This is a genomic window from Demequina ureilytica, assembly GCF_048553575.1.
Classification (GTDB): Bacteria; Actinomycetota; Actinomycetes; order Actinomycetales; family Demequinaceae; genus Demequina.
The window spans coordinates 699,356-754,236 of record NZ_JBLZIE010000001.1 but is presented as its reverse complement, the minus strand read 5'-3'; the positions used below and the strand labels follow the sequence as shown (position 1 = coordinate 754,236).

Below are 54,881 nucleotides of genomic sequence, written 5' to 3'. Positions count from 1 at the left end.
CTGATCTCCGAGTTCGGCGCCGGTGCGCTGGCTGACCGCACTGGGCTGGTGCCGGTCGCCTCCTTCACGTCGACCAAGCTGCGCTGGCTGCGCGATACCGAGCCCGAGAACGCGGAACGCGTCGCCGCCGTCGCCTTGCCTCACGACTGGCTGACCTGGCGCCTGCGCGGCTACGGGCCGGCGGACGAGAGTCCCCATGGTCCGGATCTGGACGAACTCACGACCGACCGCTCCGACGCCTCGGGCACGGGCTACTGGAGCCCCACCACCGGTGAGTACGACCGCGAGCTGCTGGTCGCCGCTCTCGGGCACGACGCAATCCTTCCGCGCGTGCTCGGACCCGGCGACTCCGCCGGCACCGGCGTCGCCGGATACTCCACGACGGCCGATGCGGTCGTCGGCCCGGGTGCGGGAGACAACGCCGGTTCGGCGCTCGGCCTGGGGGCAGGTGAGGGCGACGCCGTCGTGTCGATCGGCACCTCCGGCACCGTGTTCGCCGTCACGCCGGTGCCCGCTCGCGACGAGTCGGGCTCGGTGGCCGGTTTCGCCGACGCCTCGGGAGAGTTCCTGCCACTGGTCGCCACCCTCAATGCCGCCCGGGTCCTGGACGCGATCGCGCGCGTGCTCGGCGTCGACCACGACGAACTCGGCGACCTCGCCCTCGCGGCGGAGCCCGGCGCCGGCGGCGCCGTCCTCGTGCCGTACTTCGAGGGCGAGCGCACACCCAACCTGCCCGATGCGACCGCGACCCTGAGCGGCCTCACGCTCGCCGCCACGACGCGCGAGAACCTTGCCCGCGCATCGGTCGAGGGCATGCTGTGCGCGCTGGCGGACGGCCTCGATGCCGTGCGCGCCCAGGGCCTCGATCCCAAGCGACTGCTGCTCGTCGGCGGTGCGGCTCAGAACCCCGCGGTCCAGGCAATAGCCGCTCAGGTCTTCGACGTGCCGGTCGAGATTCCCGAGCCCGCGGAGTACGTCGCGCTGGGCGCGGCCGTGCAGGCGGCATGGGCGCTGACCGGCACCCGTCCCGCGTGGGAGGTGCGGACGGTCGCGACGCCCGCACCCGATCATCGGCCGGTGATCCGCGAGCAGTACCGGGCCGCCACCGCCGCCTACTGAACCCGCAATCCCCAATCCCCGCCTTAGCGTCCTGGTGGGCGCTCAGTGTCGGATGACGCTCTTGACCCGCAAGCTACCCGCACTGCTACTGTCGAGCGCACGCAACGGAGAAGCAATGACGCAGCGGGATAGACCTTGGTCGCCCAGTTCCGGCTGTTGAGCGAGTGGGCGAAACCGGCTCCGATGACTCGATCATCAAAGGAGCACCACATGAAGAAGTCCGCACTTGCCGGCATTCTCGCCAGCGCGAGCATTCTCGTCGCCATCACCGGATCGCCAGTGTCCGCCGCACCGATCGGCGCCACCTCCGTCGACTCCGACCAGTTCGCGGGCACGGTCTCCGAGATCGTCGATCCCGCAGCAGAGACCGGCATTCCCCGTCGCTGGATGCGTCAGGTGGGCAACCCCGCTCCGAGCGGGTACAGCCACGGTTACCAGTGGGGCGCCACGTCCATCACCACCCCCGCCGATGCGGGCGTCGTCACCTTCGATGGAACGCTCGACCTGGTCGACGCCGCTGAAGACGACTTCGGGCTCATCGGCCTGTTCGACACCGCGACGCTTGCAGCGGACGAGCGGGGTCACAACGAGGGCTCGTACATCTACCTCAACATGGCGACCGCAGACCAGGCCACGGTGGGGTTGAGCGACGGTCGCGACACTGGCGGCGAGTACGTGCAGACCTTCCACACCATCGACCTCACCGGCACTGACCGCGTGCTCGACGTCACCTTCCGCATCGACTCTGAGGCGGATCCCGCCACGTGCGCCACAGACCCAACTGATGTCGCAACGTCGGAGGGCTGCCTGACCCTTCAGATCGATGACCTGCCGCTCCTGACCGACAGCTACGGATCGATCACCAACGATGCCGTCAACGGCGGCCACGAGTTCATCGCGGGAGGGACCGCCGGCTGGGACGGGCTCGCCTCGGCGACGCAGGCCACGGGCATCGACTACGACCTCACGGTGTCTCCGGTCGTCGTTCTCGAGCCGCAGAGCAAGGCGGACTGCAAGAAGGGTGGATGGGAGGACTTCGGCTTCAAGAACCAGGGCCAGTGCGTCTCCTCGGTGGCCAAGAACAAGTAGCAGCCACGCTGTCCGGCACTGGTTGTCGCTTCTAGCGGCTCACGGCTCCCTGTCCGGCACAGGCCCGTCCACCAGTGCCGGACAGGGGGCCGATGCGCCCCACAGGCGACAATGAGTGCCGGACAGGGTGGGGGTCGGGACCGCAGCACTACGGGGACAGCGAAGCCCCTCCCGAAGGAGGGGCTTCGCTGTGTTTGGTCGGGGTGACAGGATTTGAACCTGCGACCTCGTCGTCCCGAACGACGCGCGCTACCAAGCTGCGCCACACCCCGATTTAGAGCCGTGTCAGGATACCTGATGGACTGGCCCGCGACCTAACTGGCCCTATGCCTCGCGCGGCATCAGCGTGAGCATCGTGACCTCGGGCCGGCACGCCAGGCGCACCGGTGCGTACGGAGACGTGCCGACGCCCGCCGATACATGCAGCCACACGCTCTCGGAGCCACCGGGCGCATCGGGCCGCGGGCCCGGCCAGCCGTGCAGCCCGCTCGCGCGCGAGGTGTCGAGATCGCAGTTGGTGACCAGCGCGCCGTAACCTGGCACGCACACCTGGCCGCCGTGAGTGTGTCCCGCGAGGATGACGGCGGCGCCGTCACTGCGCAGCGCATCAAGAGTGCGGGTGTAGGGAGCATGCGTGACGCCGATGCGCAAGGAGTCCGCATCGCCGGTCGTGCCCGGCAGCGCGTCGAGGCCCAGGTGCGGGTCGTCGAGGCCCACGAACGTCACTCGCTGGCCGCCGATCTCCAGCGAGGCGCGCGCGTTGTTGAGGTCGAGCCACCCGGCGCTGGTGAACCCGGCGGTGAGCGAGTCCGTGTCGAGCCTCGTCGGGCTGTCGTGCAACTCGGTGGGCCGCTTGAGGTACGTCAGCGGATTCTTGGGCCGGGGCGCGTAGTAGTCATTCGAACCATGGACGAACACGCCGGGAAGCTCAAGCAGCGGCCCGAGAGCGTGCAGGGCCGTCGGCACCGCGTCGACGTGCGCCAGATTGTCGCCCGTGTCGACCACCAGGTCGGGGCGGTACCGGGCCAGCGAACGCACCCACTCCACCTTGTGCGTCTGACTGGGGGTCAGGTGTAGATCGGACAGATGGAGGATACGAATGGGCCGCGCACCCGGCTCCAGCACCTGAGCGGTGAGTTGCCTCACCGCGTATGAACGCGCCTCGACGAGACTCCACGCCAGGACGCCCGCGCCAGCAGACGCAACCGCTCCCGCGGCCTTGACCCAAGAATTCACGAGATCACTCAGTCGTCATCATCGTCGTTGCCGCGACCGTTGCCGTTGCCGTTGCCGTTGTTGTCGTCGTTCTCATCGATCCGGTCCCCGTCCTCGTCGAAGCCGGGGCACGGCTCGTTCGCGTCCTCATTGAAGGCATCGTCACCGGTGCACTGACGCTCCCAGCCACTCGGTGGGTTCGATTCGAACTCCGCAGGTGGCCACGTCGACCCCCAATAGTCGTCCGGGGCCTGGCTGCGATCCCAGCCGTCGGGCCAGTCGTACCACCAGCTCGGGTAGGAGTCGGTCGCGATGTACACGGTCACGGTGCCGCCCGGCGTCATCGTGCTCCCGGCCCGCGGCGACTGCGCCGCAATGCTCCCTGCTGCGACGTTCGTGGAGAACACCGGCTGCTCGGAGACCCGGAAAATGAATCCCGCCTGGTTCGACACAAAGCGTGCGTTGCTCTCGGAACGACCACGGAGATCCGGCACCGGCACGGGAACGCCGTCCAGCATGTCTCGCGAGACCTCGGGGAAGTCGAGCACGTCCGCGTTCTCGAGGGAGCGCTCCATGAACCGCTCCCACGTGGGGGCGGCAAGAGTCGAACCGTAGAAGTACGCCTCGTACCGTCCGCCGATCGTCATGTCCTGCTGCGGCACGTCACGGTCGGGGTGGCCGAGCCAGAACACAGACGCGAGCTGCGGAGTGAAGCCGGCGAACCACGTGTGCGCGTTCTCCTGCGACGTTCCGGTCTTGCCTGCGGATGGCCGACCGTCGAGCTGCGTCCACTGTCCGGAGCCGTTCGTCATGACCTCCTGCATCGCATAGGTCACGCCGTTCGCGACCTCCGCGTCGATGACCTGGTTGCAGTCCTCCTGGGGGACCGGGACCTCTGTGCCATCAGGCTGCGTGATCGACAGGATCGCGACGGGCTCACAATGGATTCCCTCGTTCGCGAACGTCTGTATCACCTCGGCCATCGCCAGCGGTGAGGCGTTCTGGGACCCGAGCACCGACGACGGCACCGGCTCGTAGGGCTGGCCGTCGGCACGCTCGTAGCCGAGGCGCTCGGCCATCGTGCCGATGTCGCATAGGTCGAGCTGGCTCGCCATCGCCACGTACGCAGTGTTGACCGAGTTCGCCGTCGCCTGCAGCACGGACATCTGTCCGGCTCCCTCGCCGCCGACGTTGCCCGGCTCCCAGGTGCCCGAGTACAGCGGGCCGTCGCCGAGACAGGAGGCGGTCCAGTCGTCGCCCTCCCATTCGCGCTTGGCGCCCGACACGAACTGGCGGAGCGAGTGCCCGGTGTTGAGCCATTCCGCGAGGATGACCGGCTTGAACGTCGATCCCGGCGAGAAGCCGCGCGAGCCGCCCATCTGGCGGTCCACCGCGTAGTTGATGGATGTGGAGTTGTCCGCCTCAGCCGCAGGATCGAACTCGCGATTCTGCGCCATCGCCAGCACCTGTCCGTTGTCCGGATCCAACGCGACCATCGCCATCGCGAAACCGGAAGGGTCGTCGATCGGGAGAGTCTCGCGCAGCTCTTGGTTCGCGATCCGCTGCTTCTTCACGTCGAGGGTGGTGACGATCTTCAGCCCGCCGGTGAGCAGCAGGTCGAAACCTGACTCGCCGTCCGAGTTGAACGTCTCATCGAACCTGATGACCTTGGTGACGTAGTCGCAGAAGAACGGCGCGTCCTCGGCCGCGGCACACGACACCTTGGGCTGCGAGACGTTCAGGGTGTCCTCGATGGGCGTGCCCGTGTACTCCCGGAACTCCGCCTCGCTGATCATCTCCTGCTCCCACATGACGCCGAGCACGTTGTCGCGACGCTCTTCGGCGTTGTCGTAGTTGTCGACCGGGCCGTCCTCACCCTGGAAGACCCGAGTGGGGTCGTGCCTGGTCGGGTTCTGCGTGATGCCGGCGATCGTCGCGGCTTCGATGGCAGTCAGTTCCTTGGCAGTCTTGGAGAAGTAGTACTGAGCAGCCGTCTCGACCCCGTAGATGTTGCTGCCGAACTGCGCGATGTTGAGGTACTGCTGGAGCACCTCCTCCTTGCCGCAGTCCACCGCGGGGTCGTCAGTGCATTCGGTACCGAGCGATGCGTTGAGGTTCTCCTCGAACGCAAGCGCCAGTCGCCACTCCCGGATCTTGCGGGCCATCGACACCTCGGTCGCCTCGGCCATCGCGATCTCGCGCGCCTCTTCGTCGTCTTCATTGAGAGCCGCCTGCAGGAGGGTGTTCTTCACCAACTGCTGGGTGAGGGTCGAGGCTCCGGGATTCTCAGGCGTGGTGAGGTTGCGGTAGGCGGCGGCCGCCAGGCCTTCGCCATCGACCCCGTTGTGCTCCCAGAATCTCTTGTCCTCGATCGCGACGACGGCCTTCTGCATCCACGGAGAGATCTCCTCAAGCGGTACCACCACGCGGTTCTGCGAGTAGAAGGTCGCGAGCAACGTCTCGCCATCGCGCGCGTAGATGTTGGACTGCTGCGGCAGGCGCGGGTTCGCGAGATCGTCCGGCAGCTCCTCGAAGAGCTCCGCCGATCCGCTCGCAGCCGAGCCCGCGACAGTCGCCACGGGAAGGGCGATGCCGGCGATCAGGAAACCGCCGATCACAGAGAACGCCACAAACATGAGGAGCGCCGCCATCAACTGGACCATCGTGACTTGGCCGTCACGGCGCGCTCGACTCGAGGAGAGGATACCCATACACCAACCTTACGTCCCGCGTGCGAGGCACACGCATCCTGTGCTCAACGCGCGGGCTGCATGGAGCGTTGCGAGGCAGGCGCGTTAGTCTTCGTTCCATGACGACATGGGAATATGCGACCGTACCGCTCATCGACCACGTGACCAAGCAGATCCTCGATCAGTGGGGCGAGGACGGCTGGGAACTCGTCCAGGTCGTCACCGGGCCCACGGGTGGCCTGGTGGCCTACCTCAAGCGCCCCAAGTCATGACCGCATCGGCGCGATTGGCGGAACTGGGGCTCACGCTTCCCGAGGTCGCCACTCCCGTCGGCACCTACATGCCGGCGCGCCGTTTCGGGGACCTCGTGTACACCTCCGGTCAGCTCCCCCTTGTGGACGGCGAACTTGTCGCCACCGGCGTGGTGGGGCAGCGAGCTGGGGACGTCGGACCCGAGCGGGCGATCGAATGCGCGCGGGCGGCGCTCCTGAACGCGCTCGCGGCCATCGTGTCCGTGACGGGCAGCATCGATGACGTGCTCGGCGTCGTGAAGATGACGGGGTTCGTCGCTTCAGCGCCGGGCTTCACCGGTCAGCCGGCGGTCCTCAACGGCGCCAGCGGGATTCTCGCTGATGTGTTCGGGGAGCCGGGCAGACATGCCCGCGCAGCGGTGGGGGTCGCGGCGCTGCCGCTCGGAGCTCCCGTGGAGATCGAGCTCATCGCGGAGCTGCGGCCGCTCTAACCCGCTGGAGCGGTGTCAGCGCGAGCGGGCGCGGAGCCGTTCGGGCTCGAATACCTCGACCGATCCGATGTGGACGTCGATCCAGCCGCGCGAAGCGAAATCTGCGAGAGCCTTGTTGACCGTCTCTCGCGACGCGCCGACGAGCTGAGCCAGCTCCTCCTGCGTGAGTCCGTGGCGCACAGTGACGTGGCCGCGCTCCATGCGTCCGAACCGGTGACCCAGGTCCAGGATCGCCTTAGCGACACGGCCGGGCACGTCGGAGAACACCAGGTCCGCCATGGTGTTGGAGATGCGGCGGATGCGCTGCGCGAGGGCGCGCATGAGGTGGCGGGACATCTCGAGATGATCATCGAGCCAGACGTCGAGCACCTCCTTGGGCAGTTCGTAGACGACCGACTCCTCGACGGCGTGCGCGCGCGACAGCCGCGGCCCCGGATCGAACACCGACAGCTCGCCCAGCATGTCGCCCACGCCCAGCAGGCCCAACAGGTTCTCGCGCCCGTCACGCGCAGTGCGGGCCATCTTGACCTTGCCCTTGACGATCACGTACAGCGCGTGGCCATCGTCGCCCTCGTTGAAGAGGACGTCTCCCTTGACGAGCTCGAGGCGGTTCATCATCGTGATGAGAGAGCGTGCGGACGCGCCGTCCATGCCGCCGAACAGCGGCGAGCTGCGTAGCAACTGCTCCTCGCGCGGTGACTCAACCATGAGCGCCCCCGCGACTGTGCGCATGGGCGCCGTGGACGTAGCCCAATGCTCTGACCATCTGCGCCGTCACCGTCTCCAAGTTCTCGCTGACACGTTCTTCGTATGACTGTAGCCGGGCATCGAGGGCAGCCAGCGACTCGACGCTCCTAGGGGTCGCATTCGAGGGCTCGGGCCAGATCGACTCAGACAGCTCGGTGGGCGTCGGGGCATCCGCAGCCAGGGCCTCCCATGCGTCATCGAGTCCGAGCGTCTCGAGCTCCGCGACATCCGCGAGCTTCGCGACGGACAGGTCCGTGCGCGCCCGCACCAGCCGTCGCCACCAGCGCACGCGCGCGAGCTCGCGCCGCATCTCGCGCCGCCTCTGCCTGAGCTGGGCGACGTGAGCGTCGGCATCGCCGTTGGTCACACGCACCTCCCGAATCGCCTCAGCGCGGGCGCTGGTGCGCTCCGACAGCATCATTATCGGCGCGCGCAACCGACCGCTTGAGGGTCGCCTAGTGTGAATCCATGGCCTCCCGCACCCCCGTCACCGTGGCCGCCGCAGATGCAGCGGCGCCGCCTGTGGCGCTCACCAGGCGCGCACGGACGATCAACCGCGCGCTGGCGGAGGTCTACCCCGATGCCCACTGCGAACTCGACTACCGGACTCCGTTCGAGTTGCTGGTCGCGACGGTACTGAGCGCGCAGTGCACCGACGTGCGGGTCAACCAGGTGACCCCAGCGCTGTTCGCGCGCTTCGGCGACCCGGCCGCTCTCGCATTGGCCGACCGCGCGGAGCTCGAGGCACTGATCCGTCCCACCGGTTTCTACCGCGCGAAGGCCGAGTCGCTGCTGGGGCTGAGCCGCGACATCGTCGACAGGTACGACGGCGAGGTGCCTGGACGTCTGAACGACCTCACCACGCTGCGGGGGGTCGGGCGCAAGACCGCGAACGTGGTGCTAGGCAATGCGTTCGGAGTTCCTGGCATCACGGTCGACACCCACATGGGACGGCTCGCGCGGCGCCTCGGACTGACGGTGAACGAGGACCCCGTCGCCGTCGAACGCGACCTGATGGCCCTCATCGAACGGCGCGAATGGACGCTGTGGTCGCACCGCATCATCTTTCACGGCCGGCGGCGGTGCAAGGCACGCAAGCCGGAGTGCGGCGCATGCGAGATCGCCGCGCTGTGTCCGTCGGCCCCTGGCACACCTGTGCGCGGACCGGCGGCGAACGTCGCATCCGACTAGCGGGCGCCTTCCTTCTTGTCGTCTGGCTCGGCCGCGGCCACCTTCGGCTGCGGCGGATCGAACCGGTAGCCCACGTTGCGGACCGTGCCGATGAGGTGCTCATGCTCGGGGCCGAGCTTGGCGCGCAGCCGCCTCACGTGGACGTCGACCGTGCGCGTGCCGCCGTAGTAGTCGAAGCCCCACACCTCCTGCAGCAACTGGTCGCGGGTGTACACGCGCCCAGGATGCTGCATCAGGTACTTGAGCAGCTCGAACTCCTTGTAGGTGAGGTCCAGGGGAACGCCCTTGAGGCGTGCGGTGTAGCCGCCGACGTCCACATTGAGATCGCCGGAGCTGAACTCGGCGGCCTTGTCGAGAGGGTCCTCACGATTGGCGCGGCTCACCATCAGCCGGATCCGCGCCTCCACCTCGGGTGGGGACGCGTCCGTCAGCACCACGTCATCGGCGCCCCAATCGGCGTTCACGATGGACATGCCGCCGTCCCGCAGGACGAGCAGCAGCGGCACCGAGATGCCGGTGACCTGCACCAACCGGCAGTTGTTGCGGGCCTCGGCGAGGTCGTGGCGGCCGTCGACGATGATCACGTCGGCATCCATCGCGTCAAGCATCGCGGAAGGCTCGGGCGGGAGCACGCGGATGCGGTGCGAGAGCAGTCCGAGCGCGGGCAGGACATCAGCCGACCCGTCCTCAGACGGGGTCAGGACGAGCAGGTCTGCCATCGCCACCTCCGGAGGCCTTTACTGTAGCGGCGCGAACAGTGAGACACTAACGCCCATGAATCCGACCACCAGGGCGACGATCACAGCCGTCGCCGCCTCGGTGGTCGCCGCCACCGGGTACCTCGGTGCGAGCTACCTCGCGATTGGTGCCCTGAGCGTGATGTTCGCGCTCGCCATCGGTTGGCCCGTGTTGACCCGCGTGTCGCGGCATTGGGTGAGCACGGCGATCATCGCGCTGGGGGGAACGACGTCACTCATCGCCGTGCTCCTGGGTCGCAACGAGCCCTACCTGCGTTTCATGGTCGTGGCCGTCGCCGCCATCGTGATCGCCGCGCTGCTGTCCGAGGTGGCTTTCCCGTCCGCACCCGGCCGCGCCGTCACGTCGGTCGCCGCTACCGCCTCGGGAGGCACCGTCGCGGCTTCCGGCGCCGCATGGATCGCCTCGAGTCGCACGCCCGGGGCGGAGGACCTGGTCGTCACCGGAGCCGTGACGCTCGCAGTCGCCGCTCTCGCCTCCGTCCTCACTCACCACCCGACCGTCAACACCGTCTTGGCCCTCGTGCTGGGCGCGGTCGCCGGGTTCGGCATGGGACACCTGTTCGAGTCCATTCCCTGGTACGGCGGGATCCTGGTGGGGGTCGCCTCGGGCGCCTCCGTGGTGCTGCTGGCCGAGCTGTACCGACGCGAGCCACGGCCGCGCAACCCGTGGGCAGGAATAGCATCGGGCGTCACGCCCGTTCTGGTGGCCGGGGTGCTGGTGTACCTCGGCGGGCGCCTGCTCGTCGGTTAGCCCCAGGAAGAAGGCCACAGACGTGCTCGAGCGGATCCTCGTCATCGCCGCGCTGCTCGCGATCGCGAGCGCCGGATACTGGTGGTGGCAGCGCAGGCAGGGCCGGGTGCGCGAGGTGCATCGAGAGGGCGCGCTGTCCTCCGCGACGCTCGGCGCGAAGCGCGGCTACGGCGCCACGTTCGTGCAGTTCTCCACCCCCATGTGCGCCAAGTGCCCCGGCACCGCGCGACTGCTGCGAGAGGTCGCCGACAGCCACCGTCACGTCGCTCACATCGAGGTCGACGCCTCCGAGCGGCTCGACCTCGCGCGCGAGCTGTCCATCATGCGCACGCCGACGACTCTGGTGCTCGACGGCGACGGGGTCGTGGTGGCCCGGATGGACGGCCCGCCCACTCGGGAGCAGGCAGAGGCCGCCCTCGCGGCGGTGCCCAGCACCGGCACCGACTACTCGATTTGAGCCCCGCCTACACTTTCCCCCAGGAGGAACCATGACCCAGGACATCCGCATCGACCCGCGCGGTTACAGGTTCGGCGCAGCGATCACGCTCGCCGTGGCCCTGATCGCGCTCATCCTCGGTGCCGGCACGCCCGGCCTCATCGCCATGGGCGTGCTGACGCTGATGTTCGTGCCCGGTGCCACGGCGGGTCCCCAGGCGACCGTCCAGTCCTGGCTGTTCAAGCGATTGGTCCGCCCGCGCATCGGCCCTCCCGCGGAGACCGAGTCGTTCCGCCCGCCGCGCTTCGCTCAGCAGATGGGCCTCGCGATGTCGGCGGCCGCGCTGGTGCTTGGCCTGCTGGGCATCGCAGCCGGCTTCTACGTGTTCGCCGCGCTCGTCACGGTCGCCTCCTTCCTGAACGCAGTGTTCGGCTTCTGCCTCGGATGCGAGATCTACTTAGGGTTCAAGCGCGCCACCACGCGCGCCGCCTGACCCGTCGGCGGCAGCCGGCGGTCGTCCCGCACGTGGCCCGCAGACCGAGCCCGCGGGTAGACTCCAGGACTATGACTGGTCTCGAAATCGCGTTCACCGTCCTCGCGGTGCTCGGCTTCGGCGCCACCGCGTGGATCGCTGGAATCATCGCGTGGCGCCTGCTGCGGAGTCCCAAGAGGTGAGCTTCGCCATTCCTGACGACCTCGCCCCGGAGGCCTATCCCCTCGCATGGCTCGTGGGCCGCTGGTCCGGGCACGGCGAGGTCGCCTATCCGGGCATCCCGAAGGCCGAGATCGTCCAGGACGTGGTCTTCGATCACGACGGCGGTCCCTACCTCACCTACTCGTCGACCGTGCGCCTGCGCGGGGCCGATGCGGGGGCCGGCCAGGTCTGGGCGGTCGAGTCCGGCTTCTGGAGGGTCGCTCCGCAGGCGCCGGACGGTGTGGAGCTCCAGGACTTCCAGCACCCGCTCGAGGTAGTGCTGTCGGACGCCTCCGGCCTGCTGACCTGCTACCTGGGTGCCGTGGGAAACGGCCGCGTCGATCTTGCCTCGCGGTTCGCTGCCGCGACCGAGTCCGGACCGGATGTGCGCGGCGCGACGCGCATGTACGGCAACGTCGGCGGCGAGTTGATGTGGGCGTGGGACCTCGCGGCCTTCGGTCAGGACCTGCAGTCGTATATGTCCGCGCGCCTGTCCCGCACCGACCAGCCCGCAGGCGAGACCCAGGCCGCCGGAGACGACTCATGAGCGGCGCACGGAATCACTCGTGGTGCCCGGACGTTCCCCCGGCATGACTGCCTCCCCTCTGCTCTCCCGCCACGGTGCGGTCAACGACTCCGGCGCCGATGCAGGCGTCGCTCTGCACTACGGCGATCCCGTTGCCGAGCAGCGTGCCCTCGCGGCAGGTCGAGCGGTCTCCGACCAGTCACATCTCGGCATCGTCACCGTCACCGGACCCGATCGACTCACGTGGCTCGACTCGCTCTCGACTCAGGCCATCGGCACGCTCGCGCCGGGGTTCTCGAGCGAGACCATGATCTTGTCGCCGCAGGGCAGGATCGAGCATGTCGCCGGAGTCGTCGACGACGGCGAGACCACCTGGCTCATCACCGAGACGGCCCCCGCACTCGCGACCTTCCTCGACCGCATGAAGTTCATGCGGCGCGTCGAGGTCGCCGATGCGACGGCTGACTTCGCGGCTATCGGTGAGGCCGTGAGTGCGCCCGCCGCCGCCGGAGAACCACCCACGTGGGTCGACCCGTGGCCGGGAGTGGCCGCCGGCGGCACCACGTATGCTGCCGACCCTGATGCACCCCACCCCGGCGCCGACCGTGCGTGGCGCCTGGTGCTGGTTCCGCGCACCACGCTCGAGGCCGAGATCGACTCGCGACTCGACGCAGGCTGGTCGCTCGTGGGCACGTGGGCCACCGAGGCCGCGCGCATCGCCGCCCACCGTCCCCGTGCGAGCCACGAGGTCGACGACACCACGCTGCCTCACGAGCTCGACTGGCTCCGCACCGCCGTCCACCTCCACAAGGGCTGCTACCGCGGCCAGGAGACGGTCGCGAAGGTGCACAACGTGGGACGGCCGCCGCGCCGGTTCACGATGCTTCACCTCGACGGCTCGGCTCACACCCTGCCCGCCCTTGGCGCGCCCGTGATGAACGGTGAGAAGACGGTGGGCCGCATCACCTCGGTCGCACGCCACCACGAGGAAGGCCCGATCGCCCTCGCGATGCTCAAGCGGTCGGTCGACCCGACGCTCGAGTTGATGGTGCCGTCCGACGGCGGCCCGCTCTCCGCGAGCCAGGAGCTCATCGTGAACGCGGACGGGTTCTCGTCCGACCGTCCCGATAAGCCCGGACCTACCATGCGCGGGCTGATGATGGGCAAGGGGTGCGCCGCCGACGGCGGCGACATGACCTGACCCACCGTCCAGGTGACGGCGCAGGCGCGCCACTGCGCCGCGACCGCCTCGCGGGGGTAGCGTGAACGGCGTGGAGATCTCGGCAACTGACCTCGGCCCGGGACTGAAGGCCGCCCTCGACGCCGCGAAGGAAGGCGAGACCGTCGTCATCATTGAGGACGGGATCCCGGTCGCGCGACTCACCGGAGTCGAGTCCGCCCCGCTGCTGACCCGCCTTGAAGCGGAAGGCCTCATTGCTCTCCCCGCTGCATCGCGCGCCGTCCCGCGCCTGCCGCAGGCGGAGGCCGCCAAGGACGCGCTGTCGAGCCTGCTCGGCCGCATGCGGAGGTAGGGCGTGTCGCTCGTCTACATGGACACGTCCGCGCTCGTGAAGCTGTGCGTGCACGAGACCGGCACCCCGCTCGCGGTGGGCCTGTGGAAGCACGCAGACGCGCTTGTCACCTCCCGGATCGCAGATGCCGAGGTGAGGAGCGTGCTCGCCGCCGCCGAGCGCATCGGCCGGATGGATGCCGCGCCGGCAGCGCAGGCGCGCGACCGCTGGAAGGAGCTCTGGCCCTCGCTTGCCGCGGTCGAGGTCACGGCGTCACTTGCGACGCACGCGGGCGATCTCGCCGACCGCAGACCCCTGCGTGCAGGAGACGCCATTCACCTGGCGAGCGCGCTGCTGTGCGCCGAAGCCTCGCCGGTCTTCGTGGCGTGGGACGGGCGCCTTGCGGCGGCCGCAAGGGCGGAGGGACTGACCGTGCTGCCGCCTACACTGGCCTGAGCAGCCGACCACGACCACGCCGGAGGACCGATGTTCGACACCCTGCAGCAATTGATCATCCTGGTGATCTCGGTGGCCGCCCTGGTCGCCGCCGCATGGGCCTTCATCGACGCCTTCAAGTACCCGAACACCGCGTACGTGAACGCCGGCAAGAAGTCCAAGACGCTGTGGCTCGTGATCCTGGGCGTCGCGGCGCTGATCGCATTCATCTCCCTGCCGCGGCCGCTGGGCGCGGGCGGCGGAATCATCGGCTTGCTGGGGATCGCGGCCGTAATCGCGACCATCTACTACTTCGTGGACGTGCGGCCCAAGGTGTCCGGCGCGAGCCCCAGCTCCGGCGGGTCGCGCGGCTCCTCCGGCGGCTGGTAGGGCACGCGGCCGATGCGCGCAGTGCTTCAGCGGGCTTCTCGCGCCTCGGTGACGGTCGACGGCGAGGTCACAGCCTCATTCGACACTCAAGGGATCGTCGCTCTGGTCGGGGCGACCCATGACGACGGTCCCGAGCAGGTGGCGACGATCGCACGCAAGATCGCCGAGCTCCGCATTCTGAATGACGAGCGCTCCGCGTCCGATGTGGACGCACCGATCATCGTGGTGTCTCAGTTCACGCTGTACGCCGATGTACGCAAGGGGCGCCGTCCCTCGTGGAACGGCGCCGCTCCCGGCCCGATTGCCTCGCCACTGATTGATCAAGTGGTCGAGGCGCTGCGCGCACGCGGCCTCACGGTGGGCACGGGGGTGTTCGGCGCGATGATGGACGTCGAGCTTGTCAACGACGGGCCCATCACGATCATCGTCGAGGCCTGAGCCCGCTCGCCACGGACGTGGCGAAGAGTGCCGGTCATCAGGTGCGGCTCCGCACCAGCAACTCCCCGACCTCGCACTCGAGCACGTCGCAGATCGCGGTCAGCGTCGTGTAGCGGATTGCGCGGGCGCGGTCGTTCTTGAGCACCGACAAGTTGACGACCGACACCCCGACTCTGTCGGCGAGTTCTGTAAGGGTCATCCCGCGCTGCTCAAGGAGTTCGTCGAGTCGACAATGAATGCCGGTGCCCTCGCCGTCCGGCTCGGCGGGGCTCATACCAGGCCCTCGGTCTCGCGCTGGAGCTTCTCCCCTATCTGGAATGCGGCGGCGAAAGCGCCAATGAGGACGAAGACGAAGAACGGCAGCAGGCTCGTTTCGAAGATGACGGAGTCCTCATACGTGTAGTTGCTGAGCGCGGAGATGGCCCCATTCGTCGTCATGTTCGTCAGTATTCGGCCGACGAACCAGCCCGCGAGCAAGATTCCCGCAGCGGTGTACACGAGCCGTGAGGTACCCCGCTGGAAGGCTTGGCCCCGTGCGAGACGCAGAAACAGCACCATTGCGAAGGCGGCACCCGTCAGCACCATGAGCGCGGTCCAGACGGGCTCGGCGTACAACGCGAACAGCGTGGCAGGCGCGGGGTCGGGGACGATCACAGTCGCCGTGTCGACCGTCGCGTTCACCGCAGCGCCGTCGGGACCAAGCGGCAGCTCCGCTATCTCTCCGGTCAGCGGCACCGTCACAGGCACATCGGTGCCGTCACCCACCTCGATCAGCCGTTCGACAGCCGGCACCACCGCGAGGACAGCGCCCACGGCCACCAGCGCGATCGACAAGTACATGCCGATCCGGTCAGAACGGTCGAGTCCAGTGGCGCTGTCCATAGTGTTCTCCATATCGTTATTCGTTGTTATCGAGAAACGATACGCAACGACAATCGATATGGCAACCTCAAGCCTCGCCCCTGCCCTCACACTTTCCAATGGTCAGTGTGATGAGTGAGGCTCATGCGCCGCATATTCGGGTACGGCCGGTCCCAGGCGTCACTCCCGTACCAGGGTCCATTGGGAGTGCGGAGAGCGCGGCGGACGCGCGTGCCAAGCCGGCCCGCGCATCGGCCGTGTGTCACGGGCAGGTCACAGCCATCACGCCGGTGGCGAACATGGGCATGAGCACGCTCGCCTGCTCGTTAGCCTGGACGCAACGCCATAGGAGACTGCGGCGAACCCGGCCCTGCCGGACGATACGAGGAGGATGAAATGTTCGAACGGTTCACCGATCGAGCCCGACGCGTGGTGGTGCTCGCCCAAGAAGAGGCGCGCATGCTCAACCACAACTACATCGGGACGGAGCACATCCTGCTCGGCCTTGTCCGCGAGGGCGAGGGAGTCGCCGCCAAGGCCCTCGAGGCCATGGACATCTCCCTCAACGGCGTGCGCGAGCAGGTCCAGGAGATCATCGGCGAGGGCTCGCACGCCCCCTCCGGTCACATCCCGTTCACGCCCCGCGCCAAGAAGGTTCTCGAGCTGTCTCTGCGCGAGGCGCTGCAACTGGGCCACAACTACATCGGCACCGAGCACATCCTGCTGGGCCTCATCCGCGAGGGTGAAGGCGTGGCGGCGCAGGTGCTCGGCAAGCTCGGAGCGGACCTCGGCGGAGTGCGCCAGCAGGTCATCCAGTTGCTGAGCGGCTACGAGGGCAAGGAGCCCGCGACCGCCGGTGCAGGTGGGCCCCAGGAGGGCACGCCTTCTGGTTCGACCGTGCTCGACCAGTTCGGCCGCAACTACACGCAGGCCGCGCGCGAGGGCAAGCTCGACCCCGTCGTGGGACGCGAGATGATCCAGGAGCGCGTGATGCAGGTACTGTCGCGCCGCACCAAGAACAACCCCGTCCTCATCGGCGAGCCCGGCGTCGGCAAGACGGCCGTCGTCGAGGGCCTGGCCCAGGCCATCGTGCGCGGCGACGTGCCCGAGACCCTCAAGGACAAGCACCTCTACACGCTGGACCTCGGCTCGCTCGTGGCCGGCTCGCGCTACCGCGGTGACTTCGAGGAGCGCCTCAAGAAGGTGCTCAAGGAGATCCGCACCCGCGGCGACATCATCCTGTTCATCGACGAGATTCACACCCTCGTGGGTGCGGGTGCCGCCGAGGGCGCGATCGACGCGGCTTCGATTCTGAAGCCGATGCTGGCCCGCGGAGAACTGCAGACCATCGGCGCGACCACTCTCGACGAGTACCGCAAGCACGTCGAGAAGGACCCCGCGCTTGAGCGTCGCTTCCAGCCCATCCAGGTGCCGGAGCCGGAGCTCGCCCACGCCATCGAGATCCTCAAGGGTCTGCGCGACCGCTACGAGGCGTTCCACCGTGTCACCATCACGGACGAGGCGATTGTCGCCGCGGCCACGATGGCCGACCGCTACATCTCCGACCGGTTCCTGCCGGACAAGGCGATCGACCTCATCGATGAGGCGGGAGCGCGACTGCGCATCCGTCGCATGACGAGCCCGCCCGAGCTGCGCGAGTTGGACGACAAGATCGCCAACGTGCGTCGCGACAAGGAATCGGCGATCGACGAGCAGGACTTCGAGAAGGCCGCGAACCTGCGCGATGTCGAGCGCCGCATGTCCGAGGAGCGCTCGGAGAAGGAGCAGGCGTGGAAGTCCGGCGACCTGGACGTCGCCGCAGTGGTGGACGAGGACCTGATCGCCGAGGTGCTCGCGATGTCGACCGGCGTGCCGGTCACCCGCGTCTCCTCCGACGAGTCCTCGCGACTGCTCCACATGGAGTCCGAGCTGCACAAGCGGATCATCGGCCAGGAGCAGGCCATCAAGGTCCTGTCCCAGTCGATCCGCCGCACCCGTGCGGGCCTCAAGGACCCCAAGCGTCCCGGTGGCTCGTTCATCTTCGCCGGCCCCACGGGAGTCGGAAAGACCGAGCTCGCCAAGGCGCTGTCCGAGTTCCTCTTCGGTGACGAGGACGCCCTGATCTCGCTCGACATGTCCGAGTACGGCGAGAAGCACACCGTTGCTCGCCTGTTCGGAGCGCCCCCCGGCTACGTCGGCTTCGAAGAGGGCGGCCAGCTCACCGAGAAGGTGCGCCGCAAGCCGTTCTCCGTGGTGCTGTTCGACGAGGTCGAGAAGGCCCACCCGGACATCTTCAACTCGCTTCTTCAGATTCTTGAGGACGGCAAACTGACGGATGCTCAGGGTCGCGAGGTCAACTTCAAGAACACCATCATCATCATGACCACGAACCTCGGTGCCGACACGATCTCGCGTCGTCAGGCGACGGGCTTCTCGGTGCAGTCCGAGACCGGCCACTCCTACGACGAGATGGTCAAGCTGGTCAACGGCAAGCTCAAGGAGCACTTCAAGCCTGAGTTCCTGAACCGCGTCGACAACGTGGTGGTCTTCCCGCAGCTCACGCAGGACGAGATCGTCCAGATCGTGGACCTCATGGTCGCCCGTCTCGACGAGCGCATGAAGGACAAGGACATGGGGATCGAACTCACCACGGCTGCCAAGGAGCTCTTGGCAGAGAAGGGCTACGACCCGGTCCTGGGCGCCCGGCCGCTGCGCCGTGCCCTTCAGCGCGAGATCGAGGACCCGTTGAGCGAGAAGATCCTGTTCGGCGAGGTCACCAGCGGCCAGATCATCCGCGTGGACGCGCAGGGAGAAGGCATCCTCGGCGAGTTCACGTTCGAGGGCGTTGACCGCGATGACGTCGTGGGCGAGCCGATCGGTTCCGACCCCGAGGTCAAGGTCGGCGGCGGCTCGGACGAAGACTCGGACGACGACGGCGACGAGAACCCGACCAAGCACGTTCCGGGCGAGTAACAGCTCCGCTCAGCCAGCCACGAGGGCCCGGTCACCGTTCGCGGTGGCCGGGCCTTCGTGCGTTCCGGGCGCGCCGGTGAGCGCGCTGGAGGGACATAGGTGCAGGATCCGGGCGATTCCCGGCGCTCATGTCCCTCGAGCGCGCGGCGGGGCGAGGCGGCCGGCGTGTCGCACAGACCAAGCCGGCCCCCGCATCGGCCATAGGCTGTCAGGCATGAGCCACGACCCGTACCTCGCCGACGCCACCCGCTACGACTCCATGCAGTACCGCCGCTCCGGCCGCTCGGGCCTGCGGCTGCCAGGCGTGAGCCTGGGGCTGTGGCACAACTTCGGCGGCGCCAACAACGCGGACACCATGCGCGAGACGATGCGCACCGCTTTCGACCTGGGCGTCACGCACTACGACCTCGCGAACAACTACGGACCGCCTCCGGGCAGCGCCGAGGAGAACTTCGGGCGCATCTTCGCGCAGGACCTGGCACCGTATCGGGACGAGATCATCGTCTCCACCAAGGCCGGCTATGACATGTGGCCCGGCCCGTACGGCGACTTCGGCTCGCGCAAGTACCTGCTCGCATCTCTCGACCAGTCACTGAAGCGCATGGGTCTCGACTACGTCGACGTCTTCTACCACCACCGCCCCGACCCGGACACGCCCATCGAAGAGTCGATGATGGCGCTCGACTATGCGGTGCGCTCGGGCAAGGCGCTCTACGCCGGCATCTCCAACTACGGTCCGGACGCGACGCGCGCCGCGATCGACATCTTGCGCGAGCTCGGCACGCCGCTGCTCATCCACCAGTTCTCGTACTCGATGTACGAGCGCGGGCCGGAAGAGGAGCTCATCGGCACGCTGGAGTCAGAAGGGGTGGGATCGATCGTGTTCTCGCCGCTCGCTCAGGGGCTGCTCACCGACCGTTACTTGAAGGGTGTTCCCGAGGGCTCCCGAGTGACGCACTCGCAGTTCCTCAACGAGAACCAACTCTCCGAGACGTACCTCGAGCGCACGCGCAGCCTCAACGAGATCGCAGGCGGGCGCGGGCAGACCCTCGCCCAGCTCGCGATCCAGTGGGTGCTCCGCGGCGACCACATCACCTCGGCGCTCGTGGGCGCCTCGAGCGCTCAGCAGCTCCGGAACACCGTGGCATCGCTCGACTTCCCGGCTCTCACCGCGGAGGAGATCGCGGCTATCGAGCCGCACGCCGTGCACGGCACTCACCGCGGCGCATAGGGCCGGCCGGGCGCCTGACGCCTGACGCCTGACGCCACAGCCCGGCAGTCAGCCAGCCGCGCCGTCGAAGTCCGCGCACCGGTGCTCGACTGCTAAGTCGAGCTCCCGGTACGGACGCTCGCGCTCATGCGGCTGGTCGGAGCGCGAGTCGTAGCGCGCGATGGCGAGCCGGTCGGCGATCATGGCCAGCCCGTAGTCCTCGCCGACGACCTCCACGTAGCGAAGCAGTCGGCCATACGTGTCGCGGTCGGTTTCCGCCCCTGACACCAGCGTGACCTCCGCGCCAAGCAGCCTCGTCTGCGCCGCCTCGCGGGCCACATCGGCCCCACACTCACCGCGCTCGGGCGTGTCGATCCCGATCACCCGCACGTCCTCGACGACGCCGTCGCGTTGAACCTCCATCGAGTCCCCGTCGTAGACGTGGGTGACCGTCCAGTGCCGGTTGGATGCCGACTTCCCGTCCTGTCCCTCGGTCTCCGAGGGCACCGGCGACCCCGCCTCACACGCGCCAAGGCCGAGCGCGACGGCTATCACGATCACCGCGCGGCGGACTGTGGGCGACGACGTCATCCGATCAGTCTGTCAGCGCACCCCGCGCGAGGAGGTCGTGACTTGCCTCCAGGACCGCAGCCCTAGCGATTTCGAGTACCTGACTTGCCTACTTTGAGGAGAGGGCGCGGGCGAGGGTGGGGGCAGAAGCCAGGCGGCCGATGCGCGGGCCGGGTCACAGCGCGTAGGCACCACGGTCTGCGGAGACCAGGGTCACGAGGCCGTCCGCCACCAGCGACTCGAGACATCGGTCGAGTTGACCGGGCTCCACATCACCCAGTGACGCGTGGCCCCCGACCGCGACGGGGACATCCGCGTCACGCAGAAGCGCCATCACCCGGCCCCGTACCTGGCGATCGGTGCCCTGCCATGCCTGCGTGCGGCGGGGCGCCTGGTCCAGTCCCGGCGCGCCGGCGGCCACCCACGCGCACGACGGTGCCAGCACGCACGCGCCACAGCGTGGTGCGCGGGCCGTGCAGACGAGGGCGCCCAGCTCCATGGCGCCCGCGTTCCACAGCGCCGATGCGCGGGAGCCCACCGGCACCAGGCTCGCGGCGTGTTCGCGCTCGGGGCGGGTGAGGTGGGCGGGCGGCAGCGGGCGCGAGTGCCATGCGCGCCCGATCACGCGCCGCACATTCGTGTCGAGCACGACGTCACGCTCCCCGAAGGCGAAGACCCGCACGGCTGCCGCGGTGTACTCGCCGATTCCGGGCAGGGCGCGGAGCTGATCGGTCTCGCGAGGCACGTCCCCGCCATGCTCGGCCACAAGCGCGATCGCGCACTCCCGCAGACGCATCGCCCGTCGCGGGTACCCGAGCCTGCCCCACGCGCGGACCACGTCCGCTTGCGAGGCGGCGGCCATGTCCGCCGGAGTGGGCCACCTCTCCATCCATTCCTTCCACACGGGTGCCACGCGCACCACGGGAGTCTGCTGGAGCATCACCTCGGACACGAGCACTCCCCAGGGCGAGCGGTTGTCCGCCCGCCACGGCAGCTCGCGCGCCTCGCGAGCGAACCAGGTCGCCACCGCCTCGACCATGGCGGTGTCGGACGGGCTCGGCATGGCTCCATTGTTCCAGCGCAAGGCAGGGCTACCGTGACGATAAGGAAGGAGCCTCCCATGGACGGACTGCGCAGACCCGTCGGTGATCAACCGCCCACGGTCTATTGGCGCCGGCGGCTCGTCGCCGTCGCGGTGCTTGTGGCGCTCGCACTGCTGCTGTGGTTCCTGATTTCGGCCACGTTGGCCGGCGAGGACGAGCCGGGGGCATCCCCGACCGCCAGCACCTCTCCTCAGGCCCAGGCCGTGGACTCCAACGATCCTGGCCGGGAGTGCACGGCGGATGACGTGACGCTCGCTGTCGAGGTCTCGCCCGAAACCCCCTCCGTCGGCAGCGTTCCCGCGTTCGACGTCGCCGTGGAGCACACGGGCGACGCTGCATGCATGCTCTCGACGGCGACCGAGGGCACCGACCTCAGTGTTCGCTCGGGAGAGTGGATCTACTACTCCACCACCTACTGCCCCGATTCCTCCGCCTTCCCTGACGCGGAGTGGATCCTGCAGCCGGGCGACAACGAGGCATTGCAGGCGACCTGGTCGGGGGAGCGGGTGGACGAGGACTGCTCAGTCCTCGAGCCTGAGTCAGGCGCCGGGACCTATGTGGCGTCCGTCGCCATCGGCGGCGTTCCTGCACCCGAGGCGAGCTTCCAGCTCGTCTCCGGGTGACCCGAGCTCAGCCCTGGGGGATCGCGAGTCCCACCGCATCCCGCAGGCTCGCGACGGCGTGCACCTTCACGCCGGCTGGGGCCTCGACCGCCTGAGCAGTCGCGGGAACGATCACCTCGGTGAATCCCAGCCGTGCGGCCTCCGCGACGCGCTGGCCAATACCGTGCACCGGCCGCACCGCGCCTGACAGCGCAACCTCTCCGATGGCGACCAGCCCCGAACGGACCGGCACGTCCGCGCGGGCCGATGCGAGCGCCAGCGCCAGCGCGACGTCCGCCGCGGGCTCCGTCACGCGCGCGCCGCCGATGGTCGACACGTACACATCGTCGGCGGCCACCGCCACACCTACACGGCGCTGCAGCACCGCGAGGATCATCGCCACTCGCGACGAGTCGATGCCCGAGGTGGCGCGTCGCGGGTTGCTGAGCGCGCTGGGCGCGACGAGGGCCTGGATCTCCGCCGGCAGCGGCCGCTTGCCGTCGATCGTGATCGTGGCACAGGTGCCTGCCACGTGTGCGCCCTCGCGGGACAGGAACAGGCCCGACGGGTCGGACACCCCTTCGATCCCCGTGTCGATGAGTTGGAAGCAGCCCACCTCATCGACGGATCCGTACCGATTCTTGATGGACCTCAGCAGCCGCAGCTGCGAGTGCTGCTCGCCCTCGAACTGACACACCACGTCCACGAGGTGCTCGACCAGTCGCGGCCCCGCAACGGTGCCCTCGCGGGTGACGTGGCCGACGAGGACCATCGGGAAGCCGCGCGACTTGGCGACTTGGATCAGCGACGACGACACCTCACGCACCTGACTCACTCCCCCGGGCGTGCCGTCCACTGCGGCCGAGGCGAGGGTCTGGATCGAGTCGACCATGAGCAGGCCCGGCTGCACCTCGTCGATGTGCGCGAGCACGGCGCCCAGGTCCGTCTCGGCCGCGAGCAGCATGCCGGTGTCCAGGGCGCCGATGCGCTCGGCGCGCAGGCGCACCTGGCCCGCGGACTCCTCTCCGGTCACGTACAGGACCCGAGATCCCGCTCGCGCCGCCCGGGCGGCGACATCGAGCAGCAGCGTGGACTTGCCAACTCCGGGCTCGCCCGCCAACAGCACCACAGCCCCGGGCACCAGGCCCCCTCCGAGCACGCGGTCAAACTCGTCGACCCCGGTGGCCCGGCGTTCGGAAGCGGACGCCTCGATGTCGCCGATGGGCCGCGCGGGCGAGCGCGTCGCCGTCGCCTTGGTCGCGGGCCCGGCGGGAGCGCTGCCCGCCTCCACGAGAGATCCCCACGCCTGGCACTCGCCGCACTGGCCCACCCACTTGTTGGCAGTCCATCCGCATTCGGTGCAGCGGTAGCCGGGGCGTGCTGTGCGGGTGCTGGAGGCCATGCGGACACGCTATCCCGGGGCTCAGACACGCGACGCACCGCTCGTCTCCCCTGATCGCCGTTCCCTCGGCCGTAGGCTGTGCCCATGGCGACGCGGAACCCTGATGAAGGCCGGAACCCCTGGGCTCCCGTGAACGACGGTGGCGTGCCCCGCGAGGCCGTCGCGCCGTCGAAGCCACACGTGCCTTCCTCACCTCGATCAGCACCGCGTCCCGAGCCGATAGAGGTCGAGGACCACGGTGACGCTGACGTCGTCGCCCCCGTCAGCCCTCCCTCCCAAGAGGAGATCCTTCCCACCGTGGCGGGGCGCACCGCTCCGTCTGCGGGAGGTGCGGTCACCGAGGGGGACGGCGCCAGCCGCGACCCGTACAGCGCGCTCAGCGACGCGGCGGTACGCAATGCGTCGCTGTCCGCCTCCGGAGCGCCCACTCCCCTGGGCGGGGTCCGCCGGGTGGAGCCCGCTGAGGTGAGCGACCACGAGCCTTCGCGCTGGTTCACCCCGCAGGGCGCCACCACCGGCACTGGCTGGGTCGCCGGCGACCCGCGCGCGGACGCGCCGCCCAGCGCGCACGAGTGGGCACGTGCCAGGGCCGCCCCACCTGAATCGGCCGAGTCCTCGGCGCCCGCCAATGGCGATGCGCCATCCACGCCGAGCGGTGACGACGAGTCCACCAACGCCCCCGACGATGAGACCTCTATGTACACCCCGCGGGTGGCCGCGGGGGCCGACCCCGGTGCCGCGGCTGAGCCCGACGGCGGCGACGGCGAGGACGGTGGAGCGGACGATTCCCCGGCATCGGCGCGCGCGCCATGGTGGCGGTCGGTGCCGGTCCTGGTGATCGCGGGTCTGGTGGTGATGGGCGGCATCGGTTACGCGGTGTACTCGGCGCTTGCCGCGGAGGAGCCCGTCGAGCTCACCGCGCCCGTCATCGTGGTCTCGCCTGCCCCTGCGGCTCTCGATCCCATCGCGATCGAGGATCCCACCGAGTTTCAGGCCGCGATGCCGGGCATCGTCGGGGCCTACGCGCTGACCGAGTTCGACGCCCCGGCGCCCGCATCCCTGGACCTGCCCGCGCGCGCCGCTGAGGTGGGTGTCTTCACCTACAGCGACGGCGAGACGAGTGTCACTCTCAGGGCGATCCAGCACTTCGACGTCGAGGCAGCAGTCGCGCAGTTCGAGGCTCTCGCGGCCGACGGCGCCGACCGCGCGCCGCTCGAGGCGGGGGGCGTCTCAGTCGGCGAGAGGGTCACCGTCCCGGCCGACGACGGCGGCCAGGCGATCGTGTGGCGCAACCAGACGGCCGTGTTCGAGGTCACCGGACCGACCGAGGCGGTCGCGACGTTCTTTGCCCTGTTCCCCCTGTGACCGGTGCGCACCCGTCGTGGCATGACCGCGCGGCGTTCGCGGCATCGGTTAGCCTGACGGTATGAGCGACGAAGCCGCACCGCAGACCACGTCCGAGAGCCCCCGAGTCGCCGTGATCGGCGGCGGGGTCATGGGTGGCACCATCATCACCGCCATCCGTGTCGCCGGCTGGCCCGCGGGCGGAATCACCGTGGCGGAGAAGGACTCAGCCCGTGCGAGCGCTCTTCAGGAGACTCACGAGATCCGCGCGACGGGCTCGATCACGGAGGCAGTCGAGGGTGCAGAGGTGATCGTCATTGCGGTCAAGCCTCAGGACGCGGACGCCGCCCTCGCGGAGGTCGCGAGCGCGTACAAGCCCGGTGCGTTGGTGATCACGGTGGCGGCGGGGCTGCCTGCGGCCTTCTACGAGAGCCGGCTGCCCGATGGTGCACCGGTCGTGCGCTGCATGCCCAACACCCCCACAATCGTGGCGCGCGGCGCGACCGCGATCGCTGCGGGCGCGTACGCCTCGAGCCAGCACCTGGGCATCGCGGAGGCGATGCTGCGCGCCACCGGCCTCGTCGTCACGGTCGCGGAGGAGGACCTCGACGCGGTGACGGCAGTCTCGGGTTCGGGTCCCGCCTACTTCTACGCCGTGGTCGAGGCGCTCACGGAGGCGGGCGTCGCCCACGGCCTCGACCGCACCCTCGCGACCCAGCTCGCCGCCCAGACGTTCGTGGGCGCAGCGCAGCTGCTGATGGAGTCGGGGGACACGCCGCAGACCTTGCGGCGGCGCGTGAGCTCGCCGGGAGGGACCACGATCGCGGCCCTTGACGCGATGGAGCACGCGGGCCTGCAGGGCGTGGTGTCCGCAGGCGCGAACGCCGCCGCCGCGCGGTCCAAGGAGCTCGCCGAGGAGCTGGGCCGCTGACCCGGTCGCTCGTCGCGCTTGCACTACCTCAGAGTCCCCGCTCCCGGGCAAGCAGCGCGCGCTTGATGCTCACTCCCCACGCGAAGCCCGTGATCGCGCCGTCGGCGCCGCTGACACGGTGGCAAGGAACGAACAGCGCGATGGGGTTCGCGCCGCATGCGCCCCCGACGGCACGGCTCGCGCCTGGCGAGCCGAGCGCCGCCGCGATCGCACCGTAGGTACGCGTCTGACCCTGTGGAATCTCGCGCAGTGCGTCCCATACGCGCCGGCGGAATGCCGTGCCGCGCGGGTCCAGCGCGACCCCAGCAAGCGCATCGGCCCGTCCCTGGTAGTAGCCGAGCACGGCGGCGGCCGATGCGCACTCGCCCGGCGCCGAGCCCGACAGTCCCGCTCGGGCCGCGACAGCATCGGCATTCGGGCTCCAGGCCGCAGCGACGACGGTGCCCCGGTCCTCGACCACGGTGAACGGGCCGTCGGGGGTGTCGATGGTGGTGTGGACGAGCATCATGACTCCTTGGAGGTTGCGGCGGGAGCGGCGGCCCGCCAGAGATGGATCATCAGGTAGCTGCGCCAAGGTGAGTGCCGCTGCGCACGCTCCGCGAGCTCGCGGGGGCGCGATGGGATGCCCAGTGCCGTGGCCCCCGCACGCACGGCACTGTCGCCGGTGAGCAGGATGTCCGGGTGAGAGAGCACGCGCAGCGCGACGTAGTGAGAGGTCCACGGGCCGATGCCGGGGATGGCCTCGAGCGACGTGGTGGTCTGGGCGAGGGTACGGCCTGGGTCGAGCACCAGCTCGCCGGTCGCCACTGCGGTCATCGCGGCCGTCAACGCACGCGTTCTGCTCGCGGGCCCGCGCACGACCTCGTGCGCGTGAGCGGCGATCGTCGCGGCAGACGGGAACGCCTTCACTACCTCTGGCGTCGCCAGAGAGGGGGGCAAAGGCGCGCCGAGCGCGTCCACGAGTCGCTGCACTGCGGTGCGCGCCGATCCCACGGACACCTGCTGGCCGAGGATCGCGCGCGCCAGCATCTCCGTCGAGTCCACGGTTCCCGGGATCCGAACTCCCGGAGCGGCGGCGACGGCTGCACGCAGCGCCGGGTCCGATCTCAACGCCGTGTCAATCGCGACGGGGTCCGCATCCAGGTCGAACAGCCGCCGGACCACCGCGAGCAGCTCGGGCAGGTCCGCGAGATGCTCGAGTGTCGCTGTCACCCGCACGTGATTCCGGCCAGGCACCGCCGCGAACCTCGCCGTACCGTTGAAGAGCCGGACGGTGCGGACGTACGCACCCTGCCCCACCTGCTCGAGACCATCGACGGCGCGCACGCGCATCCACTGGATCACATCAAGCCCGCGGAACGGCTCCCGCGCCTGCAGGCTCAGCGAAATCGTGCCGGGCACCGTCGGCTCGCTCAGGCCCGAGCGCTCGGAGCGTCGCGCACGGTCGCGCAGCTGCGACGGTGGCATGGCGAACACCTCTGCCATCGTCTCGTTGAACTGGCGGACGGACGCGAACCCCGCGGCGAATGCCACGTCCGCGATCGGCATGGCCGTCGAGACCAGCAGCTGCCGGGCGCTCTGGGCGCGCTGCGCGCGGGCGAGGGCCAGCGGTCCCGCGCCCAACTCATCGGTGAGGATGCGGCCCAACTGCCGGGGAGAGTAGCCCAGGCGAGCCGCGAGGCCCGCCACCCCCTCCCGATCCACGACTCCCGCGCCGATCTGTCGCATCGCGCGAGCGGCGACGTCCTCCCGGATGTTCCACTCGGGACTACCGGGCACGGCCTCTGGCAGGCATCGCCGGCACGCCCGGTATCCCTCGCGATGCGCGGCCGCGGAGGTCGCGAAGAACGTGCAGTTCGCGGCCTTGGGGGTCCGGGCCGGGCAAGAGGGGCGGCAGTAGATGCGGGTGGAACGCACCGCGACCACGAACTGTCCGTCGAACCTCGGGTCGCGTGCAGACAGCGCCGAGTAGCAGCGGTCGAAGTCCAGGGAGGTCGCGGTCACTCCCCCAGGGTGCCCCGTGACGGTCCGCGACGCTAGCGGATTTCGGTCACCGCCGTCACCCGTCATCGGCCGGATCGACCGGCGGCGACCGGTCAGTCCAGCGAGCTCAGGAAGTCGCCGACGTGCTCGTGCATGCGGTGGGCGGCCTCCCCGTCATGCTCACGCCAGTCCTCGAAGGCGAACAGGTGGCCGTCGGCCCCGTACACGAATGTCTCGCACGAAGCTCCGGCGAGAGCGAGGAAGGCCGCGTTCTCCTCGGGCTCGCCGCGCGGGTCCTCGACGGCATAGTGGAGTTGCGCGCGCAGCCCCGCAGGCCACGAGTCCACCCCGAACCATGCCGGCGAGACGGCGCCGTGCATCAGCACCAGCCCCCCGGCATCGGGACGAGTCAGCGCCAGCAGCTCCGCGACCGCAGCGCCGAGGGAGAAGCCCGCGTATACCCGCGGACCCTCGAGACCGGCGGCTTGCGCCAGCACGGCGTCCACCAACGCGGGCGGTCCGCCCTCGGACTCGGCGAAGGCGGTGCCCTCGTCGAGATCGTGGAAGGTCCTCCCCCCGAACATGTCCGGGGTCACCACCAGATGCCCATCGGCGCGCAGCGACTCCGCCCAATCGACGACGGGCTGCGTGAGACCGAGGGCGGAGTGCAGGAGGATGACGCTCGCCATGCTCTGACGCTACCCGCCCTGGCGCCTCAACGGGAGCCGGGCTGAAGCGGAGCCTGCATGCTGGTCAGCTGGATGAGGTCCGTGACGTGCTCGCCGAACGTGCACGACATCAGGTCCATTGCCGCGGGGTCACCCGCCGCTTCCGGCATCCGCATGGCCAGCAGCACAGTAGTGAGCATGCCCTGCGCGAAGAAGTCCGACGCCTCCTGCGACGTCAGTCCGGCCTCGTCCCGCGTCGCGCGGTAGACGTTCAGGAAGCACGCGCGGCCCAGCGGGCCGAAGGTCGCGTCGTGGCCGAGCGAGAACAGGTGCAGGAGCGTGAGGAGCGTGCCGCGATCCGACACGAGATTCGTATAGGCGACCGCCAACGCCATGCGCTTGTCATGGGCGGTCTCGTCGCCCGTGAAGCCCGCGATGGTGTCCCGGAAGACCTCGAGCACCAGGCGCGATGCGCGCTCCGCCGCCTCCTTGAAGAGGTTCTCCTTGCCGCCGAACATACGGACCACATAGGCCTGCGACACGCCCGCCTCGCGCGCGATCGCATCGGTCGTGCCACCGGCGTAGCCGCGCTCCCCGAACACCCTTGAGGCAGCGGCGAGGATCTGCTCGCGCCGATCCCCCGCGCTCATTCGGCGAGCTTCGTCGTCGGACATGTTGACATGTTATCAACCGATTACTATCCTGCGGAACTGTAGTAATCAGTCGATTACAACCCGAAGGAAGGTTCCCATGTCTCCGACCACCCGACGCGCGCCGCTCGCCCTCGTGATCCTCGCGGCGTCCTTGCCCATGTTCATGGCGATGCTCGACAACCTTGTCGTCACCAACGCTCTTCCCGTCCTTGCCGTCGAGCTGGATGCGTCCCTCGAGCAGTTGCAGTGGTTCATCAACGCCTACTCGCTCGCGTTCGCGTCCTTCATCCTCATGGCGGTGGCCCTCGGTGATCGGTGGGGCCGCCGCAGGGTCTTCATGTGGGGCGTGACGCTCTTCACCGTCGCCTCGATCCTCTGCGCACTCGCCACCACACCCGAGCTGTTGATCGGAGCGCGCGTCGTCCAGGGCATCGGCGCGGCAGCCCTGCTGCCGCTGTCCCTCGCCGTCCTGTCGACGAATGTCGAACCGCGTCAGCGTCCGCTCGCGATCGGCGTGTGGGGCGGTGTCGCCGGCCTGGGCGTCGCCCTCGGGCCCGTGATCGGCGGTGCAGTGGTCGAGGGCCTGAACTGGTCCGCGATCTTCTGGCTCAACGTGCCCGTCGGCTTGCTGGCGCTACCGCTGATCCGAATCGCGCTCGGCGAGACCTTCGGAGATCGGGTCCGCGCCGACCTCGGCGGTCTCGTGCTTGGCATGACGAGCGTGTTCGGAGTCGTCTTTGGAATCGTCCGCGGCAACGAGGCGGGCTGGACGAGTCCCCAGGTGCTCGCCGGCCTGATCGGCGGCGGCGTACTGCTCGCCGCCTTCGTGGTGTGGGAGCGCCGCACAGCCGCACCGCTCCTGCCGCTCGCACTGTTCCGCGACAGGTCCTTCACCGTCGCGAACGCCGTCGGCCTCACGTTCAGCTTGGGGATGTTCGGCGCGATCTTCATCCTCATCCAGTTCCTGCAGGTCGTCCAGGGACACTCCCCGCTGCGCGCCGGCGTGCTGACGATGCCGTGGACGCTGGCGCCGCTACTCATCGCCCCCATCACCGGCCTGCTCACCCCCCGCATCGGCACTCGCGCGCTGATCGTCACCGGGCTGGCGCTCCAATCCATCGGACTGGCATGGATCGCAGTCGTGATGGACCCGGCCACGACGTACCCCCAGTTCGTCCCTGCATTCATCCTGGCCGGCGTGGGCATGGCGCTCGTGTTCGCGCCCTCGGCCACCGCGGTGCTCGCGAACATGAGGGACGCGGACCACGCGAAGGCTTCAGGGACCAACTCGACCGTGAGGGAGATCGGCGTCGCACTCGGCATCGCGGTGCTCACGGCGGTCTTCACGGGGGCGGGCGGCACCTTCACGCCCGACGGCTACACCGACGCGGCGGTGCGCGCGGTGTGGGTGGGCGCCGGGGTGCTCGCCATCGCCACCGCGATCGGCACGCTGCTCCCGTCTCATGCCCGGGCCCAGGCAACGGCCGATGCGCGGGCGGAGGGCGGCGCTTCCCGCGAGCCAGCGCCGGCGATCGCTGCGCGCTAAGCAGACGCCGCGGGGCTTCGGCCCCGCGGCGTGCCTATTCGGGCCAGGCGATGCTCGGCAGCGCCTCGAGCTGAGGCTTGGCGAACAGGTAGCCCTGCATGTAGCGCACGCCCTGCGACCTGAACCACTGGTATTCCTCGTAGGTCTCGATTCCCTCCGCGACCAGCTCGATCTGGAGGTTGCGGCAGAGGTCGATGACTGCGCTCGCCAGGACCTGGCGCACCGGGTCCTTGTCGATGCCGCGCAACAAGCCCATGTCGAGTTTGATGACGGCTGGCTGGAACTCGGCGAGCAGGGACAGCCCCGCGTAGCCTGCGCCAAAGTCATCGATCGCGGTGAGGAAACCTCGGTCACGGTAGTCCGCGAGGATCCTCGTCAAGTGACCTTTCTCCACCATGTCCTCGGACTCCGTCACCTCGAACACAATGCGCTCGATCGGAAAGTCGAAACGCTCGGCCGCGGCCAGCGTCGCGCGAATGCATGCCGCCGGCTCATACACGGCATTGGGGAGGAAGTTGATGCTCAGCCGGCACTCAATTCCCAACCGTGCAGCCAATTCGATGGCCTTGGTGCGACACGCCTGGTCGAACCGGTAACGGTTGTCCTCCGTGACGCGACTAAGGATGCTCCACGCGCCGGCGCCGTCCGTGCCGCGCACGAGCGCCTCGTACGCCACCACGTGACGCTCTTGGATATCGACGATGGGCTGGAACGCCATGGTGAACTCGAACGGCAGTGCCTCGCCATTCTTACACTGGTCGCATTTCACCAGGTGTGTGCGCTCGAGAGTATGCATTCGCACACGATAGCCCGGCGCTTCCTAGAGCATGCTTTCCGCACGAGACGTGTGAGCAACCTCTCCCCGCTCGGTGGTGTCGCAGCGGGTCGGTGAGGAGTCGATCGTCAGCACCGCGACGAAGGGCGACGCCATGGCGCGCAGCAGCGCGGCATAGTCGACACCGAACCTCAGCTCGGTGCCGGCCGCCAGGACGGCAGCAGTCTCCAGCACCAGGTGGTCGCTCGTGGCCCCGAGCACAGTGACGCCCGCGGGCGCCGTCAGACCCTCGGGAACAATGTCCTGCCTGCCCAGCGCAACCAAGGTCTGGATGCGCCGCGCCCGGCCCCGGCGGACCGACGGCCGAGCGTCACCCATCTGCGCCGCGGTCGACGACACGCGACCCCAGGGCTCGGTGGGCTTCTCTCGCGACTCGATCACGGCACCCACGACGGCGAACGCGTCGCCTCGCAGGCCCTCGATCGGCGACAGCGTGAGCGGATCGACGCCGAGCAGGATCGCCTCGCCCACCCGCAGGTCGTTGACCGCCCCGGTCGATCCGCGACCGAACGCCCATGCCAGGTTCGAGGAGTTGCCGCCGCTCACCCGCAGGTCGGGAATGCCGAGCCGTGCGGAGACGAGCGCCGCCAACGTGGAGAGCTCCGCCATCTGCTCGGCACCGGGGATCACCCCGTTGAGGCATGCCAGGTTCGCGCCCAGTCCGTCCAGGGTCACGCCGCTGAGCGCCGCCACTTGACGCGCGCTGGTGAGGACCTCGTCGGGCATGATGCCTTCTCGCAGGTCGCCCAGTTCGACCATGAGCACAATGCCGTGGCTGCGACCCGCGGCGACCGCCGCACCCGCGAGGGCACGCACCACCGCCATGTCGCTCACGAGCGACGCATCGGCGGCAAGCACTGCTCTCGCAGCTTCGGCCGGAGCAGGAGAGCGCAGCAGTGTGAGGTGCGCGGTCACTCGCGCCCGACGCAGCCTCTCGAGGTTCTCGATGCGCGAGTCCGCGAGGCGAGCGACACCGCCGCGCAGCATCGCCCGCGCGACCTCGGGTGAGCCGAGCGCGGCCTTGGTCACGCCCGTCACCGAGATTCCGACCGGTCCCAGGCGCGTGACCAGGGATCGCGCATTGTGCTCGATGGCCGCGAGGTCGACCTCGATGCGCGGCGCGTTCACGACCGAACCGGCTCGCCCTCCGGCACCAGGGCCGGGTACGCCTGCAGCACCATGTTCGCCAGGTGCGCGGGGCCGTCCCAGAGCGGGTCAGCCGCGGGTACGCCCAGCTCGAACTCGTAGAGGGCGGCCGCCGCGGCCACTTCGGAGTGCTCCATGTTCTCGTGGTTGATCGCGAGCCCGATCACGCGGGTACGGCCAAAGAGCTCGATGAGCGCCAACTCGTCCCCCGCCTGCGGCATCGCCACATCGGGGTAGTCGCTCAGCATGGTGCGCCCAGGGGCATGCTGCAGGATCACCGCTTGCGGACGGCTGGCGCGCAGCACCACCGTCGAGCTCAGGTAGGCAGGGTGGCTGAGCGCGCCCTGGCCCTCGACGACAATGACCTGGGGACGTTCCGCCTCCCACGCGGCCACCACGGCGCCCTCAAGCTCGCCCACTCCGAACTGAGCGGGAATCGCGTCGAGCGCGACACCGTACTTGGCACCCTGCATCAGGCCCGTCTGGCCGGTCCCGACCATGACGGCGTGGACGCCGGCGTCGTTGAGGGCGGCGGTCAGCAGGGTGGCGGTGGTGCGCTTGCCGATCGCGCCGTCGGTGCCGAGAATCGCGATGCGCAGGCAGTCGACGCCGTCGATCGCACCGTCGAACATACGCAGGTCACGCGTGGGACGGGGGCGGCGAATGTCGTGGAGCCTCACTCCGGCACCGGACGCGCGTGCGGTCATCTCCGGGTCGTCCTCGAGGAACTCGTGCAGGCCAGACACGATGTCCATGCCAGCATCGATAGCCTCGAGCACGGCCGCGCGGTCTGCGGCGCTCATGAGCCCGGACAGCGGTGCGAGCCCGAAGATGAACACGTCAGCGGTCCGGGGCGTCGGCGAGCCATTCGCGAGCGCCGCCGTGAGCGAGCCCACGACCGGAATGCCAGCTGCGACATCGTCCAAAGCCACACCCGCATCGGCCCCATCCAACGTGCTGTCGATGACGGCCACGATCCGGTAGCGCTCGCTCGAGCGCACCAGGCCGTTGGCGGTCTTGCCATCGATCCGTGCGAAGTTGCCCTCGCAGTAGACGACGGCGGTGGGCCGCTCGTCCGCTGAGGCGGGGGCAGGCAGGGCAGAGACGGGGGGCGGGACGGGACGCATGACGAACCTCGAGTCGATGCTCGGAAGGAGGCGCCAGGGACGTTGCGGCCAGGCGGCCGGTGTCAACGAGAGGTCCCCACCAAGAAGGGGTGAGGGGCTATCTTACGCCCGATTCGTGCGTCCCGCTTCTGCCCCGTAGGAACGCCACAAGCTCTACGAACGCAGCCAACAGGAGCCGTAGCGCCCCAGCGAGACGGTGAGGGTCCCGTCCTCGGCGACCTCGATCGGCTCGGCCACGCCCGCGCCCGACACCAGCTCGTCGCGCAACTGGGTGCCCGGCTCAAGACCGGGCATCAACGTGACCTCGACGGGCCCGTCGCCCAGGTGGTGCACGGCTATCACCGAGTCGCCATCGAGGACTGCCTTGTGAGCGAGCACGCTCGGCTGAGCACTGGTCAGCCACTCGACGTCCCCAAAGCCAAAGTGGGGGTTGTCGCGACGCTTCGAGATCAGCATCGTCATGTAGGTCAGCAGCGAGTCGGGGTCGCCGCGCTGATCGGCCACGCTGATCTCGTCGGGCGAGTAGGGGTGGGCGGGCATCTGCCTGCGCAACTTGTCCGCATCCGCCGTCGTGAAGCCGCCTCCCGCACCCGGCTCCCACTGCATCGGCGTGCGCACCGATGAGCGGCCCGGAACGTCGAGGTTCTCCCCCATACCAATCTCCTCGCCGTAGAACAGCACGGGCGTACCGGGCAGCGAGAACAGCAGCGAGTAGACCATGCGAATGCGGTCCTGATCTCCGTCGAACATGCCGGGCAGGCGGCGACGCAGGCCACGGCCGAACACCTGCATGTCGGGCTCGGGCCCGAACGCCGCGAAGACCTCGTCGCGCTGATCATCGGTCAGCTGGTCGAGCGTCAGCTCGTCGTGGTTGCGCACGAACGTCGCCCAGCGCGTGTCGCGCGGAGGTAGCGGTCGTGACCTGAGCGCGTCGTCCAACGGGCCCGCGTCCTGCCGCGCGAGGGCCAGGTACATCGCCTGCATCCCAGGAAAGTCGAAGGACAGATCGAGCTCGTCCCCACCGTCTCCGAAGAATCGCATCAGGTCGTCGTAGGGGACGTTCACCTCGCCGAGCATGATCGCGTCTCCCGAACGCCGGGCCATGAAGGATCGGAGCGCCCTCATGTACGAGTGCGGGTCTGTCTCCCGCTCGGCGGCAAGCGTGTCGGCGGTGGACAACAGGTACGGCACGGCGTCGACGCGGAAGCCCGACAGCCCGAGCTCCATCCAGAAGCCCATCACCCGCGCGATCTCGTCGCGCACCTCGGGGTTCGAGATGTTCAGGTCGGGCTGGTGGCGATAGAAGTGGTGCAGGTAGTACTGACCGGTCGCCTCGTCCTGGCGCCACAGGCTGTCCTCCTGGTCCGGGAAGATCACGGCCCGCGGTGCGTCCTGCGGCGGCGACTCGCGCCACACGTACCAGTCGCGCTTGGGGCTGGTCAGCGAGGATCGCGACTCCTGGAACCAGGGGTGCTGGTCAGAGGTGTGGTTGACCACGAGATCCGCGATGACGCGAATGCCGTGGTGGCGCGCGGTACGCATCATCTCGACGAAGTCGCCGAGCGTGCCCAAGCGCGGGTCGACGGAGTAGTAGTCCGCGACGTCATAGCCGTCGTCGCGGTTGGGCGACGCGTAGAACGGCATGAGCCACAAACACGTGATCCCCAGGCTTGCGAGGTGCTCGATGCGCGAGGTGAGGCCGCGGAAGTCACCGATGCCGTCGCCGTTCGAGTCCTGGTAGGTCTCGACGTCCAGGCAGTACACCGTGGCGTTGCGCCACCACATGTCCGCCACGTCTGCCGGCCTCATGCGCTCTCCTCCATAGGCCGTACTTCCTCAAGGGTCGTGTGGTCATGGTGTGAGGTCATGTGAGGGCAACGGGACAACCCGCCTCGTTATGCCGCACCACCCCAGCGCCTCCCCCTGTCTGTAGGAAAGTTCTGTACACAGTTCGCGCTCGCAGGACGCCCTGTCGGAACACCACGTGCGCCGCGCAGATCAGACCGCTCAGCAGGCCGATGCGCCAGTTACCAGGGCATCGGGACATCCGTGATGCGCTCCGCATCATCAGGGAGGTGCGGCAGCACGCCACCATCTCCGCGAATGCAGAACCACGTGAGGGGCCCGTCGGACTCAGGGATGCAGCGCCAGGTGCGGCGCACCCCCTGGCCCACCCGGATCGCGGACCCGGGTCCGACGTCCACAACGTCGTCATCCAGCCCCATCTGCCCGGTGCCCGTCAGGAAGATGTACAGCTCCTCGTCCGAGGTATGCGTATGCCAATAGCCCGCCTCTTCCCCGGGTACCAGGGAATTGGCAGTGACGCCGATGAACTGCATCGGCAGCTCGTGGTCAAGGACGCGGCGCCCGTCGCGAGAACGGTCGGGCACGAAGCCGCCGAAGTGGTTGCGCCAGGACTCGAACGGGCCGAGGTCGATCCGCTGGTAATCGCTCATGGTGGCGAGTCTGGTCCCGACCGTGGTGGCCGGGCAAGCTCGGAGCCCGAGCTGCCGTGGACGAGTTCTTCCTACAGCACGCCCTGCGACGGCATTCCGTGTACAGAACCTTCCTACAGGGGGGTGTCGAGGAAGTCATCCTCGAGTCGCCACTCGCGGGTCGGGTCGAGCGCCTGCACGAATTGCGCGTCGTGACTCACGATGATGAGGGCACCCCTGAAGTCGCCAAGCGCCTCGAGCAGGTGGCGTCTCGAGGCGAAGTCGAGGTTGTTGGTGGGTTCGTCGAGCAGCAGCAGTTGCGGCGCCGGCCTCGCGAGCAGGGTGCACGCGAGCACCGCACGCAGCCGCTCGCCGCCGGACAGGGTGTCCGCGACGGCGTCCCCGGCTGCTCCGCGAAACAGAAACCGAGCCAGCGCTTCCCGCACCTCGTGTGGAGTCGCGCCCCGCGCCCGGGTGCGCACGTTGTCCACCACCGACGCCTGCGGATCGAGCACGTCCAGCCGCTGCGGCAGGTAGCCCACGGGCACCAGCGCCGATGCGGTCCCGGCTGACGGCGCCACCTCACCCAGGAGCGTGCGCAGCAGGGTGGTCTTGCCGCTCCCGTTGCGCCCGGCGAGCACGATGCGCTCGGGGCCTTGCACAGATGCGTCCACTCTGGTCCCGGTCGGGAGCACGCACGAGTCGAAGCGCGCGACGTCGCGCCGAGCCGGCACGTCGGTCTCCGCCAACTCGACACGAATCTCCTTGTCCTGGGCGGCGGCATCGGCTGCCTTGTCCAGGCGCGTCCGGGCGGCCCCCAGCCTCTCCTCGTGCACCTTGGTCGCGCGCGCCTGTGACTCCTGCGATGACCGCTTCTGGGCTCCCGCGACAATGGCCGGCAGCCCCGCCTGCTTGGCCTTGCGCGCTCCCTCGCGCTGTCGCCTGCCCGCGCCCTCGACCTGAGTGCGCAGCTCGCGGTGCTGGCGCGCCATCTGCGCGCGTGCACTGCGGAGATCGGCCTCGGCCCCAAAGCGCTCGGCTTCGAGCGCGGCCTCGTACGCATCGACGTTGCCCCCGAACCACCGGAGGCTTCCGCGGCGCAGCTCCCCGATCGCGTCGACACGGGCCAGCAGCGCCCGATCGTGGCTGACGATGAGGGTCGCCCCGCGGCGACTCGCGAGTGCGTCGATCACCCTCTCGGTCGCCTCGGCGTCGAGGTTGTTGGTCGGCTCGTCCAGTACCAGCACGTCCGGTCGCGAGTGCACGGCCGATGCGAGGGCCAGGAGAGTGACTTCGCCCCCCGAGAGCTCGCCGACGGTGCGGTCAAGGGTATCGGCCGGCAGCCCCAGCACTGCCAGGGTAGCTGCCGCGCTCTCTTCGACATCCCAATGGTCGCCGACTGTGTCGTAGTGAACCGGGTCGGTCGAGCCATGCTCGATGGAGCGAAGGGCCGCACGCACTGAGGTGAGCCCCATGACCGCGTCCGCCCGCGCATCGGCCTCGAGGGCGACGTCCTGGGGGACGTAGGCACGCGTTCCGGAGATGGAGACGACGCCCGAGCCCGGCGACAGCTCGCCCGCCAGCAGGCGTAACAGGGTGGACTTGCCGGATCCGTTGGCGCCGACGATGGCGGTGAGGCCGCTGCTCACCGAGCCGCTCGCGCCGGCAAGCACCGGCGCGCCGTCGGGCCATTGAAAGGTGAGGTGGGAGAAGGACAGGAAAGACATAGGTTCTCGCAATGCGTCTGGGTTGCGTGCGTGCGCGTAGCCAGACTTAAGCGTCTGGCGAACCTAGATCTTCATGTCGTGTGCGTCTCCCGGGCTGGATTCGATGGCCATCACCACCATAACCGCAGACCTATACTTTCGCCGTGCCCACCCGTGTAATCCTCGGCCCCGCCGCCGCGCTCATCGCAGGCGTAGTGATGTCCTTCGGCCAGACCTTCTCACCCGAGGTGCTCGCCCCTCTTTTCAACTCTGCGGCGCCAGTCGTCGCCCTCGCAGCGGCAGTTTCCCTGGCCGCGAGGTCAGCGTGGGCCCACGCGCTGCTCGGCGCTCTGGCGGGTCCGCTCGCGATGGTCGGTTACTTCGCCACCTCCGACCTGAGGGGATTCGGCGTGAGCATGGCGTGGGTCATCCTCTGGTGCACGGCTGGAGTCATCGCGGGCGCAGCGATGGGCTTTGCGGTGTGGACGCTACGCAACTCGAGTTCTTGGCAGATGCGTGCGGTCGCCGCGGCGGTGTTCCCGGGAGTGGCGATCGGGGAAGCAGCACACGGCTTGATCCGCGTCTCCGACACCACCCCCGTTGCGTACTGGTGGGCGGCGGTCGCCGTCGGCGTCAGCGTGCTGGCGTGGCTCTCGATCACGAAACTGCGCGACTGGAAGGCCGTGGTCGCGGCGTGCGTTGCGACGGGCGCCTTCGCCTACGCGCTGTTCTTCGTCTACGGCGCGCTCTAGGCGAGCTTCGGCTTCGCGTAGGCCACGACGGCACTCGCGTGGCCTTGCCCTGCTCTCACGCCGCGCTGCACTTGCGGCGCCACCACCCGGTGGGGGCCCGCCTCGCTCACACCAGCACCTCTTCTTCGAGCCGGGCGTAACTGGTCTCCATCCCGTCCGTCATGCCGGTCGCGAGCACCATGTCGCGCACCTGCGTGTTCGGGTAGGTGATGACCAGCGTCAGCAGCGTGTTGCCTTCGACGGGCGTGAGCGTCAGTTCGTTCACGCTGGGCTCCCCTTCGACGCCGATCATCGACTCTGTGGTCACCTCGCGAAACGGGGGGTCGGTTGCCAGCAACTCGCCCGTGAAGCCGAACCGGCCCTCGCCGTGTCCGTCCTCCCACTCGTAGCGATAGGTCTCGCCCACCGACGTGGCGACCTCGCATACCGGCATGGTCCAGCCATCCGGACCCAGCAGCCACCTCTTCATGAGTTCTGGCTCGTGGTGAGCGCTCCACACCTGCTCGACGCTGCCGCGGATCACGCGGGACACGCGCACCTGGGTGTCGGAGAGGATCTGAGCCTCGGCCGCCCGGCCGACCGCGAAAGACTCGAGGTCCGCCAGGACATCGTCGATCTGGCTCATGGCGGAGGTCATGCCCTCCTCCATGCCCATGCCGATCAGTTCTTCGAGAGCGTCGAGGGAGGGGAAGAACGTGGTGGTGATGAGCCGGGAGCCTTCGCCGGTCTCCTCGAACTGGAACGTCATCCGCATCGACGGCATGTCGGTGTTCTCGTTGCCGGAATCGTCGGCGAAGCCGTCCCGCACCTCGAAGGAGTATCCGGGATCGACGGCGAGGAACTCCCAGAAGCCGCCGGACCTCTCGCCGTCGGGCCCGGTCATGACGTAGTGCGACCACCCGCCCGGAAAGACATCGTGGCGGGTGAACGTCGCCGGCCAGTCGACCGGACCCCAGAATTTCTCGATCTGGCGGGGGTCGGTATAGGCCTCCCATAGGCGCTCGCGGGTGGCGGCGAAGTCGGCGATCACGGTCATCGTGAGCGCGTCGAGATCCTTGTTGACGGAGGTGATTGGCATGGCGGATCCTTCCTGCTGAGTGCTATTCGGGAGTGTCTGCGAGCAAGGCGTCGAGCCGCCCGATGCGCGCGCGCCAGATCTGCTCGTAAGCGTCCAGCAGCGCCTGCGCACGCCGGATCGCCTGAGGATTGCCGCGAACCTTGCGCTCGCGGCCGTGAGGATGCTTGGTCACCAGACCGGCTCCCTCCAGGATCGCGACGTGCTTCTGGACCGCCGCGAAGGACATCTCATACGCGTGTGCGAGCTCAGTCACCGAGGCCTCGCCTGCGAGGCTGCGGCGCACGATGTCGCGGCGCGTGGAATCGGCGAGGGCCCGGAAGATCCGGTCCACCTCGTCATCGGTGGGCTCAACTTCTACAACCATTTGGTTGTAGATTACGACCGGTCGATGCGCGTGTCAACAGATAGCGGCGAGTCAGGTCCGCGTGCGTCAGTTCGCGGACAGGCCCGTGGCGACGCGGTCGATGGCCTCGGCGTACTGCGCCGTCTCGACGCAACCGGGGATCGCGAGCCGTCCCCCCACCACCGTGAAGGGAACGCCGGTCGCGCCCAGCTCGCGCGCCTGAGCCTGGTCCGCGCGCACCCCCTCGGCGTAGGCCTCGCCCGCCAGCACCTGTGCCGCCCGGTCGCGATCCATGCCTGCCGATGCAGCGGCGTCGACGAGCGCGCCCGGCTCGGAAATGTCCACGGAGCCAGCGAAGTGTCCGCGCTGAATTGCCTCCCGCACCTCAAGGCCGATGCCGTCCGCCGCGGCGGCGGCGATCAGGCGGTGGGCGTCGAAGGTGTTCGCCGTCACGCGTTCCGACGAGTACGGCAGTCCCTCCGCGCGAGCGAGGTCCGCGACCCGGCGGTCCATCGCGGCGGCGTCCTGGGGCGACGCGCCAAACTTCCTTGCGAGCATGTCAAGTACGCGCTCAGGGTGCGAGTGAGAGGGGTCGAGCTCGAATGCGTGCACCGCCAGCTCCACCGGCACGGCGCCAGCGGCAGTGGCCGCGCGCAGGCGGGCCTCCCCCACGTAGCACCAGGGGCAGACGATGTCCGCCCATGTATCGATGCGTAGCGCGGTGGGTGCGGCAGCGTCCGTAGGTGCGGTGGTGTCGGTCATGCTCGGACCAACGCGCCAGGGCGGCGGCCGATTCCGGTGTGACGGTCACTCGGCGTAGGCATCGTCCGATTCCCCGACTCCGACGGCGGCGTCCATGATGCGGTACGCGTTGGCGATGACAGTGAGCACCGGGTTCACGCCGCCGTTGGTCACGTGCGCTGAAGCGTCGACCACCCTCACATTGGTGTGGCCCCAGACGCGGCCCCACGGGTCGAGCACGGAGGTCGCGGGGTCCGTCCCCATGCGGCACGTGCCTGCCTGGTGCTGGCCCACACTCGGTCCGTCGCCGGGGGCACGCATCGCCATCGGCACCACGGTGGTGGCCCCTGCGGACCGCAACCACTCCTCGGCACGCTCGGTGAGGAACCGCTGGGCCCGCAAGTCCTCGGCGTGCACCTCGCCCGCGAGCCGAGCGACGGGCATCCCCGCGTGATCGGTCACACGCGAGTCCAACGTGACCCGCGCTTCGGCCGTTGTCACCTCCTGGACGGGGCCCACCACCCGCTGCATGCGCGGCGCCAGTTCGCGCAGGCCGGCGATCATGCCGTCCCCCGCGTGCGGCAGCAGGCCCGCGTCCTGCAGGTACCCGAGCGCCGAGCCGGGGGTGGGCACGAACTCGTTCGCCAGCATCCCGCCTCCCACCAAGTCCGGGTTGCCGTGCCGGAAGTCGTTGGTGGCGATCTCTGGGCCCGGGCCGGTGCCGTCCTCGACCTGATCCGCGAAGATGCCGAGCGCACCCGCGTACACATGGGCCTGCAGATGTCGCCCCACCTGGTCGAAGTTGTTTCCCACCCCAGCGGGCTCGCCAGGGTGCCTGCTCGCCAGCAACAGCCGCGCCGTCTCGACCGCGCCGGCCGCCAGCACGATCTGTTCGGCGTCGACAGCCTCCTCCCAGCGGTCGGAGCCGTCTGCGCCGCGCAGAACCACGCCGGTCACCCGCCCCGTCCGGTCCGCCGTCAGGTGGACCGCCTGGGCAGCGCACACGATGGTGAGGCGTCCGGTCCGCGCGGCACGCCTGAGCGTCGTGTTCTGAGCCCCCGCCTTGGCCCCCACGGGGCACGCGAATCCTACGCACTGCGAACATCGCACGCACGCAGCGCGGCCGCGGTAGGGCTCGGAGTTGACGAGCAGCGGCACGGGCAGCGTCTCCCAGCCCAGGGCATCGGCGCCTTCCTTCAGCCGATGCGCGCCATGCGTGCGCGGCATCGGCGGCAGCGGGAACGGACTCGAGCGGGCACCCTCCGTCGCCGGGTCTCCCGGCGCTCCGGACACCCCCCACTCGAACTCCGCGTGCGCGTAGTACCGCTCCATGTCCTGGTACGTCACAGGCCAGTCCGCGAGCGCACTCCCGTCCGGCACGCCGTAGGTCGAGGCCATCAGGAAGTCCTCAGGGGCGAACCGCCAGGCCTGGCCTCCGTACACCCGCGTGCCGCCGCCGAGGGTCATGGCGTTGCTGCCCCACCGCGGATCCGCTGCGGAGACCACCGTGCCGTCGGCGAGCACCCGCGGGTTGCCCGGCGACGGCGGTCCAGTCAGAGCGTCGAGGCCGGCCTCCGCTCGCGGGTTGCGCAGGTGATCGCGGGCGAGCTCGTGCGTGGGCGGCACCCCGCCTCGCTCGACGACCAGAACATTGAGGCCCGCCTCCGCATACTCCTGAGCCGCGACCGAACCACCTGCCCCTGAGCCAATCACGATCGCGTCGTACTGCGGTCGCAGCCGGTCGCGGCCGACGACTGCCGCCAGCACCTCATCCGCGATGTCGGAGCTCTCCGGAACCGACATCGGGGCTGGACGCCAGTTCACGTCCCGCCACACGCGCGAATCGGCGAGGTGCACTCGGGCTGCCAAGCGCGCCAGCCACCGCACCTCCGGGTCCTTCTGGTGGGCGAGGGCGTCCGATGGCGCGATCCGCGCCGCGAGAGCGGCGAACCTTGCGGCCCCGTCGGGGTGGTCCACTTCGAGAATGGCAACGAGGGCGCGAACCGACGACGGCCCCGTGGACGCCGCGCTCACCTCGGGCGCGACGGCCGCTATCCAAGCAGCCAGCGTGTCCTCGTCGACCCTGGTCATACGGCCAGCCTACGGCGGCCACATGACGCCACTGTTTCGCGGAGACTGCCACCACCCATGCGCGATCCGCGCGAAGATGTCAAGAACTCTTGACACGGTGTCAGGCGGGGCTTACATTCATCATGTCAAACATTCTTAACACCGGAGATGGCCATGACCTTCGAACAGAAGACCCAATGGGCGTACGGCTTCGCGGCGTTGATCACCACGGCCGCCTACGTCGTGTGGCTGGCGGTGCAACTCGACAGCACCCCCGCCGCAGACGTCGACTACGTTCCGGCTCTGCTGTGGACACTCGGCGCATCGTTCCTGATCCACTCGGTGGGTCGGGGCATGGCATCCGGGGCCCGGCCCAAGAACCAGGTGACTGACGAGCGCGATCGCGAGGTCACGAGACGCGGCGACGCGCTCACGTTCGTCGTATTCTCCGCTCTCGCCGCCATCCCTCTGGTGCTCGGCATGCTCGAGGTTGACCCGTTCTGGATCACCAACGCCCTGTTCATCGCGTTCGCGATTGCAGCGGTGTTCGGAGTGGTCGTCAAGTCCGTGCTGTACGCGAAGGGGGCGTAACCGCCATGACCTTCGAGGAACGCAACACCATCGTGGGGCTCACGCTGAGCCTCGTCGTCGTCACCGCGTACTGGGCGATCGTGATCGTCCGCGCCGCGACGGACGAGCTCCCGTTCACCGAGGTCGCGTGGCGGGGCCCGCTGCTGTGGACCATGATCGTCGGCGGCGGCCTCTACGCCGTCATCTACGGCGCCACCCGGTGGCGAGTGCGCGGCCAACGCGTCACGGACGAGCGGGACGCCGAGGTTCTCAGGCACGGCGAGTCCGCGGGCGCGGGACTGACGGGCGTCGCGGTGCTGGCGGCGATCATCATGCTCACCCAGGGGGCGAGCGACTTCTGGGTCGCCCACGTGCTGTTCATCGGATCCTTCCTCGGCTCCCTCGTCGCTGCAGGCGTCACGATCGCCGGCTACCGCGAGGGAGTGCGCGCATGAACACGCACGAGCAACGCCTGCCCGAGGACGACGAACGCGCACCCATGACCATGGAGGAGCGTGCGGTCTGGGTCTACCTCGTCGTGTTCGTCGCCACCTCGGTGGCGTACTTCGTCGTGGTGGTTCCGCGCGCGCTCAGCCAGCCCATCGACGAGGTGTCGTGGGTGGTGCCGATGCTGTGGGCCATCGGCATCTCCATCGGCGGCACCATCGTCGGCTCGATCCTCGCCGCCGTCGGCAGTGCGATCGGCCTCGCGGCGCGCGGCCGCAACCCGGAACTCGAGCTGGGCTCGGACGAGCGAGACAAGCAGATCGAGCGCCTGGGCAACCGGGCCACCGCCACCGTCGTGTCCACCGGCATGCTCGCAGTCCTCGTGCTCGCGATGATCGACGCGAACACCTTCTGGATCGGCAACGCCGCCTTCCTGTCCGGCTTCGTGGGCGCTCTCGTCGAGGCGTTCGTGAAGATCCGGGCGTACCGGAGGGGCTTCTGATGGGCCGCTCCGACAGAGTCACCAACACCAAGGTCACCAACTCCATCCGCGCACTGCGGTTTGCGCACGGGGAACTGACCCAGGCCGAGCTGGCGGAGCGCATCGGCGTCACCCGTCAGACGGTCATCGCCATCGAGCAGGGGCGGTACTCGCCGTCCCTCGAGATGGCCTTCCAGATCGCGCGGGCCTTCTCCGTGCCGCTCGATGAAGTCTTCCAGTACCCAGACGCGCCCGACTAGAACCCCCACCCACCCACACGGTTCGGCTGCCACAGGCACCCGACCTCTACTCCGCTCACCCAAAAACTGAGCACACCCAGAAGACAAGCATCACCACTGATCGCATCGTTCGTGCCGGCGCCGATGCGCTCATCAATCCACCACACCTATCTCAGGAGAAGAACATGTCCACATCGATCGGACTCACCGGGCGCATCGCCCGTGCGTCCGCGCGCCGGCCTTGGCTCACCATCGGCGCGTGGCTCACCATCCTCGTCGCGGCGGCGATTCTCGCCGGCAGCGTCGGCAACTACGTCAACTCCATTCAGAAGAACCTGGTCACCACCGAGGCCAACGAGGCGGAGGCGCTTGACGCCCAGCTCCGCCAGACGGTCGACGGTCAAGAGGTCTACTCCGAAACCGTCATCATCACCTCCGACTCGCACCGCTTTGGAGAACCCCCCTTCGACGCGGCGATCGCCAGCGCTGCTGCAGCGGTGCAGGGCGTCGACGGAGTCACGGCGGTCACCGCGCCCGTCGAGGGCGCTCCCGTCGCGCAGAACGGCGCCTCAGCGATGATCACCTTCCACACCACGGCCGATGCCGGGGTGGTCACCGCGGCGGTCGACGCCGTCGCGGCGCTTGAGCACGAGGGCGTCGAGACCTTTGTCTATGGGCGCGAGTCGTCGAACCTCGCGTTCTCGGAGCTCGCGGCTGAGGAGCTCGCACGCAGCGAGGTGTTCGGCCTTATCGCCGCGCTCGTGATCCTGGTGGTGGTGTTCGGCGCGCTGGTGGCGGCCGGCCTGCCGCTGCTGGTCGCGATCGTGTCGATCATCACCGCGACCGGCACGGGTGCCGTCGTAGCGCGCGTGCTCGACGCCAATGGAGTGCCCATGTCTGACTCGATGACGATCTTCATCGCGATGCTGGGCCTCGCGCTGGGCATCGACTACTCGCTGCTCACGGTTCAGCGCTTTCGCGAAGAGCTTGCAGGCGGCGCCTCCGTGATGGACGCCATCACCACCACTGGCGCCACCGCCAACCGTGCGGTGCTGTTCTCGGGTGCCACCGTCGTGGTCGCCCTGGGCGGGCTGCTGGTCGTGCCGCTCAACACCTTCCTCGGCATCGGCGTGGGCGTCATGGCGGTGGCCCTCGCCTCGGTCGCGGCCACGCTGTTCCTGATGCCCGCAGTGCTGCGCCTGGTCGGTCACCGGGTGAACAAGGGGCGCGTCCCGACTGCCCACCCGGGCATGGCGTCGGCTCGCTGGCGACGTCTCGCCACGCGCGTCGTGAAGCGTCCGGCATGGGCCGCTGCGGTGGGAGCGGGGCTGCTGCTCCTGATCGCCTCGCCAGTGCTGGGAGTGACCTTCGCCAATCCTGGACCGGACTCGCTCCCCGAGGACTTCGTGGCGCACCGCGCCAACGACGTGTACGTCGAGGACTTCGGATGGACGGACACTCAGACCGTCGTGTCGATCGAGGGCGCGGCAGCAGCATCGGCGCAGGTGGGGGAGCTCGCGAGCGCGATCGAGGAGGACTCGGCTTTCGAGGGCACCACCGTGGACTGGCGTGGCGACGTCGCGTTCATCGACACGCACGACCTGTTCGACGCGAGTGAAGCGCAAGCGGTGCAGGCGATCGAGCGCTTGCGCGAGACGCTGATTCCCGCCGCGCTCGCGGGCACTGGAGCAGAGGCGAGCGTGGGCGGCACGCGCGCCTACGTCATGGACGAGGCGGCTCTGCTCACCTCCGCCGCCCCGTGGGCGGTCGCGATCATCCTGGGCGTCAGCTTTGTGCTGCTGCTGCTGATGTTCCGCTCTGTGGTGCTGCCCCTCAAGGCGATCGTGATGAACCTGCTCGGCACGCTCGCCACATTCGGTGCCTTGGTGGCGGTCTACCAGTGGGGTTGGGGCAGTGTGCTGGGACTGCCAGACCTGGACGGGATCTCGCCCTACATGCCGGTGATGATCTTCGCGCTGGTGTTCGGGCTGTCCATGGACTACCACGTCTTCCTGCTGAGCCGTGTGAAAGAGCACTACGACGCACACGGCAACACCAAGGCGGCCGTCATCGAAGGGGTGACCCGCACCGGTCCGCTCATCACCGGGGCGGCGCTGATCATGGTCGCGGTGTTCAGCGGCTTCGCGGCGGCCAGCATCCCCGAGCTGTCGCAATGGGGGTTCGGTCTCGCCCTCGGCGTCTTGATCGACGCCACCATCATCCGTGTGCTCCTGGTGCCCGCCGCCATGGTCTGGCTCGACAAGGCCAACTGGTATCTGCCCGCGTGGCTGGAGTGGCTGCCCAGGATCACCCATGAGCCGACCGGGGAGCCATCTGCGGCACCGTCGGTCCTAGAGGACGACCGCGAGCCGGCACTCGCGTGAGTCCCCGGGCGGGGGCCGCGTGTCATCTCAGCGGCCCCCGCCCACCTCAACTTCTCACCACGACTCAGAAAGATGATCATGAAGACCGCAATGTCCACCATGAACGCGATAGCGCACGATCGCTATGGAGAGGCCGACGCCCTCGCTCCGGTCACCCTCCCCGTGCCGTCCCCCGGACCCCGGGACGTGCTGGTCGAGGTCGAGGCGGCCGCCCTCAACCCGGCCGACGTCTTCAAGATGCGCGGCCAGCCGCGAGTGCTGCGGCTCGCGGGCGGCCTCACCCGGCCCACAGTGCGAGTGCGGGGATCGGACATGGCGGGCACGGTGGTCGCCGTTGGCGCCGAGGTCACGCACTGGCGGGCGGGCGACAGGGTGTTCGGCGAGGCTCGATCGGGCTCTCTCGCCGAGTACGCGCTCGCTCGGGACGATCGCGTCGCCCGGATACCTGACGCAGTGACGCCCGCGGATGCCGCGGCCTCGGTTATGGCCGCCCTCGCGGCTCGCGACGGGCTTGCCGCCGCGGGCATCGCGCCCGGGGCCGATGCGACGGGCAAGCGCGTGCTCGTCATCGGGGCATCGGGAGGGATCGGCTCGTTCGCGGTGCAGCTCGCCAAGCATGCGGGTGCCCACGTGACCGGAGTGTGCTCGGGGCGCAACGCCGATGCCGTCCGCGCCCTCGGGGCGGACGGGGTGGTGGACTACACCCGCGAGTCCGTCACCGACCTGCCCGCGTGGTTCGACGTGATCTTCGACAACGTGGGCGCGGTGCCCATGGAGGAGCTCCACGCCCTCACGAGCCCCACGGGAATGGTGCTCCCCAACAGCGGCCTGGCCGGTGCCGACGGCGGACCGCTCATGAAGGTCCTACGGGCGAACGCGCGGCGGTTCCTGCTGCGTCGGCGGTACCGCACGTTCCTGTCCATGCCGTCGACGGCGGCCCTCGCCGAGATCGCGGGTGCGCTGGCGGACGGGACGCTATCGCCGCTGGTGGACGCAGTGCTACCGCTCGCGCGCGGCTCGGAGGCGATGTCGCGCGTCGCGTCGGGACACGCGCGGGGAAAGGTCGTGGTGGTCGTATGAGGGCCGTGCCCGCCGAGCACGCCGCAGGGAAGCCAGTGCTGACGATCGTCTGAGCCCCCGCCCGACGTAAGTTAGTGACATGCCCCGCCCGCACATCGGCCGCCTTCCATGAACCGCACGTTCGCGTCGTTGGCCTACGTCAACTACCGCCTGTGGTTCGCGGGTGCGCTGGTGTCCAACGTGGGCACGTGGATGCAGCGCGTCGCGCAGGACTGGCTCGTGCTGACGGTCCTCACTCAGGACTCCGGGGTGGCGGTCGGCGTCGTGACAGCGCTCCAGTTCCTCCCGTTCCTGATCTTGGGCCCGTGGGCAGGGGTGCTCGCCGACCGGGTGAACCAGCGGCTGCTGCTGATCGCGACTCAGGGCGCCGCTGCGATGCTCGGCCTCGGCCTGGGCGCCCTGGTCCTGCTCGGCCAGGCCCAGCTGTGGCACGTGTACGCGTTCGCCTTCGGGCTAGGGATAGTCAGTGCGCTGGATGTCCCGGTGCGACAGACGTTCGTCGCATCGCTCGTGCCACCGGACGGGCTGACCAACGCGGTGGGGCTCAACAGCGCCTCGTTCAACGCCGCGCGACTGATCGGCCCCGGCATCGCGGGACTGACCGTCGCATGGATCGGCATCGGCTGGGTGTTCGTGGTCAACGGTTTGACGTTCATCGCAACCATCGTGGCGCTGCTGCTCATGCGCGCGTCCGAACTCGTGCCGCTGGAGCGGGCGCCGCGCAGTCCCGGGCAGATCAAGGAGGGGCTCCGATACGTGCGGGGGCGCCCCGACGTGATTGTGGTGATGATCGTGGTCTCCGTGGTGGCAGCGTTCGGCTTGAACTTCCAGATGACGAGCGCGCTGATGGCGCGCATCGAGTTCGATCGCGGTCCCGAGGACTACGGCCTGATGGGCTCGGTGCTGGCGATCGGCTCCCTTGCGGGTGCGCTGCTCGCCGCGAGACGCAGCCAGGTGAGACTGCGACTCATCTTCGGGTCGGCGCTGGGGTTCGGCGTGTCAAGCGTCGCGATGGCGCTGATGCCATCGTACGAGCTCTACCTCGTCGCCTCGGTCGCCGTGGGATTCTCGGCGCTCACCATGCTGACGTCGGCGAATGCGGCGATCCAGACCAGCACCTCGGCGCACATGCGGGGCCGGGTCATGGCGCTGTACTCGATGATCCTGCTGGGCTCCACGCCGTTCGGGTCGCCGCTGGTCGGGTGGATCGGGGACGCGAATCCCCGCTGGGCCATCGGGGTAGGCGCGATCGCCGCGATTGCGGTGGCGCTGGGCGCGACGGTGTGGTCAGTGCGCTACTGGAACCTCGAGGTGACCTATCACCGGCATCGGCCGCTACTCGAGTTCACCTATCCCTCACAGTCCAACTCCCGCGAGGACGCGGTGCTGAGGCTGCGCGCCCAGCAGATCGAGGACGCCAGCGGTCAGCCCTAGGCTGTCCGGGCAGGCTGCTCCAGACGCACCGCGGGCCGCGACCATGCCGGTCGCGGCCCGTGGTGTCTGGTCCGGGGTTAGGGCTGACCGTCGATGTTGCGGCGGTGCTCGTCGACGGGCTGCTCCCTTACCTCGCGGTGCGTGGTGTTGGCACGCTGGCGATTCAAGATGAGCGAAATGATGATGCCGATCGCGCCGGCGATCATGAGGATGATCCCTACGAGCTGGAGATCGACTGCCTCGACGCTCTCGTTGAGCGCGAAAGCCATGATCGCGCCGAGGGCGATCAGGAAAATGCCGGATCCGATAGCCATTGGTACTGCACCTCCCGAGTGGGCGATGCCGCTCCTCGCACGAAGCGACGGGGACCCTCCCCGGGCGACACCTGCACCATGCCCAACCTTCCCCACACCGGCACTATTCCCTAGCCTCCCGTGCATCGGAGATCTACCAGCGAATATTCGCTGCTCGTCGAGCGGCACGAGTTCGCGCAGCCGATCGCCTGGCCGCGCTGGCCAGGGCGGCGTGTGCCGCGTCACCGTTCCGACGAACCAGGGACTCCCGTCACCACATCGCTCACCCGGCGGGTCACCGCTGCTGCCCACCGATGCCGTCCGAGCCGTTGCGCGCCCCGCACTCGTCGAACAGCGCCTGGAGTGCGGCGCGCATCGCGCCGTCGGCCTGGTACTCCGCCGTGATGGATTCGCCGGACACCTCGTACGACGCCCGGAACACGAACGTCTTCTTGGACTCGGCGAAGGCGTGGGCGTCGCAGCGCGCGGCGGTGATGGTGACGGGCACCGCAGCACGCTCCTGGTTGGAATCGAACATCACCGGCAGTGCGCCGGGGTCCGGGACGAGGCGGAAGATCACGTTGCCCGACAACTCGGTCAGCGTCACTGCGGCATCCGACGAGCCCCGCTGCAGCACCACCGAGGTGTCGATGGCGTCGCCGCGCCTGATGGGAGCCGCGAAGGACGGGGCCGCAGCGTCCGTGGCAATCCGCTGCCGGCATTCCGACTTGTTGATCTCCGCGAGCGTCTGGTCGTCGAGCGCCACCTCGTACTCCGCCACCTCCACGCCTTCGTACGCGCGCACCTCGACGATCGCGACCGACGCGCCGGTGCCGGCGGGGCACAGGACGGGGCCCAGCGGCACCCGCAGTCGCGACACCCAGCCGGGTTCGAGCAGCACGTTGGTAGGCACCGTGCCGGACGGGCCGAAGTACGGCGAGTTCAGCGCGACCGACACCACGATTCCGCGGCGGTCGCCGGGTGTCTCGATCTGCACCTCAACCGTGCGGTCTGCCTGGAGAATCCGCGGGAAAGCCGTGCCGCCCGTGGCAGAGACGGGGGGAGGTGGCACGTCGACGCTGGGCGACGGCGACGGCGAGGTGGGCGGGCCTTGGCACGCCGCGACGGCGATCACGCACACGACCGCCCCCGCATCCCGCTTCAACCCCCCCATGAGGACATTGTGCCCGCAAACCGCATCCGCGCATCGGGAAGGCGGCCATGTCCCCCAGACCGGCGCGAGCCTCCAGCGCGACCCTCGCGTATACGCCACAATGTCTTCATGCCTGACAACACTGTGCCCAACGACGCGCCCCGCATCGAGAACGAACGCTGGAGCATCGGCTTCGTCCCCGACAAGGGAGGCTCGCTCGCGTTTGGGCGCGTGCGGATCGGCGACCAATGGCAGGACGTGCTGCGCCCAACCCCAGCGGAGGCCTCCGGGCCCAACGACACCGCGTCCTACCCGCTCGTGCCGTGGTCCAACCGCATTCGCGACGGCCTGCTCGTCTGGGGAGGCCGCGAGTACCAGCTGCGGGTGAACTGGCCCGACGGCACCGCGATTCACGGCACCGGCTGGGACTACCCGTGGAATGTGGTGGAGCAGAGCACCGACCGCGTGGTGCTCGAGTTCGCCTCACGCGACGTCTACGGCGTGAACTGGCCATGGACCTTCACTGCTCGGTTCACTTACGCGCTTGCGGGCGACCGGTTCGTGTGGACCTACTCGGTCACCAACACCGACCACGAGACCTTCCCCGCCGGGTTCGGCCACCACCCGTACTTTCTGCGCTCGGTCGCGGGTTCGCCCGATGCGCGCCTGCAGATCGAAGCCGACGCCGGCTATGACCTGGTGGACTGCATGCCCGATGCGGGCGCCGGGGCCCCTCGCCCAGCGGCGGACTTCCGCGAGGCGCGCGAGCTCGGTCACGAGTTCGTGGACGACTGCCTGGCGGGCCGGCGCGGCGAGCGGCTGGCGACCATCGAATGGCCCGGCGCCGTGACGATCGATGTCGAGGCGGATCAGCTGCTCGAGCACGCGGTGCTGTACATCCCGCAGGACGCGCCGTTCTGGGCGTTCGAGCCGGTCTCGAATGCGAACGACGCGTTCAACCTCGACGCCAAGGGCATCGAGGGGACTGGGCTGTTCCTCGTGCAGCCAGGCGAGACGCGGTCGGCCTCGTTCTCCCTCATCGCCCGGGACGCCTGACCGTCTCCCCCGTCGTGGCTGAGTTCCCCGCGCGCGGGGCTCGCGGCTAAGATGGGTGTCCTGCATCGCCGACGGCGGTGCGCGCGGGTGTAGTTCAATGGTAGAACTTCAGCTTCCCAAGCTGATAGCGCGGGTTCGATTCCCGTCACCCGCTCCACTCCCCCTGTCCGGCACTCATTGACCCCTAGCGGGCCTGTCGGCGTCCTGTCCGGCTGTCATTGCCGCCGGTTGCCTGGTCGTGGACATTGAGACCTCGGCGCCATATTCGCGACGTTTGCCCCACAGTGTTGTATTCTTCCCGCACGAGGGGAGTACTTCCCAACATCGGCCCGGTCACTACGGCGCGAAAGCGACCTCGGGCGGCGGCCCTGCTTTGCAGGGTGAAGGAGACCTCGGTCCTGAGACTCTTGTCCCCTCACTCCCCGGAGAACCCGTGCTCAACGCCGTTGAAACCAATGCCGCCCTGACCTCGATCGGGACGCCCACGATGTGGCTCGTCACCATCCTGGCTGTCCTTGCCCTGCTGGGTCTCGACTTTCTCGTCACCCGCCGACCACATGCGGTGTCCATGCGCGAAGCCCTTGGCTGGAGCGCGTTCTACATCGCGCTGCCCCTGACATTCGGTGCGTGGATCTGGTCCCAATACGGCTCCACCATCGGCGTCGAGTACCTCACCGGCTACTTGGTCGAGAAGTCGTTGTCCGTGGACAACCTGTTCGTCTTCATGCTGCTGCTCACCGCATTCGCTGTGCCCGCCGCGCTGCAGCAAAGGGTCCTGCTCCTCGGCATCATCGGTGCGCTCGTCCTGCGGGGCATCTTCATCGCGCTCGGGGCTGCGGCCCTGGCGAACCTCACCTGGGCCTTCCTGCTGTTCGGCGCAATCCTGTTGCTGACGGGAGTGAAGATCCTGCGCGACCAGCTCAAGGGCGGCTCACACGACGTGGACGTGTCCCAGATGCGTTCGGTCCGCCTGATTCGTCGCTTCATGCCCATCACGGAGGACTACCGCGGCACTCGACTGTCGGTGATCGAGAACGGCCGCCGCGCGCTGACGCCGCTCGCCGTCGTCGTGGTCGCCATCTTCGCGACCGACGTCGTGTTTGCCGTCGACTCTGTTCCTGCGGTCTACGGCATCACCAGCGACCCCTACCTGGTGTTCGTCACCAACGCCTTCGCTCTGTTGGGCTTGCGCGCCCTGTACTTCGTGCTGCAGGGGGCACTGAGCAAGCTCGTGCACCTCGGCTACGGCCTTGCCGCCATCCTGGGCTTCATCGGCGTCAAGCTGGTGCTGCACTGGGCCCACGGCATCTGGCCCGGGGTTCCGGAGATCCCGACCCTCGCGTCTCTTGTCGTCATCGTCGTCGTCCTCGGGACCGTCACCGCCACTAGCCTCTACGCGACCAGGGGATCGGATGGCGACGCGCGCGCTGCGGCTCACGTCGCCGAGCCCGGTGCGCATCGGCGCGATGACGCCCGTCGGCTCGAGAACTCCTCCATGGATGACGCCGAGCAAGGCCGCTGAACCGAGAGCCCTTGCGCGACGGGGTCGCTGGCTGACGGCGACGGCTCTTACGCCAGCTCGTGCGCCAGACGGCGAGAACGGAACTTGACGGCCTCGATCACGCCCACGAGCGTCACGGTGAGCGCCAGCAGCAGCGCCCAGGTACCAAACGCGACCGGCTCGACGCCCAAGACGTCTCGCCAGCCGGGGATGAACATGGACGCGATGTGCACTGCCTGCGACACCACCACGCCTCCAATCAGCACCCGGTTGTCGAGCAAGGGGATACGGAAGAGGGAGCGGGTCTCCGACCGCACGTTGAGCGCCAACACGTTCTCGAACAGCACGAGTAGCAGGAGCAGCAGATTGCGCGCCTCGTCGGTCTCCATTCCCATCTGCTCGGTGAGAACCCAGAACACGCCGAAGGCCACCAGCCCCATATAGATGCCGGAGACGGCGACCTGCTCGATCATCCGGCGGTTGAAGATTCGCTCCGTCGGCGGTCGGGGTCGCCGCTTCAGAAGGTCGGGCTCGCCCTTCTCAAACGCAAGCGCGACGTCCTGAATGCCGTTGGTGACGAGATTGAGCCACAAGAGCTGCACCGGGGTCAGCGGCAGCGCCATGTCGAAGGTGACGGAGAGGATGAACAGCACCAGTTCCGCCACAGCCGTGGTGATGAGCAGCCACACCACCTTGCGCACGTTGTCGTACGCCCGCCGCCCCTCCTCGATTCCGTCGACGATGGAGGCGAAGTTATCGTCGGTGAGGATCAGATCGGCCGCCCCTCGCGCCACGTCCGTACCGCTCTTCCCCATCGCCACGCCGATGTGAGCGGCGTTGAGTGCGGGAGCGTCATTCACTCCGTCCCCGGTGACAGCGACAAAGTGCCCCGAGCGCTGCAGACTGTCCACGATCGTGGTCTTCTGCTGCGGCTCCACCCTCGCGTACACATGCCGGTCGCGGATCAGCTCGTCGGATTGGTGCGCCGCGTCCTCGCTGCCCTCCTCGGCACGGCTCTCGCCGATGTCCGAGCCGACCACCACATCATCGTCGCCCGCGGCGATGTTGATCTCGCGGGCGATCGCCATGGCGGTGGCCGGGTGGTCGCCCGTCACCATGCGAACGTCCACGCCTGCCGAGTGGCAGCGGTCGATCGCATCCGGCACAGCCTCGCGCACGGGATCGATCAGTCCCACGAGCCCGAGGAACCGCAGATCGGTCAGGACCTCGGGGTCGGGTTCGCCCTCTGTCTCCATCTGCACCTGGCCCGCGGCGACGGCAATGACTCGGAAGCCGTCCCCCGCAAGTTCCTCCTCCCGGGCCAGCAGCTCATCCGCGTCGACCTCGGCGCACATGTCGACCACGGCCTGTGCCGCACCCTTGACATGCGCCACGATGCCGTCGTCGTGCTCGTGAAAGCTCGCGGCGAACC

General features: G+C 68.9%; 57 protein-coding genes and 2 tRNA genes (2 of these 59 running past the window's edge). 31 read left to right on the top strand and 28 right to left on the bottom strand.

Annotated features, from left to right (window positions below; genetic code table 11):
• Together xylB and ACNI3K_RS03385 are read left to right on the top strand one after the other, a co-directional pair.
• Positions 1–1,119, top strand: partial view of a xylulokinase gene (gene xylB / locus ACNI3K_RS03390; RefSeq protein ID WP_419390446.1) — the 3' portion only. It extends 303 nt beyond the left edge of the window; only the last 1,119 of its 1,422 coding nucleotides appear in the window; the start codon falls outside the window, past its left edge; it ends in the stop codon at positions 1,117–1,119.
• A 210-nt stretch (positions 1,120–1,329) separates the two neighbouring features.
• Entirely contained in the window at positions 1,330–2,208 is an 879-nt protein-coding gene (locus tag ACNI3K_RS03385) for a hypothetical protein (RefSeq protein WP_419390445.1), read from the top strand.
• Between the two features lie 195 nt (positions 2,209–2,403).
• Here ACNI3K_RS03385 and ACNI3K_RS03380 read toward each other — a convergent pair.
• The 3 genes from ACNI3K_RS03380 to ACNI3K_RS03370 form a co-directional block, all read right to left on the bottom strand.
• A tRNA-Pro gene (locus ACNI3K_RS03380) sits at positions 2,404–2,480 on the bottom strand.
• 52 nt (positions 2,481–2,532) lie between these two features.
• Complete coding sequence (locus ACNI3K_RS03375; protein WP_419390444.1) at positions 2,533–3,444, bottom strand: metallophosphoesterase; 912 nt, start codon at positions 3,442–3,444, stop codon at positions 2,533–2,535.
• An 8-nt stretch (positions 3,445–3,452) separates the two neighbouring features.
• Positions 3,453–6,134 (bottom strand): penicillin-binding protein, encoded by a 2,682-nt coding sequence (locus ACNI3K_RS03370; RefSeq protein ID WP_419390443.1) that lies wholly within the window; start codon positions 6,132–6,134, stop codon positions 3,453–3,455.
• Between the two features lie 98 nt (positions 6,135–6,232).
• On the opposite strand from ACNI3K_RS03370, the gene sp36 reads away from it, so the two are divergent.
• Both sp36 and ACNI3K_RS03360 read left to right on the top strand, forming a co-directional pair.
• Complete coding sequence (gene sp36, locus ACNI3K_RS03365; protein ID WP_419390442.1) at positions 6,233–6,385, top strand: Sp36 family protein; 153 nt, start codon at positions 6,233–6,235, stop codon at positions 6,383–6,385.
• Positions 6,382–6,855, top strand: coding sequence for a RidA family protein (locus ACNI3K_RS03360; protein ID WP_419390441.1), 474 nt, complete (start codon positions 6,382–6,384; stop codon positions 6,853–6,855). The genes sp36 and ACNI3K_RS03360 overlap by 4 nt, the downstream gene beginning before the upstream one ends.
• A gap of 15 nt (positions 6,856–6,870) precedes the next feature.
• Here the strand turns inward: ACNI3K_RS03360 and ACNI3K_RS03355 are convergent, their stop codons facing one another.
• Both ACNI3K_RS03355 and ACNI3K_RS03350 read right to left on the bottom strand, forming a co-directional pair.
• Positions 6,871–7,563, bottom strand: a complete 693-nt coding sequence (locus ACNI3K_RS03355; RefSeq protein ID WP_419390440.1) for a Crp/Fnr family transcriptional regulator — start codon at positions 7,561–7,563, stop codon at positions 6,871–6,873.
• The gene (locus ACNI3K_RS03350; RefSeq protein WP_419390439.1) at positions 7,556–7,969 is read right to left on the bottom strand and encodes a hypothetical protein; all 414 of its coding nucleotides are present in this window, start codon (positions 7,967–7,969) and stop codon (positions 7,556–7,558) included. Before ACNI3K_RS03350 ends, ACNI3K_RS03355 begins: the two co-directional genes overlap by 8 nt.
• Positions 7,970–8,070: 101 nt before the next feature.
• Here ACNI3K_RS03350 and nth point away from each other — a divergent pair, with 101 nt between their 5' ends.
• The gene (gene nth / locus ACNI3K_RS03345; protein WP_419390438.1) at positions 8,071–8,793 is read left to right on the top strand and encodes an endonuclease III; all 723 of its coding nucleotides are present in this window, start codon (positions 8,071–8,073) and stop codon (positions 8,791–8,793) included.
• On the opposite strand, the gene ACNI3K_RS03340 is transcribed toward nth, so the two are convergent.
• Positions 8,790–9,512 carry a winged helix family transcriptional regulator gene (locus tag ACNI3K_RS03340; RefSeq protein ID WP_419390437.1) on the bottom strand — a complete coding sequence of 241 codons (723 nt, stop codon included), beginning with the start codon at positions 9,510–9,512 and terminating at the stop codon, positions 8,790–8,792. The two genes, nth and ACNI3K_RS03340, sit on opposite strands and share 4 nt — an antisense overlap.
• A gap of 55 nt (positions 9,513–9,567) precedes the next feature.
• Between ACNI3K_RS03340 and ACNI3K_RS03335 the strand changes: the two genes are divergently transcribed.
• The 9 genes from ACNI3K_RS03335 to dtd all read left to right on the top strand — a co-directional run bounded on the left by ACNI3K_RS03335 (position 9,568) and on the right by dtd (position 14,732).
• Positions 9,568–10,302: a hypothetical protein gene (locus ACNI3K_RS03335; protein WP_419390436.1), complete on the top strand. Its 735-nt coding sequence runs from the start codon at positions 9,568–9,570 to the stop codon at positions 10,300–10,302.
• A 22-nt stretch (positions 10,303–10,324) separates the two neighbouring features.
• On the top strand, positions 10,325–10,759 hold the full coding sequence (locus ACNI3K_RS03330) for a TlpA family protein disulfide reductase (RefSeq protein WP_419390435.1): 435 nt from the start codon (positions 10,325–10,327) through the stop codon (positions 10,757–10,759).
• A 31-nt stretch (positions 10,760–10,790) separates the two neighbouring features.
• Positions 10,791–11,231 (top strand): DUF4395 domain-containing protein, encoded by a 441-nt coding sequence (locus ACNI3K_RS03325; protein ID WP_419390434.1) that lies wholly within the window; start codon positions 10,791–10,793, stop codon positions 11,229–11,231.
• Between the two features lie 151 nt (positions 11,232–11,382).
• Positions 11,383–11,979 (top strand): heme-binding beta-barrel domain-containing protein, encoded by a 597-nt coding sequence (locus ACNI3K_RS03320; protein WP_419390433.1) that lies wholly within the window; start codon positions 11,383–11,385, stop codon positions 11,977–11,979.
• 43 nt (positions 11,980–12,022) lie between these two features.
• On the top strand, positions 12,023–13,159 hold the full coding sequence (gene ygfZ / locus ACNI3K_RS03315; RefSeq protein ID WP_419390432.1) for a CAF17-like 4Fe-4S cluster assembly/insertion protein YgfZ: 1,137 nt from the start codon (positions 12,023–12,025) through the stop codon (positions 13,157–13,159).
• A 70-nt stretch (positions 13,160–13,229) separates the two neighbouring features.
• Positions 13,230–13,490, top strand: a complete 261-nt coding sequence (locus ACNI3K_RS03310) for a type II toxin-antitoxin system Phd/YefM family antitoxin (RefSeq protein WP_419390431.1) — start codon at positions 13,230–13,232, stop codon at positions 13,488–13,490.
• A gap of 3 nt (positions 13,491–13,493) precedes the next feature.
• Positions 13,494–13,925, top strand: coding sequence for a type II toxin-antitoxin system VapC family toxin (locus ACNI3K_RS03305; RefSeq protein WP_419390430.1), 432 nt, complete (start codon positions 13,494–13,496; stop codon positions 13,923–13,925).
• A gap of 30 nt (positions 13,926–13,955) precedes the next feature.
• The gene (locus tag ACNI3K_RS03300) at positions 13,956–14,294 is read left to right on the top strand and encodes a DUF2516 family protein (RefSeq protein WP_419390429.1); all 339 of its coding nucleotides are present in this window, start codon (positions 13,956–13,958) and stop codon (positions 14,292–14,294) included.
• Positions 14,295–14,306: 12 nt separating this feature from the next.
• On the top strand, positions 14,307–14,732 hold the full coding sequence (gene dtd, locus ACNI3K_RS03295; protein ID WP_419390428.1) for a D-aminoacyl-tRNA deacylase: 426 nt from the start codon (positions 14,307–14,309) through the stop codon (positions 14,730–14,732).
• Between the two features lie 37 nt (positions 14,733–14,769).
• Here the strand turns inward: dtd and ACNI3K_RS03290 are convergent, their stop codons facing one another.
• A complete protein-coding gene (locus ACNI3K_RS03290; protein WP_419390427.1) occupies positions 14,770–15,006 on the bottom strand; it encodes a helix-turn-helix domain-containing protein in 237 nt (78 codons plus the stop codon).
• Positions 15,003–15,614, bottom strand: a complete 612-nt coding sequence (locus tag ACNI3K_RS03285) for a hypothetical protein (RefSeq protein WP_419390426.1) — start codon at positions 15,612–15,614, stop codon at positions 15,003–15,005. Before ACNI3K_RS03285 ends, ACNI3K_RS03290 begins: the two co-directional genes overlap by 4 nt.
• A gap of 375 nt (positions 15,615–15,989) precedes the next feature.
• Here ACNI3K_RS03285 and ACNI3K_RS03280 point away from each other — a divergent pair, with 375 nt between their 5' ends.
• A complete protein-coding gene (locus tag ACNI3K_RS03280) occupies positions 15,990–18,566 on the top strand; it encodes an ATP-dependent Clp protease ATP-binding subunit (protein ID WP_419390425.1) in 2,577 nt (858 codons plus the stop codon).
• Positions 18,567–18,780: 214 nt separating this feature from the next.
• The gene (locus ACNI3K_RS03275; protein WP_419390424.1) at positions 18,781–19,797 is read left to right on the top strand and encodes an aldo/keto reductase; all 1,017 of its coding nucleotides are present in this window, start codon (positions 18,781–18,783) and stop codon (positions 19,795–19,797) included.
• A 48-nt stretch (positions 19,798–19,845) separates the two neighbouring features.
• Here ACNI3K_RS03275 and ACNI3K_RS03270 read toward each other — a convergent pair whose 3' ends face one another.
• Together ACNI3K_RS03270 and ACNI3K_RS03265 are read right to left on the bottom strand one after the other, a co-directional pair.
• Positions 19,846–20,367, bottom strand: a complete 522-nt coding sequence (locus tag ACNI3K_RS03270; protein WP_419390423.1) for a thermonuclease family protein — start codon at positions 20,365–20,367, stop codon at positions 19,846–19,848.
• 154 nt (positions 20,368–20,521) lie between these two features.
• Positions 20,522–21,409: an HhH-GPD family protein gene (locus tag ACNI3K_RS03265; RefSeq protein WP_419390422.1), complete on the bottom strand. Its 888-nt coding sequence runs from the start codon at positions 21,407–21,409 to the stop codon at positions 20,522–20,524.
• Positions 21,410–21,466: 57 nt separating this feature from the next.
• Between ACNI3K_RS03265 and ACNI3K_RS03260 the strand changes: the two genes are divergently transcribed.
• Entirely contained in the window at positions 21,467–22,072 is a 606-nt protein-coding gene (locus ACNI3K_RS03260) for a hypothetical protein (protein ID WP_419390421.1), read from the top strand.
• Positions 22,073–22,079: 7 nt separating this feature from the next.
• Here the strand turns inward: ACNI3K_RS03260 and radA are convergent, their stop codons facing one another.
• Positions 22,080–23,453: a DNA repair protein RadA gene (gene radA, locus ACNI3K_RS03255; RefSeq protein WP_419390420.1), complete on the bottom strand. Its 1,374-nt coding sequence runs from the start codon at positions 23,451–23,453 to the stop codon at positions 22,080–22,082.
• An 84-nt stretch (positions 23,454–23,537) separates the two neighbouring features.
• On the opposite strand from radA, the gene ACNI3K_RS03250 reads away from it, so the two are divergent.
• Complete coding sequence (locus ACNI3K_RS03250) at positions 23,538–24,818, top strand: hypothetical protein (protein ID WP_419390419.1); 1,281 nt, start codon at positions 23,538–23,540, stop codon at positions 24,816–24,818.
• A gap of 61 nt (positions 24,819–24,879) precedes the next feature.
• Positions 24,880–25,728 carry a pyrroline-5-carboxylate reductase gene (proC, locus tag ACNI3K_RS03245; RefSeq protein ID WP_419390418.1) on the top strand — a complete coding sequence of 283 codons (849 nt, stop codon included), beginning with the start codon at positions 24,880–24,882 and terminating at the stop codon, positions 25,726–25,728.
• 28 nt (positions 25,729–25,756) lie between these two features.
• Here the strand turns inward: proC and ACNI3K_RS03240 are convergent, their stop codons facing one another.
• The 4 genes from ACNI3K_RS03240 to ACNI3K_RS03225 all read right to left on the bottom strand — a co-directional run bounded on the left by ACNI3K_RS03240 (position 25,757) and on the right by ACNI3K_RS03225 (position 29,053).
• Positions 25,757–26,236 carry a methylated-DNA--[protein]-cysteine S-methyltransferase gene (locus tag ACNI3K_RS03240; RefSeq protein ID WP_419390417.1) on the bottom strand — a complete coding sequence of 160 codons (480 nt, stop codon included), beginning with the start codon at positions 26,234–26,236 and terminating at the stop codon, positions 25,757–25,759.
• Positions 26,233–27,732: an AlkA N-terminal domain-containing protein gene (locus ACNI3K_RS03235; RefSeq protein WP_419390416.1), complete on the bottom strand. Its 1,500-nt coding sequence runs from the start codon at positions 27,730–27,732 to the stop codon at positions 26,233–26,235. The genes ACNI3K_RS03240 and ACNI3K_RS03235 overlap by 4 nt, the downstream gene beginning before the upstream one ends.
• A 92-nt stretch (positions 27,733–27,824) precedes the next feature.
• Positions 27,825–28,400: a dienelactone hydrolase family protein gene (locus ACNI3K_RS03230; protein WP_419390415.1), complete on the bottom strand. Its 576-nt coding sequence runs from the start codon at positions 28,398–28,400 to the stop codon at positions 27,825–27,827.
• 26 nt (positions 28,401–28,426) lie between these two features.
• Positions 28,427–29,053, bottom strand: a complete 627-nt coding sequence (locus ACNI3K_RS03225; protein ID WP_419390414.1) for a TetR/AcrR family transcriptional regulator — start codon at positions 29,051–29,053, stop codon at positions 28,427–28,429.
• 76 nt (positions 29,054–29,129) lie between these two features.
• Between ACNI3K_RS03225 and ACNI3K_RS03220 the strand changes: the two genes are divergently transcribed.
• A complete protein-coding gene (locus ACNI3K_RS03220) occupies positions 29,130–30,578 on the top strand; it encodes a DHA2 family efflux MFS transporter permease subunit (RefSeq protein WP_419390413.1) in 1,449 nt (482 codons plus the stop codon).
• A gap of 34 nt (positions 30,579–30,612) precedes the next feature.
• On the opposite strand, the gene ACNI3K_RS03215 is transcribed toward ACNI3K_RS03220, so the two are convergent.
• From ACNI3K_RS03215 to ACNI3K_RS03190, 6 genes are all read right to left on the bottom strand, one after another.
• Positions 30,613–31,374 (bottom strand): EAL domain-containing protein, encoded by a 762-nt coding sequence (locus tag ACNI3K_RS03215; protein ID WP_419390412.1) that lies wholly within the window; start codon positions 31,372–31,374, stop codon positions 30,613–30,615.
• 24 nt (positions 31,375–31,398) lie between these two features.
• Positions 31,399–32,541 carry an alanine racemase gene (locus tag ACNI3K_RS03210; RefSeq protein ID WP_419390411.1) on the bottom strand — a complete coding sequence of 381 codons (1,143 nt, stop codon included), beginning with the start codon at positions 32,539–32,541 and terminating at the stop codon, positions 31,399–31,401.
• Entirely contained in the window at positions 32,538–33,686 is a 1,149-nt protein-coding gene (locus ACNI3K_RS03205; RefSeq protein WP_419390410.1) for an N-acetyltransferase DgcN family protein, read from the bottom strand. The genes ACNI3K_RS03210 and ACNI3K_RS03205 overlap by 4 nt, the downstream gene beginning before the upstream one ends.
• A 153-nt stretch (positions 33,687–33,839) precedes the next feature.
• Entirely contained in the window at positions 33,840–35,495 is a 1,656-nt protein-coding gene (locus ACNI3K_RS03200; protein ID WP_419390409.1) for an alpha-amylase family protein, read from the bottom strand.
• Between the two features lie 218 nt (positions 35,496–35,713).
• The gene (locus tag ACNI3K_RS03195; protein WP_419390408.1) at positions 35,714–36,142 is read right to left on the bottom strand and encodes a cupin domain-containing protein; all 429 of its coding nucleotides are present in this window, start codon (positions 36,140–36,142) and stop codon (positions 35,714–35,716) included.
• 113 nt (positions 36,143–36,255) lie between these two features.
• Positions 36,256–37,848: an ABC-F family ATP-binding cassette domain-containing protein gene (locus ACNI3K_RS03190; RefSeq protein ID WP_419390407.1), complete on the bottom strand. Its 1,593-nt coding sequence runs from the start codon at positions 37,846–37,848 to the stop codon at positions 36,256–36,258.
• A gap of 143 nt (positions 37,849–37,991) precedes the next feature.
• On the opposite strand from ACNI3K_RS03190, the gene ACNI3K_RS03185 reads away from it, so the two are divergent.
• A complete protein-coding gene (locus ACNI3K_RS03185) occupies positions 37,992–38,579 on the top strand; it encodes a DUF6518 family protein (protein ID WP_419390406.1) in 588 nt (195 codons plus the stop codon).
• Positions 38,580–38,685: 106 nt separating this feature from the next.
• Here the strand turns inward: ACNI3K_RS03185 and ACNI3K_RS03180 are convergent, their stop codons facing one another.
• The 4 genes from ACNI3K_RS03180 to ACNI3K_RS03165 form a co-directional block, all read right to left on the bottom strand.
• The gene (locus ACNI3K_RS03180) at positions 38,686–39,657 is read right to left on the bottom strand and encodes an SRPBCC family protein (protein ID WP_419390405.1); all 972 of its coding nucleotides are present in this window, start codon (positions 39,655–39,657) and stop codon (positions 38,686–38,688) included.
• A 22-nt stretch (positions 39,658–39,679) separates the two neighbouring features.
• On the bottom strand, positions 39,680–40,021 hold the full coding sequence (locus ACNI3K_RS03175; protein WP_419390404.1) for an ArsR/SmtB family transcription factor: 342 nt from the start codon (positions 40,019–40,021) through the stop codon (positions 39,680–39,682).
• Between the two features lie 66 nt (positions 40,022–40,087).
• Positions 40,088–40,762: a DsbA family oxidoreductase gene (locus tag ACNI3K_RS03170; RefSeq protein ID WP_419390403.1), complete on the bottom strand. Its 675-nt coding sequence runs from the start codon at positions 40,760–40,762 to the stop codon at positions 40,088–40,090.
• A gap of 45 nt (positions 40,763–40,807) precedes the next feature.
• Positions 40,808–42,832 (bottom strand): GMC family oxidoreductase, encoded by a 2,025-nt coding sequence (locus ACNI3K_RS03165; protein ID WP_419390402.1) that lies wholly within the window; start codon positions 42,830–42,832, stop codon positions 40,808–40,810.
• Positions 42,833–42,985: 153 nt separating this feature from the next.
• Between ACNI3K_RS03165 and ACNI3K_RS03160 the strand changes: the two genes are divergently transcribed.
• The 7 genes from ACNI3K_RS03160 (at position 42,986) to ACNI3K_RS03130 (ending at position 49,446) form a co-directional block, all read left to right on the top strand.
• Positions 42,986–43,402, top strand: coding sequence for a hypothetical protein (locus tag ACNI3K_RS03160; RefSeq protein ID WP_419390401.1), 417 nt, complete (start codon positions 42,986–42,988; stop codon positions 43,400–43,402).
• Positions 43,403–43,407: 5 nt separating this feature from the next.
• Positions 43,408–43,836 carry a hypothetical protein gene (locus tag ACNI3K_RS03155; RefSeq protein WP_419390400.1) on the top strand — a complete coding sequence of 143 codons (429 nt, stop codon included), beginning with the start codon at positions 43,408–43,410 and terminating at the stop codon, positions 43,834–43,836.
• Positions 43,833–44,330, top strand: coding sequence for a hypothetical protein (locus ACNI3K_RS03150; protein ID WP_419390399.1), 498 nt, complete (start codon positions 43,833–43,835; stop codon positions 44,328–44,330). The genes ACNI3K_RS03155 and ACNI3K_RS03150 overlap by 4 nt, the downstream gene beginning before the upstream one ends.
• Positions 44,330–44,569 carry a helix-turn-helix transcriptional regulator gene (locus ACNI3K_RS03145; protein ID WP_419390398.1) on the top strand — a complete coding sequence of 80 codons (240 nt, stop codon included), beginning with the start codon at positions 44,330–44,332 and terminating at the stop codon, positions 44,567–44,569. Before ACNI3K_RS03150 ends, ACNI3K_RS03145 begins: the two co-directional genes overlap by 1 nt.
• Positions 44,570–44,733: 164 nt before the next feature.
• Complete coding sequence (locus tag ACNI3K_RS03140) at positions 44,734–46,932, top strand: MMPL family transporter (protein WP_419390397.1); 2,199 nt, start codon at positions 44,734–44,736, stop codon at positions 46,930–46,932.
• Positions 46,933–47,010: 78 nt separating this feature from the next.
• Entirely contained in the window at positions 47,011–48,012 is a 1,002-nt protein-coding gene (locus ACNI3K_RS03135; RefSeq protein ID WP_419390396.1) for an NAD(P)-dependent alcohol dehydrogenase, read from the top strand.
• Positions 48,013–48,120: 108 nt separating this feature from the next.
• Entirely contained in the window at positions 48,121–49,446 is a 1,326-nt protein-coding gene (locus ACNI3K_RS03130; protein ID WP_419390395.1) for an MFS transporter, read from the top strand.
• Between the two features lie 77 nt (positions 49,447–49,523).
• On the opposite strand, the gene ACNI3K_RS03125 is transcribed toward ACNI3K_RS03130, so the two are convergent.
• Complete coding sequence (locus ACNI3K_RS03125; RefSeq protein WP_419390394.1) at positions 49,524–49,760, bottom strand: DUF6458 family protein; 237 nt, start codon at positions 49,758–49,760, stop codon at positions 49,524–49,526.
• Between the two features lie 274 nt (positions 49,761–50,034).
• Positions 50,035–50,913, bottom strand: coding sequence for a hypothetical protein (locus ACNI3K_RS03120; RefSeq protein ID WP_419390393.1), 879 nt, complete (start codon positions 50,911–50,913; stop codon positions 50,035–50,037).
• Positions 50,914–51,021: 108 nt separating this feature from the next.
• Between ACNI3K_RS03120 and ACNI3K_RS03115 the strand changes: the two genes are divergently transcribed.
• The 3 genes from ACNI3K_RS03115 to ACNI3K_RS03105 all read left to right on the top strand — a co-directional run bounded on the left by ACNI3K_RS03115 (position 51,022) and on the right by ACNI3K_RS03105 (position 53,470).
• Complete coding sequence (locus tag ACNI3K_RS03115; protein ID WP_419390392.1) at positions 51,022–51,948, top strand: aldose epimerase family protein; 927 nt, start codon at positions 51,022–51,024, stop codon at positions 51,946–51,948.
• 83 nt (positions 51,949–52,031) lie between these two features.
• Positions 52,032–52,105: transfer RNA gene (locus ACNI3K_RS03110), tRNA-Gly, on the top strand.
• Between the two features lie 330 nt (positions 52,106–52,435).
• Entirely contained in the window at positions 52,436–53,470 is a 1,035-nt protein-coding gene (locus tag ACNI3K_RS03105) for a TerC/Alx family metal homeostasis membrane protein (protein ID WP_419391094.1), read from the top strand.
• Between the two features lie 47 nt (positions 53,471–53,517).
• Here ACNI3K_RS03105 and ACNI3K_RS03100 read toward each other — a convergent pair whose 3' ends face one another.
• Positions 53,518–54,881 carry the 3' portion of a cation-translocating P-type ATPase gene (locus ACNI3K_RS03100; protein WP_419390391.1) on the bottom strand. It continues 1,351 nt past the right edge of the window, so the window shows 1,364 of its 2,715 coding nt (coding positions 1,352–2,715); its start codon lies beyond the right edge, outside the window — the gene reads right to left on this strand; it ends in the stop codon at positions 53,518–53,520.

Bases quoted from the DNA above. Each gene is read 5' to 3' on its own strand.
- ACNI3K_RS03355 (WP_419390440.1), bottom strand. From the start codon at position 7,563: ATGGTTGAGTCACCGCGCGAGGAGCAGTTGCTACGCAGCTCGCCGCTG.
- ACNI3K_RS03325 (WP_419390434.1), top strand. From the start codon at position 10,791: ATGACCCAGGACATCCGCATCGACCCGCGCGGTTACAGGTTCGGCGCA.
- ACNI3K_RS03340 (WP_419390437.1), bottom strand. From the start codon at position 9,512: ATGGCAGACCTGCTCGTCCTGACCCCGTCTGAGGACGGGTCGGCTGAT.
- ACNI3K_RS03265 (WP_419390422.1), bottom strand. From the start codon at position 21,409: ATGCCGAGCCCGTCCGACACCGCCATGGTCGAGGCGGTGGCGACCTGG.
- ACNI3K_RS03195 (WP_419390408.1), bottom strand. From the start codon at position 36,142: ATGAGCGATTACCAGCGGATCGACCTCGGCCCGTTCGAGTCCTGGCGC.
- ACNI3K_RS03165 (WP_419390402.1), bottom strand. From the start codon at position 42,832: ATGACCAGGGTCGACGAGGACACGCTGGCTGCTTGGATAGCGGCCGTC.
- ACNI3K_RS03145 (WP_419390398.1), top strand. From the start codon at position 44,330: ATGGGCCGCTCCGACAGAGTCACCAACACCAAGGTCACCAACTCCATC.
- ACNI3K_RS03180 (WP_419390405.1), bottom strand. From the start codon at position 39,657: ATGCCAATCACCTCCGTCAACAAGGATCTCGACGCGCTCACGATGACC.
- proC (WP_419390418.1), top strand. From the start codon at position 24,880: ATGAGCGACGAAGCCGCACCGCAGACCACGTCCGAGAGCCCCCGAGTC.
- dtd (WP_419390428.1), top strand. From the start codon at position 14,307: ATGCGCGCAGTGCTTCAGCGGGCTTCTCGCGCCTCGGTGACGGTCGAC.
- ACNI3K_RS03170 (WP_419390403.1), bottom strand. From the start codon at position 40,762: ATGACCGACACCACCGCACCTACGGACGCTGCCGCACCCACCGCGCTA.
- ACNI3K_RS03120 (WP_419390393.1), bottom strand. From the start codon at position 50,913: ATGGGGGGGTTGAAGCGGGATGCGGGGGCGGTCGTGTGCGTGATCGCC.
- ACNI3K_RS03370 (WP_419390443.1), bottom strand. From the start codon at position 6,134: ATGGGTATCCTCTCCTCGAGTCGAGCGCGCCGTGACGGCCAAGTCACG.
- ACNI3K_RS03190 (WP_419390407.1), bottom strand. From the start codon at position 37,848: ATGTCTTTCCTGTCCTTCTCCCACCTCACCTTTCAATGGCCCGACGGC.
- ACNI3K_RS03155 (WP_419390400.1), top strand. From the start codon at position 43,408: ATGACCTTCGAGGAACGCAACACCATCGTGGGGCTCACGCTGAGCCTC.
- radA (WP_419390420.1), bottom strand. From the start codon at position 23,453: ATGGCCTCCAGCACCCGCACAGCACGCCCCGGCTACCGCTGCACCGAA.
- ACNI3K_RS03215 (WP_419390412.1), bottom strand. From the start codon at position 31,374: ATGCATACTCTCGAGCGCACACACCTGGTGAAATGCGACCAGTGTAAG.
- ACNI3K_RS03285 (WP_419390426.1), bottom strand. From the start codon at position 15,614: ATGGACAGCGCCACTGGACTCGACCGTTCTGACCGGATCGGCATGTAC.
- ACNI3K_RS03360 (WP_419390441.1), top strand. From the start codon at position 6,382: ATGACCGCATCGGCGCGATTGGCGGAACTGGGGCTCACGCTTCCCGAG.
- ACNI3K_RS03150 (WP_419390399.1), top strand. From the start codon at position 43,833: ATGAACACGCACGAGCAACGCCTGCCCGAGGACGACGAACGCGCACCC.
- ygfZ (WP_419390432.1), top strand. From the start codon at position 12,023: ATGACTGCCTCCCCTCTGCTCTCCCGCCACGGTGCGGTCAACGACTCC.
- ACNI3K_RS03335 (WP_419390436.1), top strand. From the start codon at position 9,568: ATGAATCCGACCACCAGGGCGACGATCACAGCCGTCGCCGCCTCGGTG.
- ACNI3K_RS03260 (WP_419390421.1), top strand. From the start codon at position 21,467: ATGGACGGACTGCGCAGACCCGTCGGTGATCAACCGCCCACGGTCTAT.
- ACNI3K_RS03290 (WP_419390427.1), bottom strand. From the start codon at position 15,006: ATGAGCCCCGCCGAGCCGGACGGCGAGGGCACCGGCATTCATTGTCGA.
- ACNI3K_RS03280 (WP_419390425.1), top strand. From the start codon at position 15,990: ATGTTCGAACGGTTCACCGATCGAGCCCGACGCGTGGTGGTGCTCGCC.
- ACNI3K_RS03230 (WP_419390415.1), bottom strand. From the start codon at position 28,400: ATGGCGAGCGTCATCCTCCTGCACTCCGCCCTCGGTCTCACGCAGCCC.
- ACNI3K_RS03275 (WP_419390424.1), top strand. From the start codon at position 18,781: ATGAGCCACGACCCGTACCTCGCCGACGCCACCCGCTACGACTCCATG.
- ACNI3K_RS03270 (WP_419390423.1), bottom strand. From the start codon at position 20,367: ATGACGTCGTCGCCCACAGTCCGCCGCGCGGTGATCGTGATAGCCGTC.
- ACNI3K_RS03105 (WP_419391094.1), top strand. From the start codon at position 52,436: ATGTGGCTCGTCACCATCCTGGCTGTCCTTGCCCTGCTGGGTCTCGAC.
- ACNI3K_RS03160 (WP_419390401.1), top strand. From the start codon at position 42,986: ATGACCTTCGAACAGAAGACCCAATGGGCGTACGGCTTCGCGGCGTTG.
- ACNI3K_RS03135 (WP_419390396.1), top strand. From the start codon at position 47,011: ATGAAGACCGCAATGTCCACCATGAACGCGATAGCGCACGATCGCTAT.
- ACNI3K_RS03130 (WP_419390395.1), top strand. From the start codon at position 48,121: ATGAACCGCACGTTCGCGTCGTTGGCCTACGTCAACTACCGCCTGTGG.
- ACNI3K_RS03250 (WP_419390419.1), top strand. From the start codon at position 23,538: ATGGCGACGCGGAACCCTGATGAAGGCCGGAACCCCTGGGCTCCCGTG.
- ACNI3K_RS03300 (WP_419390429.1), top strand. From the start codon at position 13,956: ATGTTCGACACCCTGCAGCAATTGATCATCCTGGTGATCTCGGTGGCC.
- ACNI3K_RS03220 (WP_419390413.1), top strand. From the start codon at position 29,130: ATGTCTCCGACCACCCGACGCGCGCCGCTCGCCCTCGTGATCCTCGCG.
- ACNI3K_RS03125 (WP_419390394.1), bottom strand. From the start codon at position 49,760: ATGGCTATCGGATCCGGCATTTTCCTGATCGCCCTCGGCGCGATCATG.
- ACNI3K_RS03200 (WP_419390409.1), bottom strand. From the start codon at position 35,495: ATGAGGCCGGCAGACGTGGCGGACATGTGGTGGCGCAACGCCACGGTG.
- ACNI3K_RS03205 (WP_419390410.1), bottom strand. From the start codon at position 33,686: ATGCGTCCCGTCCCGCCCCCCGTCTCTGCCCTGCCTGCCCCCGCCTCA.
- ACNI3K_RS03385 (WP_419390445.1), top strand. From the start codon at position 1,330: ATGAAGAAGTCCGCACTTGCCGGCATTCTCGCCAGCGCGAGCATTCTC.
- ACNI3K_RS03115 (WP_419390392.1), top strand. From the start codon at position 51,022: ATGCCTGACAACACTGTGCCCAACGACGCGCCCCGCATCGAGAACGAA.
- ACNI3K_RS03140 (WP_419390397.1), top strand. From the start codon at position 44,734: ATGTCCACATCGATCGGACTCACCGGGCGCATCGCCCGTGCGTCCGCG.
- ACNI3K_RS03225 (WP_419390414.1), bottom strand. From the start codon at position 29,053: ATGTCCGACGACGAAGCTCGCCGAATGAGCGCGGGGGATCGGCGCGAG.
- ACNI3K_RS03240 (WP_419390417.1), bottom strand. From the start codon at position 26,236: ATGATGCTCGTCCACACCACCATCGACACCCCCGACGGCCCGTTCACC.
- nth (WP_419390438.1), top strand. From the start codon at position 8,071: ATGGCCTCCCGCACCCCCGTCACCGTGGCCGCCGCAGATGCAGCGGCG.
- ACNI3K_RS03175 (WP_419390404.1), bottom strand. From the start codon at position 40,021: ATGGTTGTAGAAGTTGAGCCCACCGATGACGAGGTGGACCGGATCTTC.
- sp36 (WP_419390442.1), top strand. From the start codon at position 6,233: ATGACGACATGGGAATATGCGACCGTACCGCTCATCGACCACGTGACC.